Source organism: Chryseobacterium sp. UF-81, from assembly GCF_058245105.1.
The window spans coordinates 115,344-167,307 of record NZ_JBSIBX010000012.1; the positions used below are offsets into that span (position 1 = coordinate 115,344).

The following is a 51,964-nucleotide window of genomic DNA, read 5'->3' on the forward strand; positions in this document are numbered from 1 at the left end:
ACAATTTTCAATCCATACAGATTGGAGGCAAACTGGTTGGCTACAGCGGCTATTTTAAGATCTTTATTTTCAGAAACATATTTTGCTGCTGCTGCTGTAGAAGAAAAATCCTGTCTCGCTATTTCTTTATAGTGGGTATCCAGAAAATGGAAGCTTTGGGCCAGAGCCTGCGGATGCGAATATATTTTTTCTGTTTCTTCCATCCTGTTTTCAGGATGAATCATCAGATGATGGGCAATAGGCATTACTCCTTCTGCTTCAATTTTGATGGAAGGCGTTTTATATAAATAATCCAGCGTCATAGAAACAGTGCCTTCAATAGAATTTTCCAAAGGAACAACAGCTTTTTCAGCTTCTCCACTGTTAACAGCATTAAAGCAGTCCAAAATATTGGCCTGCGGTACAAGTTCTTCCCCCGGAAAAAGCTGTGTGGCTGCCAGTTGTGTGAAACTGGCGTGGGGTCCCAAGAATGCGATCTTCATATGTGATATATTAAAACGTAGATTATATTGAATTTATACTTAGAGATGCAAAGATGCAAATTAGTTTAAAAATAACCATCTCCTTCCTTGATTATATCTTAGTATCTATTGGTAGTCTGATAGTCTGTAACCTGCTACCTATAATCTGCCACCTGTTAACCAGTTTTCCTCAATAAGCTTCATCAGAAAATCCGGACATCTGATGATTTTGTTGGTTTTTGCATCCAGAAAGAACAGGGTAGTGGATGCCTCTGTAATCTTTACCCCTTCTTCATTGAAAATTTCATATTCAAATTCAATTCTTACCCCCGGAATTTTTTTAACGTAGGTATGAATTTCCAATTTTTGGTCGTACAGGGCGGGGCGGATGTATTTAATTTTATAATCTGAAACGGGAAGCCAAATTCCTTGGTTCTCAATTTCATCGTATGACATTCCTATGCTTCGGAAGAGTTCCACTCTGCCAATTTCAAGATACTCTGCATAGTTGCCATAGTACACATATTTCATAGGGTCTGTCTCTCCGTAACGTACTCGTATTGAGTGAGTTGTATGTATCATTGTTAGTCCTTATTTGCGCATACAAATATATTTTTAAATAATCAATACCTGCAATATTTTTTTTTGAAAAGAAAAAATTGGACCTTTGTCTTCCTTCTACAAAAAGTACTAACAAAGATTTAATCGGGGCATAAATATGGATGAAAATTTAATGATGATATGGCAGAAGTGTCTTCAGTTCATGCGTGATAATTTGAACGCAGCTGAGGATAATTCTGATCTTAAGAAGCTTGAAAAATCCTTCGACATGCTATTCGATAAGGTACAGCCACTTTCGTTGGTTGCCAATAACCTTACGCTTATAGTGCCGAGCGATTTTTACAAGGAATATATTGAGGATAATTACCTGTCCCTGCTTTCTGCTGCCCTGAAGAAAAATCTTGGAAAAGGAGTTAAACTATGGTACTCTGTCATGGAAAACAGGCCTACCGGAGAGGAAAAGCCAGTGACTATGAATATGAAGGGAAAAAGCGTTCCTACTCCCAAAATGCAGGAAACAATGCCGCAGGGATTCTCTGCAAACATTGTAAACCCTTTTGTAGTTCCGGGTATAAGAAAAGTAAATATAGATTCGAACCTGAAGTCTGATTATTCTTTTGATAATTATATAGAAGGAGAAAGCAATAAATTTGCTGCTACAGTGGCGAGATCAATTGCTAAAAGACCGGGAGCAACAGCTTTCAACCCATTATTTCTTCACGGAGGATATGGCGTGGGAAAGACGCATCTGGGACAGGCTGTAGGTCTTGAGGTAAAAAATCAGTTTCCGGATAAAGTAGTGCTTTATCTGTCTTCAGAAAAATTTATCCAGCAGTTCATTTCTGCAGCGAAAGCCCATAAGCAGACCGAGTTTGCGAACTTCTACCAAATGGTTGATGTTCTGATCATTGATGATATTCAGTTCCTGTCCGGTAAATCTGCTACACAGGACAGTTTCTTCCACATCTTTGACCACCTTCACCAGAACGGAAAGCAGATTATCCTTACCTCAGATAAGGCACCTGCAGATATCATGGATATTCAGGAAAGAATTGTTTCCCGTTTCAAATGGGGACTTTCTGCCGAGATCAAATCACCGGATCTTTCTACAAGAAGACAGATCATCGTAGACAAGCTGAGCCGGGACGGTATTGTTCTTCCGGGTGATATGCTGGATTTCCTTGCTGCTGAAGCTAAGACCAATGTAAGGGAGCTTATTGGGGTCATTAATTCTGTGATTGCTTATTCTACCGTATATAAAACAGATTTAAGCCTTGAATTACTGAAAGATACGATCAATAAGATTGCAGCCAACCAGAAGAAAGTGATCAATATTCCCTATATTCAGGAAGTGGTATGCGATTATTTCGGAATCAAAAAAGAACAGCTTCTTTCAAAAACAAGAAAAAGAGAAATTGCTCTTCCGCGACAATTGGCAATGTATTTTTCAAAAGAGCTTACTAATGCTACCTTTACAAAGATAGGTGAAGAGATGGGCGGAAAAGATCACTCAACGGTAATGTACGCTTGTGATACCATTAAAGATGTATCAAAAATTGATAAAGAAGTGAAGAAATACGTAAAAGATCTTGCGGAAAGAATCAAAAAATAAAGAATAATTTAATCTTAATAATTGAAATGGAGAATAATCGTTTTATTCTTCATTTTTTATTTAGTTTTGCTGCTGGAAGTTATGATCTGACATTCTTAATTGTCTTATGTATAAATCATTTATCTTTCAACTAATAAAATGATATGAAAATATTAATGGTCTGCCTCGGGAATATCTGCAGAAGTCCTTTAGCAGAAGGTATTATGAAGACGAAAGTCCCTGAAAGCTTTTTTGTAGACTCGGCAGGAACAATTTCTATGCACGAAGGGGAAGCTCCGGATAAAAGAGCTGTAAAAACAGCTGCAAACCATCATATTGATATTTCAAAACAAAGGTCAAGGCCTATTACAAAGATTGATTTTGAAACCTTTGACAAGATCTACTGTATGGATATTGATGTGTACGAAGATGTGGTCTCAAAAGCACAAAATGAAGAGCAGCGCCAGAAAATATCATTATTTATGTCTGCGTTGGGAGATCATAAAAATGCAGAGGTGCCAGATCCGTACTGGGGAGATATGAAGGATTTTGAAGACGTTTTCCAATTGTTGGATAAGGGCTGTGATGCTATTAAAAACCAAATTCTATCATAATATGAAAATATTGATCCTCGTAATTCTCTTAAGCTTTAATTTTTCTTTTGCCCAAACTAAGGATGAAACTGAAATCCGGAAAGTAATGGAAGAATTTATGCAGTGTATCAAAACCAGGGATGAAGCCAAATTTGTATCTTTATTCCAGGATCCCGTTCTTTGGACCGGAATTTATAATGACAGAACCCAGGCTAAACGTCTGGAAAAAAATTCGAAAGCAGAATACTATTTTACGGATGATTATAAAGCCTTTATCAGAAGCTTCAAAGATGATAAATCCGAAGAAAGATTCGACAATATCAAGATCATAGAAGACGGAGCTGTAGCCTCTGCCAATTTTGATTACAGTTTCTGGTATGAGGGAAAAATGGAAAATTGGGGCAAAGAAATCTGGACCCTGATGAAGATCCACGGAATATGGAAAATTACTTCAGTTACTTTTTCTATGGATCTTACAGAATATTTCCTTCAGCCTTCACTAAAAGAAAGAACTCAAAAACAATAAAATGCTTTTTTTACTGCCAGCCTATTTATCAGAAAATACTTCTATCACTCACTTTTCACCTGTTCTGAAAGATTATATCATGCAGACGGACTATTTTTTTGTAGAAAATGAAAAAACGGCCAGAAAGGTTATTAAATTCTTTGCTCCTGAAAAGAAGCAGTCTGACCTGAAGCTGTTCCTGCTCGATAAATACACGGAAAATGCTGATATCAAGGAAGCCCAGAACCTGATGCTGCAAGGACAGGATTTCGGACTCCTTTCTGAGGCTGGCCTTCCATGTATTGCTGATCCTGGAAATCTGATTGTGAAATGGTGTCATGAGAAAAATATCAGAGTGATTCCTGTTTCAGGACCTTCATCTATTATTTTAGCTTTAATCTCCAGTGGATTCAATGGACAGGAATTTACTTTTCATGGGTATCTTCCGATAGATAAGGGCGAAAAGAAAAAGCAGATTCAACGCCTGGAAAGTTTGGTGCAGCAGACTGGGTATTCTCAGATTTTTATGGAAACTCCTTACAGGAACAATCCGCTTTTTGAGGACCTTACAAAATTCCTTTCTCCCAATACAAAACTTTGCATCGCTGCCAATATCAACGATCCCGAGCATGAATTCATCCAGACAAAAACCATCAATGAATGGAAAAAAGTAAAGCCGGAACTCCACAAGATACCTGCTGTTTTCGTGTTGGGAAAATAGTACCTCTCGTCATTGCGAACCGCAGGTGAAGCAATCTCTATAGTGCGAATTTGATATATGGTGTAATATTGCTGTATTGGAAATGATTTTTTCTCGCAGATTAGCAGATTACGCAGATTTATAATACTCATAAAAAGATCTGCTCGATCTGCTAAATCTGCGAGAGATCAAATATTATTAACCACTCTTTTTATTCCATCTAAAATATTGGTTGTATTAAAATTAATCAACAGTCCCAGTTTCTTATTGGAAAGCTTCAGATAAGTAGCCAGTTGTTTAAAATGAATATCATTCAGGTTCTTTACGGATTTGAGTTCCAGAATTACTTTATCTTCAACCAGGATATCAATTCTAAAGCTGAAGTCAAATTCTTTACCATCATATACTATTGGAATTGCTGATTCAGTTTTTACATCGAGTCCATTCTCTTGTAGTTCATAAATAAGAATTTTTTGGTAAACAATTTCCAAAAGACCTGGTCCCAGCTTATTGTATACATTAAAGATGCATTTTCTTACGATATAAGAAATTTCATTTTCATCCATTTTATTTGTGTTTTAATCTTTACTAATTTAAATATTTTCAAGGACTAATGTTTCATAGATTACACCTCCTTATAAAGTTCAGAAAAAAATCAGCTTGATCTGCTAAATCTGTAAGAGTTTATAAATCATTAATCAGTTTTGAAATTTACCAACTTACCTATAAAAAACATTTAACAGCCCTTAACATGCCCTTTGCATCATTCTTGTTCTATAGAGCTTATAACACAAAAAAATAAATTATGTCAGACAAGAAATTAGCAGGACTTTGGTTAGATACAGAAAAAGCAATTGTTGTAAAGAATCACGATGCTCAGAATGCATTCAAGTTTTTCCTTTGCAGTCCTGTAAAAGCAGAAATACAGCATGGAAACTCAAGTGAAAATGCAGGAAATAATGCAGAACGTACTAATAGGGTAAAGTTCTTTAAAGAAATAGAACATCTCCTGACCAATTCTCAGGAAGTTTACATTACAGGTCCTGGAACTATTCAGGAAGAGCTTAAAAAGTATCTTCACGATACAGCTCAATTTAAAAATTTAACGATAACATTAGATTCAGCCCAAAAAATGTCGGATGAGCAGGTACTCGAAACCGTTAAAGATTTCTACAATGCTTAAATCATTGATCATGCAGTAAAAATCCGGATATCAGTAATGGTATCCGGATTTTTATTATCTGTACAAAACGTGTTATGGCTTTGTTCTCCCTGATTTCCATTTTCTCCATAAAAAGATCAGAATAGGGATAATAAGTAAGAATGGCCATAAGGAAATGATTCCCAGCAGAAAACTCATGAAACTGTTCCAGCCTTGCGTCACAGAATCTGCGAAACGGCTCCCAAAACCAATCTTTGAGGTTGCAGAACTTCTCACTTTTTCTTTATATAAACTCAGGTTGAGCGTACTGTAATTCACACGGTCATCAATGAATCGGAGTCTGCCTTCAGCTAGATCAATTTCATCTTCAAGCTCCCGGATGGTTTCCTGGATTTCGATCATGTCTTTTGTAGTAGAAGCACTTCTGAGCATATCGCGGTATTTCTCGAGATAGATCTTTTTATTGGCTAATTTAATGGAAACATCAGTGTATTCTTCGGTCACATCATCAGACGAAATGTTCTTGGATAAAACAGAACCCACACCGTCAGAAAATGAATTCACCAATGCATCGAAATTTTTATGCGGTACGCGGATGACCAGATCCAGATTATCGTCTACATCAGTGTTTTGGAACTGTTCAGATTGAATATAGGCATTATTTTTTTTCAGAATATCTCCCACCTGAGTCTGGGCTTTTTTGATATCTCCCACCTGGATTTTCATATTCCCGTTTTTAATGATTTTCTTAGCGATAGTATCCATCTTTTTAGGGGCTACGGAAGGTTGAGCAGATTTATTTACTGTTTCTGTTTTTTCAGAAATAGCTGCCTGATACATTTCTTTTGGTGCTGGGGGAGGCTGTACCTCATATTCTGCGGCAGCAACTTTGTCAGCGGAGACCGCCGGAGAGTAATTTACAGCTTCCAGTTCCGATTTCTTACATCCGCTCAGCAAAAGGAGTATACATAAAGGTAAAAATAATTCTTTCATGGATATTTTTTACAGAATCTTTATCAAAAAGCATGCTTAAAACTGTATTTAATTAAAAATTCATATGATTCTATAAAAAATATTGAAGTCTGTTTTTTGAATAGGTCTAAAAGCAATCAGAAATCTAAATTATTTTCTATTTTTATTGAATGAAAAAAAGTCTTTTAGCATTCACGTTTTTTCCTTTCTTGATCTGTGCCCAGGAAGTTCCGAAACTTACCGATGAAATGGCAGGTAAATTACTGGAAAAACCACTTCACTGCATCAATCAGGAATATCCAAATAAAACGGCACACATCATCAATAACGCCGGCGAAGTAACTCTGACTCCAAAAGATCTCCACCCAAGCTTTTACGGCTGTTTCGATTGGCACAGTTCCGTTCACGGACACTGGATGCTTGTGAGATTGCTGAAAACAAAACCCAATCTGGCCAATGCAAAAGATATTGAAAAAATCCTTGACAATTCATTAGGTAAAGAAAACCTGCAGGCTGAAGCCGATTATTTCACAAAATATGAATTGACCACCACATTTGAAAGAACTTATGGCTGGGCCTGGCTGTTGAAACTTGATGAAGAGCTGACCACATGGAATCATCCAAAAGCCAAGATCTGGCATGAGAATCTGAAACCTCTTACCGATCAGATTTTAAAATCATGGAAAGCCTATCTCCCCAAACAAACCTATCCGAACAGAACCGGAGTTCATCCAAATACAGCTTTTGGCCTGGCTTTCGCAATCGATTGGGCTAAAGCAAATCATGATCAGGAATTCGAAAATCAGCTGAAAGAAAAGGCCAGGTACTTTTATGTTAAAGATCAGAAAACTCCCGCTTATCTTGAGCCGGATGGATCCGATTTCTTTTCGCCGAGCCTTGAAATTGCAGATCTGATGAGAAGAGTACTGCCCCAAAAGGAATTTGTCCTGTGGCTGAATAACTTTTATGAAAAAAGAAGCCTGGAGAATATTGAAAAAATCCCGGTTGTAAGTGACCTGAGCGATTATCAGACCGTTCATCTGGTTGGTCTTTCCTTTTCCAAAGCCTGGTGTATGAAAGGGATATCAAAGGCACTTCCTGAGGGGCATCCGTTGAAAAAAGGTTTTAAGAAAACGGCGGATATATTTTTAGCCAAAGGACTTCCTTTATTGTTTCAAGGGAATTACGGTGGAGACCACTGGCTGGCGAGCTTTGCGGTATATTCCCTGGAAGACTAAATATTGTAGGCACAGAATATATTGGTTACATTTGTATTATGTCAGCCTTAGAAAAATTTGGTGTTGAAATTTTTACCCAGCACAATATTTTCGAGAGAATTTCTGCGGATAAACCTTTCCGTCCGGAAAATCCTGCCTTCATTTTCATTAAATCAGGGAGTATAAAGCTCCGTCAGCATTTCAGTGACCTGGAGCTGTCTGCCAATATGTTTATGGTTACGGATCCGCAGACAATTTATGAGATGGTTTCCGTAAGCGGAGATTTCCAGTCAAGAATGGTTTCTTATAAAAGAGAATTTATCTCTGCACTTTCATTGAAATTCAACAGGCTGATTACGTACCGTTATTTTCGTCAGCAGATGAATAGAGGCGTACCTTTTCCTGAAAACGAAATGGAAGTGGTCTGGAAAAGCGTCAATTTCCTGAAATTTATTCTGGATACAGATGCAGAAATGCTCTATAAAAAAGAAATGGTGGAGCATCTTTTCTCTGTTTTTTGCTACCAGATGGCCGGGATTATTTCCAAAGAAGATAATAATTCTATGAACCAGATGTCCAGGCAGGAAGAGATCGTTTTTGTATTTCTGACAGACCTGTCAGAACATCACCTGACGGAAAAGAGTGTTGAGTTTTATGCCGAACGGCAGTCGATTACAACCAGACATCTTTCTTCCGTAGTGAAATCCATTACAGGAAAATCTGCCAGGCAGATCATTGCTTTAATCGTGATGAATGAGGCAAAAGTGCTTTTGAACTCCTCCAATAAACCTGTTTCGGAAATTTCATCTATCCTTGGCTTCAGTGATCAATATGCTTTCTCTCACTTTTTTAAAAAGCATCTTGAAGTAAGCCCACGACAGTACAGGCACCAGTTCGAAAATTAAAATCTTACATTTGAACATCTTTTTCCAAAAATCAAACATTTGATTGACTTTTTCGCTGCCGTAACTTTGCCTTCGTAAAACAAGGTAAAATGACAAAGAATATAAAAACAGCACTATCATTAGTGGTAGCTTTATTTCCTGCGCTGTTTTTTTCTCAACAGATTAAACAGATGACCGAAGGTGAAGTCGCCGATATGGCTGTAAACAATCACCAGCAGTTAAAAGTGGCTGCACAGAATATTGACATTGCAAAACAAAATACAAATGTTGCAAAACTTCAGAAGCTTCCTAATATTACAGCTTCTACAAGCCAGTTCTATTTAGGCGATGCTGTAGCGATTGATAAAGATTTTTCGAATTCAACCAATATCCCGATGCCTCACTACGGAAGCTCATATGCTGTACAGGCAACCCAGCTGATTTTTAAAGGAGGTTTGGTGAATAAATCCATTGAGATGGCTGGCCTTCGGGAGCAGCTTTCTGAACTGGATCTTGAAAAAAATAAGCTTGATGTAAAATTTCTGGTGATCTCCAATTATCTGGACATCTATAAAATGATCAATCAGGAAGCTGTTTTTCAAAATAATAAAAAGCTCGCTCAGGAACGTCTGAAAAATATACAGAAATTCTACCAGCAGGGAATGGTGACCCGAAATGAGGTGATCCGTGGAGAACTGGCGATCAAAAATCTTGATCAGGGAATTCTGACATTGACGAATAATAAAAAGATCCTTAATTACAATTTAAATATTGCCTTGGGGCTTCCTTCCGAAACGGAGATCATTCCCGTTGAAAGTTTAACGGATAAGGAATCCGGAATAGGTATGGATTATTATATGGATCTTGCCCACAACAGCAATCCTCAGTTGAAATCTGCAGAGAAGAATATAGATGTAGCCAATAAAAACATTGAGATCATCAAAACAGATCAGCTGCCAACCCTTTCCGGATTCGGAGGCTATACTTTACAACGTCCGGTTACCACAAGAAATCCTGTTTTGGATATGTATTCCGGAGGATGGCAGGCAGGCGTTTCTCTGAGCTATAATATTGATAATTTATATAAAACAAAAGAGAAAGTAAAGTTGGGTGAACTGCAGAAAACGCAGGCAAATGATGCCGTGACACTGGTTCAGCAGAACGTAGATATGGCTGTCAATGCAGCGTACGTAAAGTACCAGGAATCGGTTCAGCAGGCAGATATTCTGAATGACGCAAAAAGACTGGCAGAAGAAAACTACAAGATCACAGAAGCCAAATATTTAAACCAATTGGCAGTACAGGCTGAAATGATTGATGCACAGAACCAGAAGCTACAGTCGGAACTGGATTACGCTAATGCAGAGATCAATGTTCTGTATCAATATTATAACCTGCTGAAGGCTGCAGGAACTCTTTAATGTAAAACTGAAAATCAAGATAATGGAAAACAAGGAACAAACCACTCAAAATACTCATGCCGCTCCGGCACAGTCAGGAGCTGCAGTTAAAAAGAAACAGAATAAAAATAATAAAATCAGGGCTATTATTTCCAATACAGTTGTATTTCTGATAATTGGATTCGGACTTTTCTGGCTGGTCCGTGAATATTTCCATATCGGAGATAAAACCTACACGGAAGCGGCCCAGGTAGAAGAATTCATTAATCCTATCAATACAAGGGTTTCTGCTTACATCAAAGACATAAAATTCATCGAACACCAGAAGGTTAAAAAAGGAGATACCCTGGTAGTTCTGGATAAAAATGAATTATTAACCCAGTTAGGTCAGGCGGAAGCTGCTTATCAGAATGCAATTGCCCAGAGATCGGCAACAAGCTCATCTGTAAATACAGTTTCCAATAACGTAAGTGTCATGGAATCCAATATCGCCGGCGCCAAAGCCAGATTATGGAATGCAGAGCAGAATTTAAACCGTTATAAAAACCTTCTTGCTGCAGAAGCAGTGACCAGACAACAGTACGACCAGATCAAAACGGAATATGATGCTCAGAAAGCAGCGTATGAGACTTTGGTCAATCAGAAACAGTCGGCTAACCTTTCCACAACTGAGGTAAAAAGCAAATTAGGAATTAATAATGCTGAAATCAAAAGAACAAAAGCAGCATTGGACATGGCAAAGATCAATCTTTCTTATACTGTCATCACAGCACCTTACGATGGAATCATGGGACGCAGAACAATCTCTGAAGGACAATTGATTCAGCCGGGTCAGCAGGTCGCTACCATCGTTCTGAATGGTCAGAAATGGGTAACAGCTAATTTCCTGGAAAGCCAGATGCCAAATATCAGGATCGGTCAGAAAATGATGATGGCCGCTGATGCTTTAGGCGGAAAAAAATTCGAAGGGGTAGTAACAGCTATTTCAGCTGCGACAGGCTCAAAATATTCAAGTGTCCCTACGGATAATTCTACAGGTAATTTTATCAAGGTGCAGCAAAGAATCCCAGTCAGAATAGAATTCACTAATTCTAATAAAAAAGAAGATCTGGATAATCTGAGCGCGGGAATGAATATGAATGTGAATATTAATCAGGATTGAAAGATTTAAAAATTTTATGATTAAAAGATTTTTAGAAAGGAAGCCGGAGGTCAGAAGAAGAAAGTTGATGCAGGCTGATCATAACTTCCGGCCCTCTTTATTACTTTTTTTAATCTTTTCAAACTGAACTTATATGGAATGCAGAAATATGCAGACAAAGAGCAACTTCAATCTTCCATCTTCCATCTTCTGCTTCCATACCTAACTTCTAACCTCTAATATCTAACTTCTAAATTCATGTACAACAAAGGATTATATAACGACTGGGTGCCAAAACCCGTACAGCTGCTGCTCATCGTACTGCTATTGGCGGTAGTGATGCCGCTTGGCGGGGTGTATACCGGAAACATCAGCTATCTGGTGAGCGGTAGCGGGGCAATGACAGAATATTTTATGTGGGCCAACTATGCCACCACAATAGGGATGGGTGCCTGTATGCCGATCGTTCTCAGGCTGAAGATGCGATTCAAGGTGAGAGATAAAATGACAGTCTTGCTTGTACTTTTAGGGGTACTGAGCTATATTAACGGCACCACGATGCAACCCATGATCTTTGTGTTTACAGCTTTGTTTATCGGGTTTTTAAAAATGATGGTGACGATAGAGCTATTTCTTCCGTTAATGATGATGATCGGGAACAGGGGAATGTTTTACGGACTGTTTTACACCTTTGTTTTGGTGATGAACCAGGTGGCGGCTTATTATGCGGTGGTTGTTTCCATTCATTACAACTGGCAGCATTTCTATATCATTGCAGCGGTATTGTGTTTCATTCTTGCCCTGATCCACTGGATATGTATGCATGATAAATACTTTGCGCTAAAAGTTCCGCTACATTATATCGACTGGATGAGCATCATGTTGTTTGTTTCGACGTTTATGTTTTCCGCTTATGTTTTTTCTTTTGGGAAACAGCAGGATTGGTGGAATTCAAAAAATATTATGAATGCGAGTATCGCTGCTTTTGTAAGCTTTGCATTGTTGGTGGTTCGTCAGTTTACCTTAAAAAGACCTTATCTTTCATTCAAGATATTCAAAAAAAATAATGTACAGCATGGACTGTTTATGCTTTTGTTTCTGGGAATGTTTTTAGGAACGACTTCGCTTCAGAATACCTTTGCGGTAGGAGTTCTCGGATATGATCAGCAGACAAATGCGAGACTGAATATACTTATGATTCCAGGAATTATTCTGGCAGGCGTGATTGCTGTATTCTGGTTTAAAAAAGAAATACCATTGAAAATGTACATCTTCTCGGGATTTTCAGCGATGATGGGCTATGCATTGATTATGTACTTTTCGATGGTTTTAGAATTCAATTATGAGAACTGGTACCTGCCGATGTTTTTGAAAGGATTCGGGATGTGCTCACTGTTTATTTCAGTATGGTTTTATACTCTGGATAAACTTGAAATGGATGATATGCTGGCTGCTATCGGACTGGTGCTGGTATGGAGAACTTTCCTGGCGGTAGGATTTTTCTCAGCATTATATTCGTGGTTTCAGTATCGTTTTCAGATAACGGCAGTTGGAGATCTGGCGGTGTATATCGACGGTATGACCGTGAGTCCTCAAACATTAGCTGCGAATATGAAAACACTTCAGCTGAATGCCATCCTTGTTTCCGGCAAAAAGATCTTCGGATATATTATTTTGACAGGTTTTGGAGTGCTGCTTTATGTAATGACGCATCATTTCGGAAGAGAAAGGTTCCAATATCTGAGATTCATCAGGGTTCTTGGCGGTAAATCCGTCATTGCCAGAAGAAGACTTAGGGAAAGAAAAAAATTATTAGAAGAAATAAAAGACGCAGCCGGGCCTGCGGTTTAAAGATACCTTGTTTTTCACGAGTAAAGCTCTGCTATAATTTTTTAGTGGGGCTTTACTTTTTTTTAAATTAATTATTTTTATTTAGACAAAATAAAATTAAATTTGTGTGAATTTAAATTAAAGTATATGACAAGAATTCAAACAGGCCGGATCGTTACAGAACTGATAAGAAAAGAATATATCACAGATCATTATATCAGAGTGTATCTGTACTCTCCTGAAGCTCATATGTTTAAAAATACCACCATTGGTGATAATAATAAGATTGCGGTACCTCCTGCAGGTTTGGATGAAGTTCATTTTCCAACCCTGGATGAAAACCGTCAGTGGGTTTATCCGCCAAAAAAAGTGGCTCCAGCCGTAAGAACCTATACCCACAGAGGCATTGATCTTGAAAAAAATGAGCTGATCATTGATTTTGTAGACCATGGCGATGGTGGGCCTGCATCAAGATGGGCCCGTGAATCTGAACCCGGCTCCAAGCTTGGCATTATGATGAGGACGGAAGCTAAAAAAATGTATCCGGATGTTGAATGGTACCTGTTTGTAGGAGATGCAACTGCCATTCCTGTTCTGAGTGCGATGCTGGAAACTTTACCGGAAACAGTAAAAGGGGTCTGCATCATAGAAGTTCATGGAAAAGAAGATGAACAGATCCTTGAAACCAAAGCTGATATTGAATTTAAATGGCTTCATAATCCTATCCCACACATCAGCAGTAAAATGGCAGATGTTGTAAAAGATATTGCTATTCCGGAAACCACTAAATTCGGATATGTTGCGGCAGAGTTTGAAAGTGTAAAAGAAATCCGTACGTATCTGAGAAAAGAAAAAAACTGGACTTCAGAAGAGCTTAATGCCTATTCTTATTGGAAGGCCGGTGTTGCAGAGAATGAATCGGAGAAGGACAGGCATAAGGAGAAGGATTCGATGGGGTAGGATTATTAGGTCAATGGTGAATTTTGCTTTGCAAGTGAATGGTGAATGGCGGGTTTAAGAGCCGAGAGCCAAGAATCAAGAATCAAGAACCAAGAACCAAGAACCAAGATATCCCATACCAGACGATAATTCATTAACTTAATAATTACAGACCAGTAACCAGCAACTAACAAACCAGCAACCAAAATCACTTTCAAACTCATTTACTCTTAAACTCTCAATCCCCTCACCTCAGTCAAACTTGCAATCCGAACCCGAAACTCTTATCTTTGCACCCTTAAATACAGCAATGAAAGATTTAATGGGTAAAGCAGTCTGGGATTATTTTCGCAATGAAAACCCTGAGGATCTGCAGACAGAAACATCAATATCGGAACTGGATGAGCTTCCGGTAGCATACCTTTTCAGAGATTTTGACGAGATGAACGATATTGAGCAGAAAGCACTTGAACTGGCTCAGGGGAAAGTTCTGGACATTGGTGCCGGTGCCGGTTCTCATACTTTGTATCTTCAGAACGAAAGAAATCTTGATGTGCTGGCACTGGATATTTCACCAAAATCTACTGAGGTCTGTAAGCTTAGGGGAATTAAAAAAGTAGTATGCGAAAATATGCTTGATTTTTCAGACGAAACTTTTGATACCGTTCTGCTTCTGATGAATGGAACCGGAATTTTTGAAAGTCTGGAAAAAATTGATGCCTATCTTCAGAAACTGCATACTTTAATCAATGATAATGGACAGATCCTGATCGACAGTACGGATATTCTGTATATGTTCGACCGTGATGAAGATGGGGGAGTTTATATTCCGGCAGGAGGCTATTATGGTGAACTGGATTATGTGGTTCATTATAAAGGAGAATCTGAAGATCCCATCAAATGGCTTTACCTTGATTTTACAACTTTGAAAAATGCTGCAGAAAATAACGGCTTTAAGGTAGAAAAAATAATGCAGGATGAAGATTCCTATCTGGCAAGTCTGACGAAGAAGTAGCTTGAGAATATATCCTGAAAAGCATAGATTATTACAATCATTACAACGGAAATAAGAATTGGGAAAATATAGGAAGCTGCTCTGTAAGGCAGCTTTTTCGGTGTAAATGATACCGATAATATAAGCAAAATTAACATTCCGATTCCACCTACAGAAAGCTCAGGATTTCTTGTAAGTCTAGAGGTATTTTGAGTCCCGATTTTATACAAAAAAGAAACTAAGAGATGCTGAACAGGCAGATAGAGAAATCCAAAAATAAAAGTAAAAACGGCTGGTGCATATTTTTTTAATTTAATAAAATTTATTCCCAATAATATTGATCCCGGAATGGTTCCCAAAATAAAACTGATTATTAAAATGACATCCCTTGGAAATAATTGTATGGCACTTGGATCTTCTGTAATATGATCTTTCCACATTTCCTGCTCTTCCTGAAATTCTAATTCTTCCCGCTCCTTTTTATGCTGAATGATGTTTTGGATCTGTGATTTTTCTTGTTCGCTGAAAGTTTTCCCTCTTTCTTCCAATACTTCAAAAGCCATTTGAACAGCTTCAGGAGTAAAGCGATTTCCCTCTCTTAGATAATTTTCCAGTTCAGGATCGGATAATTTTCGTAAAACACTTTTTTTCACCATAGCTTTAAAAATAAATGGGCATTTAAGAATGCCCATTTTTATCCTTGTAAGTTTAAAATTATCCTATCTCAATACCATTTTCCACATTGCTGTCATCCGGTGTTACGAAAGACAGTTTTCCATCAGGTTTTGTTGTTAATAAGAACATTCCCTGAGATTCAATTCCTCTGATCTTTCTTGGAGCAAGATTCAGTAAGATCATCACCTGCTTTCCGATAAGCTCTTCCGGTGTGAAGCTTTCTGCAACACCTGAAACCACAGTTCTGATATCAACGCCTGTATCTACTTTAAATTTTAATAATTTATCCGCTTTTTCCACTTTTTCAGCTTCTAAAATGGTAGCTGTTCTAAGGTCTATTTTAGCAAAATCATCAAAAGAAATCTCTTCTTTCATAGGGTTGGCGTTAGGGTTTGTTTTTTTATTGTTTTGTTTGGTCTGCTCCAGTTTTTCAATCTGAGCTTCGATCACGCTGTCTTCAATTTTTGAATAAATTAAAGGAGCTTTTTCTACAATTTTATGTCCTGTTTCAATTAAAACTTTTGAATCTTCAATAGTAGTCCAATCTAATTGGCTAACATTGAAAATTTCATAGATTTTTTCAGCTGTGAAAGGAAGGAAGGGCTCAGCTAAATTTCCTAATGCAACTGCAATTTGAGCTCCGATAAATAATGTATTTTTAGTCTTTTCTAAATCATTTTCAAAAGTTTTCCACGGTTCTTCATTTTGAAGATATCCATTTCCAAACCTTGCTAAATTCATAAAAGCAGTTAAAGCATTTCTGAATTCGTAATTATCCAAATAGTTTCTTATTTCAATAGCGCTTCTACTGATTTGTTCAAGCTCAGGAGCATTTATATCTCCTTCAGGAACTTCACCATTAAAATATTTATTAATTAAAACAGCAACGCGATTTATGAAATTCCCAAAAATATTTACCAGCTCAGAATTATTTTTAGTCTGGAAATCTTTCCATGTAAAATTATTGTCTTTTGTTTCCGGAGCAGATGAAAGAAGGGCATACCTTAAAACATCCTGCTGACCAGGGAACTCTTCTACATATTCATGTGCCCATACTGCCCAGTTTCTTGACGTTGAGATCTTATCATTCTCAAGGTTTAAGAATTCGAAAGCAGGAACATTCTTCGGCATGATATAGTCACCGTGAGCTTTCATCATCGCCGGGAAAATAATACAGTGGAACACAATATTATCCTTTCCGATGAAATGAACAAGATCACTGTTTTCACTCTGCCAGTAATCTTTCCAGTCTTTTCCGTTTTTCTCTGCCCATTCTTTAGTGAAAGAAATATATCCGATAGGAGCATCAAACCAAACATAAAGCACTTTTCCTTCTGCATTCGGAAGCGGTACCGGAACTCCCCAGTTCAGGTCTCTTGTCATGGCTCGCGGCTTCAGACCGTCATTTAACCATGATTTTACCTGTCCGTATACATTCGGCTTCCAGTCGTCCTTATGGCCTTCAATGATCCATTCGTTCAGGAAATCTTCATATTCATTTAAAGGAAGATACCAGTTTTTGGTTTCCTTAAGAATCGGAACATTTCCGCTTAACATGGATTTCGGATTGATAAGCTCTGAAGGGGATAGGGTAGAACCACACTTTTCGCACTGATCTCCGTAAGCATTTTCATTGCCACAGTTGGGGCATGTTCCAACAATATACCGGTCTGCGAGAAATTCTCCGGCCTGTTCATCAAAATACTGCTCAGAAACCTCTTCTGTGAATTTCCCTTTTTCATAAAGAACTTTAAAGAAATCCTGGCTCGTTTCGTAATGTTTTTTAGAAGTTGTTCTGGAATATTCATCAAAAGAAATTCCCAGATCCGAAAAAGATTTTTTGATGATCTCATGGTATTTATCCACAATATCCTGAGGTGTTACTCCTTCTTTTTTTGCTCTGATGGTAATAGGAATTCCATGCTCATCCGATCCGCAGATAAACGCTACATCTTTTCCTAATCTTCTCTGAAATCTTGCGTAGACATCCGCAGGAATATATACACCTGCCAAATGTCCTATATGAACCGGTCCGTTTGCATAAGGCAAAGCTGCCGTAATCATCTTTCTGTTTGACATTTATCGTAAAGTTTTAACTGCAAAGATAAGGATTATCTCCTAGAACCGCCTAATATTCGGTTATAATAAGTTTTTGGTCTGTGTGACAGATTGAAATATTACATTTAGTTAAACAAATGTTTAACTTTTTGTTAATTACACTAATATATTATGTATTGCATATATTAACGTAATGTTATGGAAAACAGTTGTTTGGTTTTTTGACAGACAAGCAATTTACATAAATTTATCTAAATTTTCAATAATATTATAATAATTCTAAAATTTTTATAAATTGCAAGGCTGGTTGTACAGCTTTATTAAGAAAACGAAACTAAAAAAAACGATATTGTGAAAAATTTTACAACGGTATTAAAAATTGCGCCTGCCTTTTTATTGGCCAGCTCAATGATACATGCACAGACACAGGACTCTATAACCAAGGAGAAGAAGATTGAAGAGGTTGTATTGATCGGGTATGGAAAGCAGAAAAAGACGGATGTGACCGGATCAATTTCTTCCATCAGCGCAAAAGATTTTAATGGTGGAGCTACTTCACCCGGACAACTGATTCAGGGAAAAACTCCCGGAGTTGCTATTGTTGGGAATAGTGGAGCACCAGGAGCTGGAACTTCTATCAGAATCCGTGGAATAGGATCTTTGAATGGATCGCAGTCTCCATTGATTGTAATCGACGGTGTTCCTCAGGATTTTAGTGGAATAAGTGGAGCTTCAGATCCTCTTTCTTTAATTAACCCAAATGATATCCAAACATTTGATATTTTAAAAGATGCTTCCGCTACTGCAATCTATGGAAACAGGGCTTCTAATGGGGTAATTTTAATTACAACAAAACAAGGAACTGCTGGAAAATTGAAAGTAAATTTTTCAACTTTGGCCTCAGTTTCGACGAAAATGGGGAATGTAGATGTTTTAAATGCTGATGAATTCAGATCTTTTGTTAATCAGAATGCTACACCAAGCTATGTAGCAAGATTAGGTTCTGCAAATACAAATTGGCAGGATCAGATTTACCAAAAAGCATGGGGAACAGATAATAATGTTGCTATTTCTGGAGGTGTTAAAGGTTTACCTTACAGATTATCATTAGGTTATAATGAGCAAAATGGTATTGTAAAAACAAACTCTTTCCGCAGAACATCAGCTGCATTAAATTTGAATCCTAAATTTTTTGATAATCATCTAAGCGTTAATATTAATGCAAAAGGAACATTTACAGATAACCGTTTTCCCGCAAGTGGTGTAATTGCAAATGCTACTTATTTTGATCCTACTCAACCGGTTTATTCAGGTAATCCTAATTATGGAGGATATTATGAATGGCTAGATCCGGCTTCTGCAACAGGTCTTAATGTAAATGCAACTGCGAATCCTGTAGCACAGTTAAATGCTGTGAGAGATGTTTCTTCTGTTTGGAGAGCCTTAGGAAATATACAGTTAGATTATAAATTACATTTTTTACCTGATTTACATTTCAATGTAAATGCAGGATATGATTATTCAAAAGGAGAAGGAGCAACAACAATTGATCCTGCTTATAAATCAGGTATTGGTGTATTAGGTTCTTATCGACCTTATTCCATGGAAAAGAAAAATAAGCTGTTAGAAACTTATTTTAACTATACAAAAAATATAACGACTTTAAATACAAATGTTGACCTAACAGCTGGTTATTCTTATCAGGATTTTCATACCACTGCACCACTTGTCGTTACAAATCAGGGAAATGGGCAAACGGCAGGACAGGTAAATGCTATTGACAGAAAATTAGTTTTGCTTTCATTTTATGGAAGAGCAATATTTACAATTGCTAACAAGTATATTATTTCAGGATCAATAAGAAGAGACGGCTCTTCAAGATTTTATAATGGAACGAGAGACAATCTTTGGGGTAATTTCCCGGGAGTGTCTGTTGCTTGGAAGATTAATGAAGAAGAATTTCTTAAAAACTCAGGTCTTAATACTTTAAAATTGAGAGCAGGTTGGGGAAAAACAGGAAATAATGAACTGGGAGACAATTATTATCCTGCGTTTGCGTCATATAGTCCAAGTGTTCCAGGAGCACAATATCAATTTGGCTCACAATATTATTATATGCTGAGACCGGATATTTATAACCCTAATTTGACTTGGGAAACAACAACTACTCAAAACTTAGGGATAGATTATGGTTTTGCAAAAAACAGAATTTTTGGATCAATAGATATTTTTAAGAAAAAAGCTGAAAAACTTTTAGTTGATTCACCAATTGCTGCAGGAGATTTAAGTAACCATAATATTTTAAATGTCGGTAATATGGATACTAAAGGTATTGAAGGTTCAATTACTTTCGTGCCTGTGAAAAACGAACATACAACTTGGGAACTCTCATTCAACGCTACACATTATAATTCTAAAGTTACTAATCTTTTGAGTGCAGCAAATGATTCTTTTTATATTCCTGTAGGAGATATTACTGGAGGTGTTGGAAATAAAATTCAGGCTCATGCGGTTGGATATCAACCATATTCTTTTTTAGTTTATCAACAAGTGTATGATAACAATGGAAAACCTCTTGACGGAGTTTTCGTAGATAGAAATGGTGATGGACTTATCAATTCTAGTGATATGTATTATTATAAATCTACTCAGCCAGATGCAATTCTAGGTTTTAATACAAAAATTAATTATAAAAACTGGGATTTTGGATTAAGCGCAAGAGCTGTTTTAGGAAACTACGTTTATAATAATGCTGCTTCGAACAGTTCTTTACAGTCAGCATCAACAAATAGTTATTTGCAGAACGTATATTCTTCTACACCACAATATCAGTTCTCGTTACCTAGATATTTCTCTGATTTGTTTATTGAAAATGCATCATTCTTCAGATTAGATAATGTGAATTTAGGATATAATTTTAAAGATGTATTTAGTAAAGGAAGCAGCTTGAAAGTTTACGGAATGCTTCAGAATGTTTTTGTAATCACAAAATATTCAGGAGTTGACCCTGAAATCTTCGGAAACATAGATAATGGTTATTATCAAATGCCAAAAGTGTATTCTTTGGGACTTAATTTTCAATTTTAATTAGAAAGACAAATGAAACCTAATAAAAATATTTTCAAAAAAATAACAATAGCAGCAGCTTTTGGATTACTGATGATTTCAACATCATGTGTTAGTGATCTGGAGCAAGAACCAAGAACTGGAGTTACTTCCACAAATGTTTTTAATGATTTTGCAAATTACCCAAGTGCCTTAGCTAAGGTGTATGGTGGTTTTGCTAGCGGAGGACAGGAAAGTAATGGTGGAAATTCGGACATCAATGGGATTGATGGAAACTTCTCTCAGTATACAAGATTGCTGTATACAATGCAAACATTACCAACTGATGAAGCTGTAATTGCATGGAATGACGGTACTTTACAGACAATACATAAAATGACCTGGGATTCTTCAAATGAATTTATTGCTGGAATGTATTACAGAATTTATACAGAAATTGCTTTTTGTAACGAATTTTTAAGAAATGTTAGTGATGAAAAATTGGCGTCAAATAACATTACAGGAGATAATCTTACAGAGGCAAAATATATGAGAGCTGAAGTTAGATATTTAAGAGCATTATCATATTATTATGCTTTAGACTTATATGGAAATGTACCTTTTGTTGATGAAAGCTATTTGCCTGGTTCCGTGAATCCACCTCAAAGAATCACTAGGGCCAACTTATTCAACTATGTTGAATCTGAATTGTTGGCAGTGGCTAATGAAATGAGAGATGCAAGAACTAGTGCTTATGGCAGAGCAGATAAGGCTGCTGCTTGGTCATTGCTTGCAAGACTTTATTTGAATGCGCCAATATATAATGGAAGCAATCATAATAATGATGTTATTACTTATACTAATAAAGTAATTGCAGCGGGATATTCTTTAAAGACTAAATATAAAGACTTATTTCTTGCTGACAATGATAAGAATAATGCTGAAACTATTTTTCCTATTGTATTTGATGGAGTTCATACTCAAACTTCCGGTGGATCTACTTACATGGTTCATGCCGCGGTCGGAGGAACGATGCCTTCAGAAAGTATGTTCGGAATCAATGGAGGATGGGGTGGTCTAAGAACTACAAAATCCTATGTAGCATTATTTACAAACTCTAGTGATCAGAGAGGAAATTTCTACACAAGCGGTCAAAATCTTGAAATTAACAATTTAGGCGAATTTACAGATGGCTATGCCTTTATTAAATATAAAAACCTAACAAGTACTGGGCAGTTTGGGTCAGACAGTGCTAAGAATTTCTGTGATGCAGATATTCCTTTGTTTAGACTTGCAGATATTTATTTAATGTACGCCGAAGCAACTTTAAGAGGAGGTAATGGAAATGCAGCTACTGCTTTACAATATATCAATACTATCAGAAATAGAGCTGGTTATACTACACCACTTTCATCTATTAATTTGGATTTTATTCTGGATGAAAGAGGAAGAGAATTAGGATGGGAGATGACGAGAAGAACAGATCTTATTCGCTATGGCAAATTTACAACAGGATCATATTTATGGCCATGGAAAGGTGGTATTAAAGATGGTAAAGGCGTTGAAGATTTCAGAAATCTTTATCCAATTCCTGCTAAAGATATCGTTGCGAATCCAAATCTAATTCAGAATCCTGGATACTAATCTTAAAAACACTATTAAAATGAAACATTTATTTAAAATATTAGCAATAGCTTTTATAGGTCTTTGGGTTGTATCTTGTGAAAAAGATGAAGATCAGGCAACTTTAAATGAAACAAGTCAAAGCAAACTTTCTTCTGATAAAACGACGCTTATTTTAAGCGAAATTATCTCTGATAATACTGCAATAAGCTTTACATGGCAAAAATCTCAATTCAATGTGGCAATAGTTCCTACTCAGCAAATTGAATTTGGAATTAAAGGTCAGAACTTTAAAAAGAGTGTTACTTATGATATTGCAAGTGATGCAGTTGCAGGTAATATAACTCATGGAGGATTAAATACATTAATGTTTAATTTAGGAGCAACACCTGGAATTGTAAATGATATCGAAGCTAGATTAAAAACTGGAGCAGGATCAGCCGCTTTTTATTCAAATGTAATTGCACTTAAAATAACTCCTTATACTCCAAATCCGGATATTACTTATCCAAAGATCAATGTTCCTGGAAGTTACGCAGGAGCAGCAGGATATGCAGATTGGACACCTGGAAATTCACCAAATTTATTCTCTCCCGGAAAAAATAGTGAATATAGAGGATTCATCTATGTGACTGCAGCCAATAGTGAATATAAGTTTACAATCAATGAAGATTGGGCAGGTGACAAAGGAGATGATGGAACGTTTACTGGAAAATTGTTGGAAAGTGGTGAGGTTAACATTAAAGCTGCAACAGCTGGAACTTATTACATTAAAGCCGATTGGGCAGCAAATACTTATTCATCTGTGAAAGCCGCCTTCGGAATTATTGGTGATGCTACACCTACAGGTTGGGGATCAGATACAGATTTTGTTTACAATCCAACAACTAAAACTTTTGTAATCAATTCAATTGCATTAAATACCTCTGGAGTATTCAAATTCAGAGCCAATGACGATTGGGCAATGAAATTCCAGCCTAAAAAAGATGATGAAACTCTGGTTTCAGGAAAGGCTGTACAATCTTATTTCAGTGCTGAAAATACAGTAGACGGTGATCCTAATTACAAAGTATCCGAAGCAGGTAACTATAAAATTGAACTGGATTTACATAATTCAGCATTTTATAAGCTAACTGTTACCAAATTGTAAAACATACAAAATAATTTGATAAAGTGTTGCTTTACCGCAGCACTTTATCTATTTTTAAAGTTTATAAATAATCATTATGAAGAAAATTACAGTTGGAGCCCTATTGCTCTCAATGATGTTCGCGGGTGTTAATGCACAATCTTTAAAATCACCGGATGGAAAGTTTGAAATGAATTTCCAGCTGAAACAGGGAGTACCTTATTATAATCTTAAATATAATGGTGCTGTGGTGGTAGAAGATTCTAAATTAGGATTAAGATTATTTAAAGACACAGCCATCAAATTTGCTTCCGAAATTGCAAAAGCTGAAGATGCAAAATTTGATCTGAACAACGGTTTCACAAAAACAGACGAAAAACGTGATTCTAAAAATGAAACCTGGCAGCCGGTTCTTGGTGAAAAGAAAAATTATATCAACAATTACAACGAACTAGCGGTTACCCTTGACCAGGCTTCTACAAACAGAAGTATCGTTGTAAAATTCAGGCTGTTCAATGATGGATTAGGATTCAGATATGAATTTCCACAGCAGAAAAACCTGAACTATTTCGTAATCAGAGAAGAAGATTCAGAAATCGACTTTCCTACAGACATGAAAGCCTGGTGGATCGTGGCAGACTACGATTCTCAGGAATACCAGTATCAGGAAACAAAAATCTCTGAGATTCCTTCCCAATGGAATAAAGCATTCGATGCCAATGCTTCACAGTCATTAGTTAAAAATGCGGTACAGTCTCCATTAATGCTTAAAAAAGAAGGTAAAGATCCTTTGTATGTGAATGTTGCAGAAGCTGCTGTTTTAGATTATCCCGCTTCCCATCTTGAGGTAGATGCCCAGAATTTTAAATTCAAAACACATCTTACTGCCGACAGACAGGGAGCTAAAGGATATATTCAAACCCCTTCGGTAACGCCATGGAGAACAATTATCGTTTCCCCGAAAGCGGAAGAGGTGATGGAATCCAAAATGATCTTCAATCTTAACGAACCTACAAAATATACCGATACTTCCTACATTCACCCTACAAAATACATGGGTGTATGGTGGGAAATGATTATCGGAAAATCCCAGTGGGCCTATTCTACTGCAGAAAACGTGCATCTGGACAAAACAGATTTCTCAAAACTGACGCCGAACGGAAAACATGCAGCAAACAATACCAAAGTTAAAGAATACATCGATTTTGCGGCTGAAAACGGCTTTCAGGGATTACTGATTGAAGGCTGGAACATTGGTTGGGAAGACTGGTTCGGGCATTCCAAGGAATTTGTTTTCGATTTCATTACGCCATATCCGGATTTTGACATCAAAATGCTGAATGATTATGCGCATTCAAAAGGGATTAAGCTCATTATGCATCATGAAACGTCAGGTTCTGCCACCAACTATGAAAGATGGTCCGACAAGGCTTTCCAATTGATGAACAAATATGGCTATGATGCGGTTAAAACAGGTTATGTAGGTGATATTATTCCAAGAGGAGAACATCACTATTCCCAGTGGACGATTAACCATTTCTACAGGATTGCTGAAAAAGCGAATGACTATAAAATTATGGTCAATTCCCACGAGTCCGTTCGTCCTACAGGAGAAAGCCGTACTTACCCGAACTATATTTCAGCAGAAGCAGCAAGAGGAACCGAGTATGAAGCATTTGGCGGAAATAAGCCGGATCACCAGACCGTTCTTCCGTTCACAAGATGGATGGGTGGTTCTATGGATTATACGCCGGGAATTTTCCAGACTAAACTGGATTATTACTTCCCTGGAGATAAACGTTTCGTAAAGACAACATTGGTAAAACAGCTTGCCTTGTATGTTACGATGTATATGCCTCTTCAGATGGCGGCAGACCTTCCGGAAAACTACAAAAAGCACATGGATGCATTCCAGTTCATAAAAGATGTTGCGGCAGATTGGGATGATACTAAAATCTTAGCTGCGGAACCTGGCGATTATGTAGTGACGGCCAGAAAAGCAAAGGGTACAGACAACTGGTTTGTAGGAGGTATTACCGATGAAAATAAACGTGAATATACCGTAGATTTCTCTTTCCTGGACAAAGGAAAAAAATATGAGGTAACCGTTTATGAAGATGGAAAAGATGCAGATTATATTGATAATCCTCAAAGCTATAACATCTACAAAAAACAGATCACCAGCAAATCTAAATTGAATTTCAAAATGGCGAGAAGCGGCGGTTTTGCAGTTTCTGTTAAGCCTGTCAATTAAGATTTAATTCATAAGTTTGTTATGCCCCGGTTCATTATATTCGGAAAATGGGCCGGGGCATGACTTTTTTTAGCTAAAAAACACTGACAAAATATAAGTTATACTGAACAGAGTTGACTCTATTGATCAAATACAATTATAAATGAAAAAAATATACACAATTTTTGCCCTTTCAGCAGCTTCTGTAGCTTTTTCTCAGATTCAGAAAGTAGAACCTGCTTTTTGGTGGAAAGGAATGAAAAATCCTGAACTTCAGATCCTGGTATACGGAAAAGATATTGCGCAAAATGAGATTGAACTTTCCGACGGCATTCAGATAAAAGACATACAAAAAGTTGAAAATCCCAATTATGTTTTTGTTACCGTTAATACCAATGAGATCAATGTTCCGAAGTTTAAAATCAATCTTAAGAAAGGAAAGAAAAACATCAGCTCCTACACTTATGAGCTGAAGCAAAGAGCGCCCGGATCCGCAGACCGTGAATCTTTTACTTCAAAAGATGTGATGTATCTCATCATGCCGGACCGTTTTGCCAACGGAGATGAAAAAAATGACTCAAGACCTGACCTTATTGAAAAGGCAGATCGGAGCTTACCGAACGGCAGGCATGGCGGAGACCTTCGCGGAATCATCAACAACCTTGATTATATCCAAAACCTTGGGGCTACGTCCGTTTGGCTTACACCCGTTAACGAAGACAATGAAAAAGTATATTCATATCACGGATACGCACAAACTGATCTTTATAAAATTGATGGCCGCTACGGGACTAATGAAGAGTACCGCGAACTTTCCCAAAAGCTGAACAAACGAAATATGAAGCTGGTCATGGATTATGTGACCAACCATTGGGGAGTTTCTCACTGGATCATCAAAGATCTGCCTTCAAAAGACTGGATTCATTGGTTTGATGAAGGAAAAAATGGTTTTTACCGGTCCAATTACAAAACAACAACCCAATTTGACACCAATGCCTCAGAAATTGATAAAAAATATGCATTGGATGGCTGGTTTGATACTACCATGCCCGATGTCAATCAAAAAAATCCGTTGGTTTTAAAATATCTTACCCAAAATGCAATCTGGTGGATTGAGTATGCAGAACTGGGCGGGCTGCGTGTAGATACCTATCCGTACAACGATAAAGAAGGTATGGCCAAATGGGCAAAAGCGATTACCGATGAATATCCGAAATTCAATATCGTAGGAGAAACCTGGCTTAATACTGCAGGACAGATTTCCGCATGGCAGAAAAATTCTAAGACAGGAGAGGCGGCAGGCTACAATTCTAATCTGCCTTCCGTTATGGATTTTATGCTGTATGGTGATATGCCGAAAGCTATCAAAGAAAAAGAAAGCTGGGACACCGGAATGGTTAAGCTCTATAATGTTTTTACCAGTGATTTCCTGTATCCTGATATCAATAATCTCCTGGTTTTCTTTGAAAATCATGACACTGAAAGATGGAATGAGATTTTCAATGCTGATCCGAAAGCCTACAAAATGGCATTGACCCTAATTTCTACGGTCAGAGGTATTCCACAGATCTATTATGGCTCAGAAGTAGGCATGAGAGGAGATAAAGCTAAAGGAGGCGATGCTGATATCCGCAGGGATTTTCCTGGGGGTTGGAAATCAGATGTACAGAATGCTTTCAATCCTTCATCACAAACGTCAGAACAGAAAGAATTTTATCAGTTTAGTCAAAAATTATTAAACTGGAGAAAAGGTAAAGAAGTGATTCATACCGGGAAAACTAAAAATTACGTTCCACAGGATGGTGTATTTGTCTATTTCAGATATGATGCTAAAGACAATGTAATGGTGATCATCAACAATAATGAAAAAGATCAGACATTAGACTTAAAACGTTTTGCAGAATCATTAAACGGTGTGGTAAAAGGTAAAGATGTTATTTCAGGAAAGGAATTTTCTATGGAAAAGAGTCTTACTGTACCTGCAAAAACTTCAATGATCATTGAACTTTAAAATTAATAGATAATGAAAAAAATAACAATGATTTGCACGATGGTATTGTTCATACTTGGTTTTACAGGAATGAATGCCCAATCCAACAATGCTGAATTTAAAAAAGAAAAAACAGAGATAGGAACTATGCTTGACGGCTTCAATACCGCTGCTGCAAAGGCTGATTTCAACACTTATTTTAATTATTTTGCCGATGAATCTACATTCATTGGAACCGATGCTACCGAAGTCTGGGATAAAAAAGCCTTTATGGTTTGGGCAAAACCTCATTTTGACAAAAAGAAAACCTGGAATTTTACTTCCCTTAAAAGAAATATCTATTTCAGCAAAGACGGGAAACTGGCCTGGTTCGATGAGCTGTTGGACACGCAAATGAAAATATGCAGAGGCTCAGGCGTTGTAGAAAAAATAAACGGAAGCTGGAAAGTAAAACAATATGTACTTTCTGTAACCGTTCCGAATGATGTAGTTGATAAAGTGGTTGCAGAGAAGGCAGCCATTGAGAATACCTTAATCCAAGAATTAAAAAAACACTAATGAATTCTTCACACAGTACTTTTTCAAAAAAGATAAAGCCAAATCTGTCCATGGCCCAGATCATCAATATGAGTATGGGATTTTTGGGAATCCAGATGGCTTTTGGCTTGCAAAATGGTAACGCAAGCAGAATTCTTGCCAATTTCGGGGCAGATGTTCACGAATTATCCTGGTTCTGGTTGGTTGCGCCCATCACAGGACTGATTGTTCAGCCGATTATCGGGCATATGGGAGATAATACCTGGAGTCCGCTTGGCAGAAGAAAGCCTTATTTTTTAATTGGGGCGGTTTTATGCGCAATTGGTTTGGTCATGCTTCCCAATGCTGCTTCTGCTACACAAATGATGGCTGCCAATGTTTTACTGATAGCAGTAATTTTTCTGGCCATGATGGACGCTTCAATCAATGTGGCAATGGAACCTTTCCGTGCATTGGTGGGAGATATGCTTCCGAAGCACCAGGCAACCATTGGATTTTCTGTTCAGACGATCTTAATTGGAATCGGGGCCGTTATAGGTTCTGATTTGCCGAACTGGCTGACAAAATTAGGAGTGTCAAATGTCGCGCCCAAAGGTTTTGTGGCAGACAATGTAATTTACTCGTTTTACATCGGAGCAGCAGTTTTAATTTTATCAATTTTATATACCATTATTACAACCAAGGAATATTCTCCGGAAGAGTTCGCATCATTTGAAGGCGGTAAACCCATTGTGAAAAATGAATCTAAATTCTCAGATATTTTTAAAGATTTCAGGAATGCACCCTCTCAGATGAAAAAGCTGGGAATTGTTCAGTTCTTCTCATGGTTTGCATTATTTACCATGTGGGTTTTCACAACCAGTGCTCTGGCAACCCATCATTTCGGACTTTCTCCTGACGATACCCATTCAGTGGAATTTAATAAAGCCGGAGATCTCACGGGAAGTTTATTCGGAAGCTACAATTTCTATGCGATTTTCTTTGCATTTGCCCTGACTCCGATTGCTAAATTTATTGGTAAAAAGCAAACCCACGCTTTAGCTTTGGCTTGTGGAGGACTGGGCCTTATTTCTATGTATTTCATTAAAGATATCCATAGCCTTTGGATTTCAATGATAGGATTAGGATTTGCCTGGGCAAGCATCCTGGCAATGCCTTATGCCATGCTGATTGATTCTATCCCGCAAAAGAAAATGGGGGTTTATATGGGCATTTTCAATTTCTTCATTGTAATCCCGCAAATCATCAATGGTATTTTCGGAGGCCCCATTGTAAGCAGCGTCTTTGGAAAACAGGCCATAGATTATATTGTAGTCGGAGGTATCTGCATGCTGATCGGAGCTGTCCTTACAATGATTTTTGTAAAATCAGAAGATGAAACGCCTAAAGAAATAGAAGAGGAAATCCAGCAGGTGCATTTTTAGAAAATAGCTTATATATTTAAATAATTATAAAAATTATAATTAAAATTTAATAGGAGCGGGCTTTAGCCCGCTTTTATAATATAGAAAAGGCTTTAGCCAAAACATACATATTCACTTGCTTTGCAATTACTCAAAATAGAAATAGGTATCTGGACTTTAAAAGTAATAGAAAGCCATCCATAACATGATGCTGTTTTATTTATATAATCAATTGGAATTTAATTTTTTATTAAGCTTCTCCGTATTTTAATTCTTTACCTTAGGTAGATTAAAAATTAGGAAATGTACGATATCATTATCATAGGAAGCGGAGCGGGAGGCGCAACAATGGCGTATCAACTTGCGGATAGCGGAAAAAGGATTCTTATTGTAGAAAGAGGAGATTATGTTCCTGTAGAAAAAGAAAATTGGAATTCCATAGAAGTTTTTGAGAAAAACAGATATACTACCACAGAATTATGGCTGGATAAACATGGAAAACTGTTTCGTCCCGGAATGCATTACAATGTAGGAGGAAATACTAAATTTTACGGAGCAGCTCTGTTCCGTTTACGGGAAGAAGATTTCAAAGAAATACAGCATTATGGTGGAACTTCACCGGCCTGGCCTATCCAATATGAAGATTTAAAAGATTATTATCTTGAAGCTGAAAAGCTCTTTCATGTTCATGGGAAAAGAGGCTCAGACCCTACTGAACCTTTTGATTCAGAACCGTATCCTTATCCGCCTTTAGCCCACGAGCCAAGAATCCAGGAAATTGTTGATCAGTTGGAAGAATATGGTTTACACCCATTTGAATTACCCATTGGAGTAAATTTTGCACCACACAAAACGGCCAATGCTCCCTATATTCTGGATAGATTCGACGGATTTCCTGATGCTGCAGAAAGAAAAAGTGATGCCCATTTCTGCTCATTGGCGAAAGCTTTGGAACACCCCAATGTAGAATTAATGACCAACACGAAAGTGATAAAAATTAATACCGACGATTCAGGAACAAAAGTTTCTGAAATTACGGTAGAACAAAATGGAGAAACTAAAACATTAGCTGCGGATCTGCTGGTACTTTCTGCCGGAGCTATCAATTCTGCAGCTTTGCTGTTAGAAAGCAAAAGTGAAAAATTCCCGAACGGACTTGCCAATACTTCAGATCAGGTCGGAAGAAATTATATGTTTCATCAGAATACTGCTTTAGTGGCTTTATATACGGAACCCAATCCTACCAGGTTCGGAAAAACATTTGGGATTAATGATTTTTACCACGCGAACAGGGGCTATGAGTTTCCTTTGGGACACATTCAGATGCTGGGAAAGTCGGATGAACATCAGATCAAAGCCGATAGCCCTGTGGCAGCACCAGGCTTTACCTTTGAATTAATGGCGAAGCACGCAGTTGACTTCTGGCTTACATCAGAAGATCTGCCCGATCCGGAAAATAGGGTGACCGTAGAAAACGGACAGATTAAAATCAGCTATAACTCCAACAATGAGAAAGGGCATCAGTTTCTTAAATCCGAACTGATAAAGGCATTAAAGGATTCAGGAAAGTTTGAGAGTTTTTTGTTCAAAGGAATTTATTTTAGCAAAGGAATGGATATCGCTTCACCAGCACATCAAAACGGAACGACTAAAATGGGACTGGATCCTAAAACATCTGTGGTAGATGTCAATTGTAAAGCACATGATCTGGAAAACTTATATATTGTAGATGGTGGATTTTTTGTGTCCAGTGGCGCAGTAAATCCGGCCCTTACCATTATTGCTATGGCATTGAGAGTAGGAGATCATCTTAAAAATCATGTTTTAAAATCATGAATTCCAAAGCAGCCAAAATTATCATCATATTTTTATTAGCTTTTATAACGGGAGTTAATTTTGTTGTGTTTCCGGCATTAGGAACAGCTTTTACAGATACTTCACTCTTTGGCCTGTCTTCCTTACAGTTTGGAAATTTATTTATCCCTCAGGTGATCTGTATTATTATCTCATGTCTGGGAGCTCCGTTTTTAGTTAATAAATGGGGTCCGAAGATTGTTTTAGCAACAGGATTATTCCTAATGATCGCATCAACAGGGGCTTTATGGAGTCTTCAGTTTTTCATGAATGATACCTCCTTATTGTTTATGGTGTTAATGACACTGGTTGCATTTACGGGTGCCGGTTTTGGCCTTTCCATTACCACTTTGAATCCTCTGGCGGCTAGCTTATTTGAAAATAATAAATCTTCAGCCATCTTGATTCTTCAGTTTTTAGTAGGGCTGGGAACCTCCACCGCTCCGCTGATGATGAATCTGATAGGAAATGTAAACAATTGGATGTATGTTCCGGGATGTATATTTATTGTTGTAAGCATGGCAGTTGTAGCCTTTTTATTATTAAAATTAGAAAAAGGAACATTCTTTGAGCTTCCCACGCATTTTAAAATTCCTTCAAAATTGTGGCTGTTTTTTATAACCATCGTGTTGTATGGTTTTATAGAAGGAACCTTTGGCAGTTTTGGGGCTATCATTCTTAAAAATCAGGGACTTGATAATAATAAAGCCAGTCTGGGATTATCCCTGTTTTGGGGCGGAATTTCTTTAAACCGTTTACTCTTCGGGATTTTTTCAAAAAAGAATGACCTGTCTTATCTATTCCTTTTTTCACCCTTAGTGGTAGCGGGATTACTTTTATTCCTTTTGATCTGTCCCAATATCAATAGTATTGTATTAATGATGTTTTTAATCGGATTTTTTATGGGAAGTATATTTCCCGGATCTATTGGCTGGGGAACCGTAGAATTTCCTACGTTGTCAGTTTTGGTTTCCGGATTCTTAATGGCAGCTAATCAAATTGGAACAGGAATTATTACCAATGTTTTAGGGAGTTTCTCAAATCAAACTAGCACTATCTTTCAGTTTCTAATCGTTTGTATGGTCCTCATTTGTATTTTACTTTTTTTTCTAAAGAAGAATTCTAAAATAAAAGAAGCTTTTTAAAATTACTCACATCAATAAAGAGTTTATTCAAAACTTAATGATCTTAAATAAAGAAAACGTAATCCTTGTCACGGTTTAAACCGTGACAAGGATATTTCCTGGAGACTTTGCCTCGGAATTCACCACTGACAATTCAATAGTTTACGCCAAAGCCGTTTCAATTTCGGCAACTGTCTTTGAAAAATTCTCCTCTTTTAATTGAGGAACCATCATTCCCTGAGATTTAAAAACCTCCACATCTGTAATCCCGATGAAACCAAATAAAGTTTTTAAATAATGCTCCATATTCTCAATAAGTCCGTTTTCATAAACTCCGCCCACGGCAAAATTTAAATAAAGTTTTTTGTTTTGTAAAAGCCCTTTTGGGGTTCCGTCAGCATAAGAAAATGTTTTTCCGGCTACCGCAATATTATCAATCCATGATTTTAAAGTAGAAGGAAAAGTGAAATTATAAAAAGGAACACCAATAACGATAATATCAGCTTCCTCAATTTCCTTCAATGCTTCGTCAGAATATTTTGAGGCTTCCTTCTGTTCATCATTCTTTTCTTCGTCAGGAACTCTGGAAGCACTAAAATGATGAATGTCCAAATGCGGAATCGGGTTTAAAGCCAGATCACGAACTCTCACCTTGCTGTCAGGATTTTTATCAAGCAATTGATTGATAACAATTTGTGAAAGCCTGTTACTTACAGAATTCTCTCCACTGATGCTGGTTTGAATATTTAAAATATTTGCCATTTTGTATATATTTTTTTTAGTTTTTATTAATGACAAAATTATTGTAATTTTACTTTCCAAAGTATAGCAGTTACCTAAAGGAAAGTGAAAAAAATGGAAAAGCAACATAATCATAAAGACTGCATGCAGGCATTAAAGCCTGTACGCGATACCCTGGACGTTATTAACGGCAAATGGAAATTACAGATCATCATCTCTTTAAATGCAGGAAACAAGCGGTTTACAGAAATTGAAAGAAGCATTCCCAAACTGACCTCAAAAGTCTTGGCCAAAGAGTTAAAAGAACTTGAACAAAATGGTTTAGTGGAAAGAATAGTTAAGGATACTTATCCCGTAAGTATAGAATACCGTCCTACAGCATACACCAATACCTTACACCCGGTTGTAGAGTCTTTAAAAGATTGGGGAGAAAATCACCGTAAACATATTTTTGGCCCCTCCGTAGAAGCAGTGAAAGACTTGTAATGCCTCAAACTTAAACTCCTAACTGAACTATGCTTTTGAAAAAAGAAGCTTTTGTCATATATTCTCACGTGTTTTACAGATAGCGCGGATGTACAATTTGAGGCTGCTTAATCATCTAAATCCTTTCTTAACCTACATCAACATTTTCAGAGACACTATCCCCTACATTTGTACTATAAATAATCACGTATGAAAACAGTATATCATAAAGCAGATTCAAGAGGCCACGCAGATCACGGCTGGCTAAACAGCTACCATACATTCAGCTTTGCCAACTATCAAAACAAAGACAGAATGAATTTTGGTGTTTTAAGAGTATTAAACGACGATACCGTTTCGCAGGGAATGGGATTTGGAACACACCCGCACAGAGATATGGAAATTATTTCTATTCCTCTGGAAGGGGATCTGGAGCATAAAGATTCAATGGGAACCACCGCCGTTATCAAAAAAGGAGAGATCCAGGTAATGAGTGCCGGAACAGGTGTAATGCACAGCGAATACAACAAAAATAAAGATGAAGCTGTAAAGTTCCTGCAGATCTGGGTTTTTCCCAGAGAGTTGAATGTTGAGCCGAGATATGACCAGAAGAGCATTAAAGAAGGCGAAAAGATCAACGGTTTCCAGCAGATTTTATCACCTAACAAAAATGATGACGGAGTTTGGATCCATCAGGATGCATGGTTTAATTTGGCTAACTTTAAAGCTGGAAACGGTAAAAATTATATGCTTAATAAAAAAGGAAACGGAGTCTATGCCTTTGTTTTAAAAGGAAGCGCCAAAGTAGGAGACAGAATTTTGAATGAAAGAGATGGATTGGGAATCTGGGACACTCAGAGCTTTAATATTGAAGCAGTGGACGATGCTGAGATTTTATTAATGGAAGTGCCAATGGAGATGCCGGCTTATTTAAAATAAGAATTATAAGACCTTCACAAAATTAGAACACAGTAAAAAAATAAACAATAAATGAAAGTTTTAGCAATAGCAGGAAGCAATTCAGAGGCTTCAATGAACAGACAATTAGTAGCGTATGCTTCATCGCTTTTTGAAAATGCAGAAGTAGAAGTAGTGGATCTTAATCCTTTCGAAATGCCAATTTATAAGCATGAAAGAGAATTGGCGGGAGGTGTCCCTCAGCAGGCACATGATTTTGCATCAAAAATTGATGGTGCCAATCTCTTATTGGTATCATTGCCTGAGCACAACGGAACATATTCTACAGCATTCAAAAATGTGTTCGACTGGGTGTCCAGAATCAAGGACAGAACCGTATGGAACGAAATACCTATGCTGCTGATGTCTACCTCTCCGGGAGGCAGGGGCGGAGCCGGAGTTTTAGAAGCTGCATCCAAGCGTTTCCCTTTCCACGGTGGAAATATTGTAGAAACTTTTTCACTCCCTTTCTTTAATGATAACTTTGATAAAGCGGCTCATAAGATTTCTAATGAAGAGAAAGACAGTGAGTTAAAAGAAAAAATCAAGAAGATTGCAGCCATTGAAACCATCCTTGAAAAATAGAATTTGAATATTAATTTAAAATTACTATTTTTGCAAAAAGAAATAAGATGAAAATTCAGACCACTTTTAAAGAATGTTTCTCAGAGAAAGGGAAAACTGTGGGCTCTGAAATTCTGAGATAAAATAACGGCCGATAATCTACCAAGATTGTCGGCTTTTTTATTTTCTAAAATCTGAATAAAAAGTAATTGAAATATAAAAGATAAAAAGACATCAGATGTCAGATCGTAGACATACAATAATCTGGAATCTGGAATCTAATATCTAAAAATCTAAGTAACATGAGCAACACTTACAAATCAGCAGGCGTAGACAAAGAAGAAGGGTACAAAACGGTTGACAAGATCAAAAAAGCGGTAGGCGAAACCCACAACTCAAACGTATTGAATCATTTGGGAAGCTTTGGAGCTTTCTATGAGATCGGAGGATATAAAAATCCAGTGCTGGTTTCAGGAACAGACGGAGTAGGAACCAAGCTGAAAGTAGCTTTGGATACCAAACAATATGATTCTATCGGTATCGACTGTTTCGCTATGTGTGCCAACGATATCCTTTGCCACGGTGCAAAACCTCTATTCTTCTTAGATTATCTTGCTTGCGGTAAGCTTGATTCAGAAATTGCTGCTGAAATCGTTCTTGGAATGGTAAAGGCATGTAAGGACAACAACTGTGCACTGATTGGTGGTGAAACTGCTGAAATGCCGGGAATGTACCAGCCGGGAGATTATGATGTTGCCGGATTCTGTGTAGGAATTGTAGAAAAAGATCAGATCATTGATGGTTCTACCATCAAAGCAGGAAACAAGATCATTGCTCTTCCAAGCTCAGGATTCCACTCCAACGGATTTTCATTGGTAAGAAAAGTATTCCCGAACTTCGAAGAAGAATTTGAAGGAAAACCTTTATACGAGACCCTTTTAGTACCTACAAGATTATATTATAAAGACATCCACAAAGTATTGGAAGAAGTAAAAGTTTCCGGTATCGCCCACATTACAGGAGGAGGTCTTTATGAAAATGTTCCAAGGATTATTCCTGAAGGATTATGTGCTTCTGTCGATGCTGCCAAAATCAAAATTCCTAGTGTGATGCTTGAACTGGAAAAAAGAGGCGGAGTATCCCGTGAAGAAATGTTCGGAACCTTCAATATGGGAGTGGGAATGATCATCGTTGCTGATGCTGACCATGCTGAAAAAATATTACACCTTCTGGATGATGCTTACGAAATCGGAGAGATCACGGAAGGTAACGAGAAAATTGATTTGGCGATCTGATGATTTGATGATTCGACGATTTAGCCGACAGGCCAACTATCATCAAATTAACACATCATCACATCATCATATTATTATCACATGAAAAATATCGTTATACTCGTTTCAGGTTCCGGAACCAATCTGCAGAGAATCATAGATACTATTGAGAGCGGAGAGATCCGGGATGCAAAAATATCTCTGGTAGTGGCAGACAGGGAATGTTACGGACTGGAAAGAGCTAAAAATCATCATATAGAAAACGTGCTGATCCCAAGAGGAAAGAACTTCAGCAGTGAATTGGGAAATGTGATTCCGAAAGATACAGATCTGATTGTATTGGCGGGATTCCTATCCATTCTGAAACCTGAGTTCTGTGAAAACTGGACTGGAAAGATCATCAATATCCACCCGGCACTGCTTCCGAAATTCGGAGGAAAAGGAATGTGGGGACATCATGTTCACCATGCGGTTATTGAAGCTAAAGAAAAAGAAAGCGGCGCAACCGTACATTTTGTAACTCCGGGAATTGACGAAGGAGAAGCGATTCTGCAGAAATCATTTGAAGTAACTGCAGACGATACCCCGGAAACCATAGCAGAGAAAGTACATCATATTGAATATGAGATATTTCCGAAAGCCATCAACATAGTCCTGGGAAACAATTCGTAGGATCACACTTCCCTCCCTTGGAGAGGTGTCAAAAATTCTTTGAATTTTTGACGGGGTGGTTAATACCATCTATTATCCAGGATAAAAAAACACTTTAGATTTTGAAAAAAATATTTCGAAAAATTAAAAAAAAATCTAAGTAAATAAAAGTAAGACCGGGGGTGAAAGACCGGGCTACAGTTTGAAATAGCTGTAAAAAGTAAAAAATTGAAAGTAAAATGAGTAAAAAGAGAGTTTTAATCAGTGTTTCTGACAAAAGCGGATTGATCGAGTTCGCCCAGTTCTTGGAAGCCCGGAATTATGAGTTGATTTCTACAGGAGGAACGTTCAAACATTTGAAAGACGCTGGTTTAAGTCCGATTCAGATCGATGAGGTAACCAATTTCCCGGAAATGCTGGACGGCAGAGTGAAAACCCTTCACCCTAAAGTACACGGAGGTCTTTTAGCAGTTCGTTCCAATGAAGAGCACATGAAAACCGTTCAGGAACACGGGATTGACCTGATCGATATGGTGATCGTAAATCTGTATCCTTTCTTTGAAAATGTAAACAAAGACATTTCTTTACATGAAAAAGTAGAGTTTATCGACATCGGAGGTCCTTCAATGCTTCGTTCTGCCGCTAAAAACTTTGATTCTGTTACCGTAATTACCGATGTGGAAGATTATGCAACGGTAAGGCTGGAAATGGAACAGAACGGTGATACCTACATCGAAACACGTAAAAAGCTTGCAGGAAAAGTATTCAACCTTACTTCAGCTTACGACGGGGCTATTTCAAGAATGCTTTTGGATGAAGAATATCCTACTTATCTTAATGCTTCTTACAAAAAAGCATCTGATTTAAGATATGGTGAAAACCCACACCAAACTGCTGCTTACTACGTTTCTACCTTTGAGAACGGAGCGATGAAAGATTTCGAACAGCTTGGCGGTAAAGAACTTTCTTTCAATAACCTGCGCGATATGGACCTTTGCTGGAAAGTAGTCACAGAGTTCAAAGAAGAAATGGCATGCTGCGCGGTGAAGCACTCTACACCTTGTGGAGTAGCGATCGGCACTTCAGCTTTAGAAACTTACCAAAAAACTTTCGAATGCGACCCGGTTTCTATTTTTGGCGGAATTGTTGCAATGAACTACAAGATTGATGCGGCAACAGCTGAAGAGCTGAACAAAACATTCCTTGAGATCGTTATGGCTCCGGAATTTGATGAAGCGGCTCTTGAAGTTTTAAGAAAAAAGAAAAACCTTAGAATTATAAAAATCGTTAACCCTGTTTCAGACAAGCAGACTTGGGTGAAGATCGACGGTGGAATTCTTGTTCAGGATAATGACAACCATTTCTCCGACGATATCAAAGTGGTCACTGAGGTACAGCCTTCAGAAGAGCAGAAAAAAGCCCTTCTTTTCTCTCAGAGAGTTGTGAAGTATGTAAAATCAAATGCGATTGTTGTTTCCAATGGTATCCAGGCCTTCGGAATTGGCGGCGGACAGGTCAACAGAATCTGGGCTACTGAACAGGCCATCGAAAGAGCCAAAGAGAAATTTTCAGGAGATCTTGTTTTGGCTTCTGACGCATTTTTCCCTTTCCGTGACGTGGTAGATTTCTGCGCTAAAGAAGGAATTAAGGCCATCATTCAGCCAGGTGGAAGTGTAAAAGATCAGGACAGTATTGAAGCTGCCAATGAGCACGGTATTCCAATGATGTTTACCGGAGTTAGACACTTTTTACATTAATTAAAATAGAATTAAAAAATAATTGGGGATTGTATTTATAGCATTCAAAATTATATATTTGTAAAATAGACTAGATAATAAATAAAGTATGAGAATATTAATCATAGGTGAAGGCGGTAGAGAATCTGCTTTAGCAGCAAAGCTTCAGAATGACCCGAGAATTTCTAAAATGTTTTTTGCTAACGGTAATGCTACCACCGATGTAATAGGGAAAAATGTTCATTTATCAGAGATCAAAGAACTGAGAGATTTCGCTATCAAAGAAAAGATAGATCTTACGATTGTAGGTCCTGAAGCTCCGCTTGTAGCAGGCCTGAAGGATGAATTCAAAAAGCACGATCTTAAAGTTTTTGGTCCCAATCAAAAAGTAGCAAGCCTGGAAGGAAGTAAGGCTTTCTCTAAGAAATTTATGCAGACCTATGATATCAAGACAGCAAAAGCTGTGGTATTTGATTCATACAATGATGCTAAAGAATATGTACAGACACAGCAGTATCCATTAGTGATCAAGGCTAGTGGTCTGGCTGGCGGAAAAGGAGTTGTGATTTGCGATAACCTTGAAGAAGCTGAAGCTACGATCCACGATTTCATGATCAGAAGAATCTATGGAGATGCCGGCATCCGTCTGGTTATTGAAGAATATTTAGAAGGTTTTGAAGCTTCAATCATTGCATTCTCAAACGGTGAAAAGATTTTCCCTTGTATTGCTGCAAAAGATTACAAAAAAGCCGGGAACGGTGACACTGGACCCAATACAGGAGGTATGGGATCTGTAGCGCCAAGCCCTGATTTTACTCAGGAGCACTATGCTGATTTTGAAAAAAATATCTTACAGACGACCATTAACGGTCTTAAAGGAGAGGGATTCAGCTTTAAAGGAATCATTTTCTTCGGACTGATGGTTACTAAGAACGGAACTTACCTTCTTGAATACAACATGAGATTCGGGGATCCTGAAACTCAGGTACTGATGGCCCTAATGGAAAACAATCTTCTTGATGTGATCCAGGACTGTATGGAAGGGAAAGATATCCAGCTTAAGTTTAAAGACGAAAAAGCAGTATGCCTTGTGATGTGTTCCGGAGGTTACCCTAGAAACATCGAAACAGGATACGAAATTGTAGGAGAAGACAAACTGAAACATTCCAAACTTCTGTATGCAGGTGCAGTAAGAAAAGCTGACAAAGTGGTTTCCAATGGTGGACGAGTTCTGAACATTGTCGCTACCGGAGCTACTTATGACGACGCCCGCAAAAAAGTATACGAAGATGCAAGTCATATCCATTTCGATTACGGCTTCTACAGAGAAGACATCGGAAAGTTTTAAAATAAATCACGAAAAAAGATTTGGAACATCTCCAAGTCTTTTTTTGTAAAACAGTTGAGAGAGCAGTACGCTGAAAGCTATAGGCAATAAGCGAGACAAAACAAAGCCTACTGCTTATAGCCTATAGCTTAAAGCTTTTATCATTTATCAATCATCAATTATCATTTATAAAATGAACAACGGTATTATCATATTAGATTTCGGATCACAGTACAACCAGCTTATCGGAAGAAGAATCCGTGAGATGGGTGTATATTCTGAAATCCTTCCTTTCAATACACCTTTACAGGATATTTTAGCAAAACAGCCAAAAGGAATTATCCTTTCCGGAGGACCAAGCTCTGTGAATGCAGAAAATGCCCACCTGGTAGAAAAAGAACTCTATGAGCAAGGAATTCCTGTTTTGGGAATTTGTTACGGGATGCAGCTTACGGCTCACCTTTTAGGCGGAAAAGTAAACAAAGGTGAAAAAGGAGAGTACGGAAAAGCTCATTTAGATATCATTAAAGAAAATGCTTTGTTAAAAGGAGTTACTCAGAATTCTATTGTATGGATGAGTCACTTTGACGAAGTGGGAGAATTGCCTGCCGGTTTTGAATTAAATGCCAAATCAGGAGTTATGGCTTCTATTTCCAACGAAGACAGAAAAATCTACTGCGTTCAGTTCCATCCGGAAGTTTCTCACACAGAAGAAGGCGGAAAGATGCTTGAAAACTTTGTTTTCGGGATCTGTAATGCTGAGAAAAACTGGAAGTTGACAAACTATATCGAAAAAACAGTTGAAGAAATCCGTGAGAAAGTGGGAGACAGCAGAGTGATTCTTGGACTTTCAGGAGGTGTGGACTCTTCTGTAGCAGCAGTTTTAATTCATAAAGCGATCGGTGATCAGTTGACATGTATCTTCGTGGATACAGGTTTATTGAGAAAAGATGAAGGCCAGAAAGTAATGGACAACTATGGAGAACATTTCCATATGAACATTAAAATGGTGGATGCCAAAGAAAGATTCCTTTCAAAGCTGGCAGGAGTAGATGATCCGGAACAGAAAAGAAAGATCATCGGAAACGAATTTATTCATGTTTTTGATGAAGAATCCCATAAAATTGAAGGCGCTAAATTCTTAGCTCAGGGAACGATCTATCCTGACGTGATTGAAAGTCAGTCTGTGAACGGTCCATCTGCAGTGATCAAGTCTCACCACAACGTGGGAGGGCTTCCTGAAGATATGGAATTCGAATTACTGGAGCCGTTAAGAGAGCTTTTCAAAGATGAGGTAAGAAAAGTGGGTGAGGAGTTAGGTATTCCGCATCATTTGGTACACAGGCACCCTTTCCCGGGTCCTGGATTAGGGATCAGAGTATTGGGAGCTGTAGACGCTGAAAAAGTGAAAATCCTTCAGGAAGCTGATGATATTTTCATTGAAGAATTATACAAAAATGATCTTTACGAAAAAGTGTCTCAGGCTTTCGTAGTCCTTCTTCCAGTGAAATCAGTAGGAGTAATGGGAGATGAAAGAACCTATGAATACACAGCTGTAGTCCGTTCTGCCAACACCATCGATTTTATGACGGCAACGTGGAGCAGGCTTCCTTATGAGTTCCTGGATACGGTATCCAGCAGAATCATCAACGAAGTAAGAGGAATCAACAGAGTGGCTTACGATATTTCAAGCAAACCGCCTGCAACGATTGAGTGGGAGTAATTTTCACTGTGATTTTGTAATATAGATCCTGCTCATTATGGGCAGGATTTTATTTTTTCCAAAACATATTTTAAATAATTAAATGACTCCGCAGCTTCCCATTTTTCTTCCTCTAAAAATTGCTCGATGGAATCAACTAAATTTTGCTTATCCACCCAATTTGAAAGATTTCGGATATCAATATTCATGAAGTTGAAGGAGTAGAGTTCTTCCGTTTCATCAGATGTCAATAAATTAATAAATAGATAATTTTTCAGGAAGATCTATTGTATTCCCACCAATATCACAGATTCTGTTTTCAGGCCTTGTTTTGAATATTACTTTCTCTAAAAAAGTTGAAGCTTTACTGCCTAAAAAATGTCCTTCCAGACAGGAACGATGTATACCTGCATCGCTGAAAATATACAAAGGATCCTTTGTATTGGATATAAGTGCCGAAAACAAAACGACATTCTGGTGATCATACAAAATCGTATGGCAGAGAGGGCATTCAGATTGATTGTGTATGATAATAGCCATTGCTTTATAGTTCTACTGACTCTTTAATAAGGGATATTTAGTTTAAAATTGTTATATAGAAAATACTATAAATACAGTACTTATTGAGATTAATAAAAAATATATTCCTTTAAATATCTTGTTCTCACCAACAATAAAATAACTTATCAATATTGATAATCCTGAAAACCAATAAAGAAAATTTTTCCCGTCACGGCTATTTAGATTTGAACTGAATAATAGATTTAAATTATGAGAAACATTATTGGATGAGGCTGAATTTAAAAAAGATAAGGCAAAAATTATTAGAATTGTTATAGAATGAATCAGACAGTATATTTTCATTTTTATGGATGTGTTTTGGTAATAAATTTCTCTGCTGATTATTTTTCCTTAAATTTAAGTAAAATTACGTCAAATGCAAATAGAAACAAGAGCCCTGACCCTTCAGGATTATGATGAACTGGTAATAACAATGAAACGCGCGTATCCGCAGATGTCTGAATCTATTTGGTCTAAAAAGAGCATCGAAAAGCTCACCAGAATATTCCCTAAAGGTCAGATCTGCATTACCGTAGACGGTAAACTGGCTGCCGTAGCACTCTCCATTATTGTGAACTATGACGAATTCGGAGACGATCATACCTATGTAGATATTACCGGAAATTACACCTTCAATACCCATCTTTCCACAGGAAATGTACTCTATGGAATTGAGGTCTTTGTTGATCCTGAATTCCGTGAGCTGCGTCTGGGAAGAAGATTGTATGACGCCAGAAAAGAACTATGTGAACTGCTCAATTTAAAGTCTATCATTCTGGGTGGAAGAATCCCGAACTATCATAAATACAGCGACGAGCTTTCCCCAAGAGAATACATCCGCAGAGTGAGAGACAAGGAGATTTACGATCCGGTACTGTCTTTCCAGCTTTCCAATAACTTTCTTCCCATAAAGATCCTTAAAAAGTATCTTCCCGAAGATGAATCCTCACTGGAAAATGCTGTTTTGCTTCAATGGAACAATATCTATTACAGCAAAAAGCCCAATACCATGCAGGACAGCATCATCCGTTTAGGACTTGTACAGTGGCAGATGAGGCATTTTAAAAATATTGATGCTTTTTATGAGCAGGTAGAGTTTTTTGTCAATGTGATGGGTGATTATAAATCCGATTTTGTCCTTTTCCCGGAACTGTTCAATACCCCGTTGCTGGCGCCGTTCAACAAGCTTTCAGAAAGAGACAGTATGATAGAACTGGCTAAATTAAGTGAAGATATCAAGAATAAAATTTCTGAGCTGGCCATCAGTTACAACGTCAATATTATTTCCGGAAGTATGCCTGTTTTTGATCATGATCATAACGATCTGTACAACGTGAGCTATCTGCTACACCGTGACGGCCGGATCGATGAATACCGGAAGATCCACATCACGCCGAATGAAAGAAAATATTACGGAATGAAAGGAGGAAACGAGATCAGGGTTTTCGATACCGACTGCGGAAAAATTGGCCTTGTCATCTGTTATGATGTGGAATTTCCCGAACTGCCGAGAATTTTGGCAGATCAGGGCATGAAAATCCTTTTCGTACCTTATCTTACCGACACCCAGAATGCCTATATAAGAGTACGTCACTGTGCAGCGGCAAGAGCTATTGAAAATGAATGTTACGTTGCTATTGCAGGTTGCGTAGGAAACCTTCCGGGAGTTAATAATATGGATATCCAATTTGGGCAGGCTGCCGTATTTACCCCTTCAGATTTTGCCTTCCCATCCAATGCCATAAAAGGGGAAGCAACTCCCAATACGGAAATGACCCTTATTGTAGATGTAGACCTGAATCTGCTTAAGGATCTTCACCATAATGGCTCCGTTCAGGTGATGAATGACCGCAGAAAAGACCTGTATGAAACCTATCTTAAATAAAAGTTATAGTTTTTAATAAAAATATCCTGTTCAATCTGAACAGGATATTTTATTAGCATAATTTAAACAAAAGAGCCTTCGAAATCGGTTCTATATGCTTAAAATAGATTCTTTTTTTACAGATACTGAGGACATACCACGGCAGGGCAGATCAGTCTTGGACATCTTGGTCTTCCGTCAGTAGGACAGCATTCATTTGAACAGTTTCCGATAATAATACCGCTTCCGCTGATTCCTTTTAATTGCTCTCTTGAAAGTTTGTTGTTACGTAAATTTTTCATTTTTTAATATTTTATAGGTTAGTTTGATAGGTATAAAGATAAAAAAATCCATTAAATAATACCATGAGTGTAAATTTTTTTTGCTTTTAACATGGTCAGGGATTTGAAAAAATCAGTTAAGAATATATATTTTTTTTGAGGATATTCTTAAAATTTACTATCTTCACTGATCAATTTAAATAAAATATAATGACAGGAACAGTAAAATGGTTTAACGAAACAAAAGGTTTTGGTTTTATTACACCAGACGGGGGCGGAAACGATATTTTTTGCCATCATTCAGCCATTCAGTCTTCAGGCCTTAGATCTTTAAAAGAAGGACAGGCAGTAGAATTTGAGATTAAAGAAGGTAAAAAAGGACCTGAAGCAGACAATGTTAAAGTAGTAGGATAATCACTTATTAAGATATTGTTTAAAATAAAGCTGCCATTCCAGGCGGCTTTTTTTATGGAATCAATTGCAGGAAAGCAGTTTCTTTTCAGTTTTAATTTCAATGATTGAAAGGCAATTGAACCTTATGATATACCATTCAAATTAAAGGTCATTATACATTATTTTACACTAATCCATTTTTCTATAAAGAAGCAGAGTAGAAACTTATGTTACAGTTTATCATTTAAATATAAATCTCAATATTCCTTTTTTATGGACCACAGATTCACTGATTTACACAGATGTTTATGCTATTACTTTATCTGAATATTAAAATTATGCGCAATCATCTGTGTAAATCAGTGAAATCAGTGCTTAAAAAATCCTACAGCCTTCTGGAATGAATGTATTATAATACCCACCTCTTTTTACTGGAAAGTCTATAATCCCGAGTTTAAGTTTGTATATTAAATAGCAATAGGAACAATTTTTGGAGTAATTTGCACCAACTATTTAGAAATATATGTTTGACAAGCAGCAACGAAAACTGAAAAGATCAGCCAGGCTCATTTCCGTACTCAGTAAGTACGGCTTTAAGGATATGCTGGCAAGGATGAATACAGGAAATAAGCAGGAACCGGTTTCTGTTGATCCCGATGAGGTCATTTCTAAAGGGACGGTATATGAGAGGATCAGGCTGGTGCTGGAAGAGCTTGGACCCACATTTGTAAAGCTTGGCCAGACATTCAGCAACAGGGAAGACCTGCTTCCGCCTGAACTCATCCAGGAGCTGCAGAGGCTTCAGGACAAGGTGGATACGGTAGATATGGATGTAGAGGAAATTCTGGAAAATGAATTCAATATATCTGTTAAAGATCATTTTCAGGAAATTCAGAAAGAACCTTTGGCCACAGCATCTATTGCACAGGTATATAAAGCTGTTTTGACAGATGGAAGTCCTGTGATCCTCAAACTCAAAAAAGCTGATGTACAGACCGTTATTGAAGATGATCTGCTCCTCATAAAAGACCTGGAAAAACTGATTTCCGCTTATTCTGAGATTGGAGAAAAGCTCAATCTGAAACAGGCGATTTCCACTTTTGAGAAATCTTTGCTGGAAGAAGTTTCCCTGATCAATGAAAAAGAAAATATTCTGCATTTTGCCCGGAATTTTAAAAATAATAAGGAAACGTACGTTCCGAAGATCTATGAAGAATATTCCAACAACAATATTCTATGCATGGAGTTTATTGACGGGATTAAGGTGACTGACAAAGCTTCTCTTTTGGCCCACAATATTGATCCTGTAAAAGTATCCGAAGTAGGCTTGAGACTGTTTGTTTCGCAGATCCTGGATTATGGATTTTTCCATGCTGATCCGCATGCCGGTAATATATTGGTGAAAAAGGACGGGAAAATTGTTTTTATAGATTTTGGCGCGGTAGGAAAAATCCAGCCGAATGATAAGGAAATTCTTGAAAGCCTGATCGTAAGTTTTGTCGCTAAAAACCCACATAAAATTGTCCGCTATCTCAAAAAAATGGCAGTCAGTTACGAGATTCCTGATGAAAGAAGATTTGAAAATGATGTGGAGGATATTCTGAATTTTGTTCACAGCTCATCGCTGCAGGATATCAATGTTCAGGTGATCATCAATAAAATGAAGGATATTCTGAAGGATAACAGGCTTTATATGCCGGACTACTTTTATCTTTTGTTTAAAGGAATCAGTCTGATAGAAGGAGTGGGGAGAACAATCAATCCGGATCTGGATATTGTAAAAAGCCTACATCCTTATACAAGAAAGATCCTGACGAAAAAGATTAAGCCAAAGAATCTTTTAAAAACGGGAATGGACCGCATGATGAATTTTACAGATAATGTAGATGAGATTCCCAAAGAGCTAAGATCTGTACTTCAAAAGCTGGATGATAATAAATTCACCGTATCCAGTGAAATTAAAAATATTGAAAAGACCAACCAGCTGATTAAATCCAGCATCACCAATTTAATTTTAGCCATGGTTCTGGGGGCCAATATAATTGCCACAGCCATTGTTTTTGTTTCAGAATCCGGTCCGCGGATCGGCGAAATGTCTTTAATTGCCGTTTTAGGCTTTGTATTTTCTGTTATATTGGTGTTGGTACTTTTACTGAGGGTGACCCGGAAATAAGGGAGAAGCCAGAAATTAGAAATTAGAAATTAGATGTTAGATGTTAGAAGTTAGTTTTTGGAATAAAAAAAAATAGCTTCAAAATATGACTTATAAGATGCAAGTTTTAGCTTCACATGATAGAGTTGGAGAATAAATGAGTTATGGATTGCGGATTAATAATAATGGGTTATTTATATTTCACGTTATTCAAAAATCTGAAATCTGAAATCTGAAATCTGAAATCTGATGTCTGCTATCTTGATTCTTGATTCTTGATTCTTGGCTCTTGGCTCTTGGTTCTTGACTCTTTGCTATTGACTCTTACAACTTAAAATTCACCATTGACATTAAGCATAACCTCTAAATTTAAATACCTATCTTTGCACCATGGAAAAACTCACTTTTGCGGATTTTGACCTGCCGGTTAAAATTCTTGATGTTTTAGCGGATCTGGAACTATTCGAACCTACACCTATTCAGGAAAAGAGCATTGGCCCTATACTTTCCGGAAGAGATGTGATGGGGATCGCACAGACCGGAACCGGGAAAACATTGGCCTATCTTCTGCCCGTTCTTAAAACATGGAAATATAACAAAACAGGAAATCCTACTGTTTTGATTCTTGTTCCTACAAGAGAATTGGTGGTACAGGTAGCTGAAATTGTTGAGAAACTGACAGAAAATATTACCGCCAGGGTAATCGGAATATACGGAGGAAAAAATATCAATACACAGAAACTGTTATTCAATGACGGGTGTGATATTTTGGTAGGAACTCCGGGAAGGGTAATGGACCTTGCTATTGACAATGCAATTTCATTGAGAGAAGTTCAGAAACTGATTATCGATGAGTTTGATGAGATGCTGAACTTAGGGTTCAGACCCCAGCTTACCCATATTTTCGAAATGATGAAGCCGAAAAGGCAGAATATCCTTTTCTCGGCTACCATGACAGATGCTGTAGATGAAATGCTGGAGCAGTATTTTGCCAGCCCGATAGAAATTTCATTGGCAAAATCAGGAACGCCTCTTGAAAAAATTGACCAGACCGGATACAAGGTAGAAAACTTTAATACAAAGATCAATCTTCTTGAGCATTTATTGAAGAACAATGAAGATATGTCCAAAGTGTTGATTTTCACTAATAATAAGAAAAATTCTGACCTTCTGTTTGCGAAAATTGATGAGCTTTTCCCTGAGCAGTTTGATGTGATTCACTCAAACAAATCCCAGAACTACAGGCTTAAAGCGATGAAAAGGTTTGAAAATGAAGAGATCAGAGGGCTGATTACTACCGATGTAATGGCCAGAGGTCTTGATATTTCAGATATTACCCATGTTATCAACTTTGAGACTCCGGAAATTCCTGAGCAGTATATCCACAGGATAGGAAGAACGGGTAGGGCAGATAAAGACGGTAAGGCAGTTACTTTTGTGACTAAAAAAGAGGAAGCTTATATTCTTGATATTGAGCTGTTAATGGATAGAGATCTTAAGTTCACCGATTTCCCTGCAGAGGTGAAAATAAATCCTAAGAAGATCGCTTCCGAAGAAGATGTGATCATTATGAAAAATCCTGCACAGGTAAAACTTTACGATGGAGGGGGAGCATTTCACGAGAAAAAAGATAAAAACAAGAAAGAAAACTGGGGTGGACCCTCAAAAAGAAAAGCACCGAAGAAATTTGGAGCTAACAGAGCCCAGCAGAAATCGATATCTGCATCGAAATCTAAGAAAAAGAAATAAAAAAAATCCCGCTAAGGGATTTTTTTGTTTATATAAGATATTATTTCATATAAGGTTTCATCACCTTTGCCCAGATTTCATAGCCTTCCGGGGTTATGTGAAGCATATCTTCCACGAAAAGATCCCTTCTTACCTTTCCGTTGGAATCTTCCATAGCCTTGGTAATATCGATGAATTCTGCATGAGGTTCTTTTTTCATGAAAGCGGCAATCTTTTTATTCGTTTCTTTCATTTGTGGCCACAGCATTTCGCGGCTCGGCGAATATTTTATGGAAATATAGTCCACTTCAATATCCGGAAATCTTTCACGAATCTTTTTATAGAATGTTTTAAACCTTTTTACCACTACTTTAGCTTTCAGATCATGATTGTCTGCAAAATCATTGTCACCGCAGTAGATAATGATCTGTTTAGGCTGATAAGGACTTAAAAGGTCATCGGCAAAATCATTCAGGTCCGTCATTCTTGAACCTCCAAAGCCCCTGTTTATAATTGTTTTATCAGGAAAATAGCTGGCAACATCGGTCCATTTTGTAAAAGAGGAACTTCCTATCAGAAGGATGGCATCTTTTGGCGGAGGATTTTCCTGGTCCGCTTTTTTGAAATTCTGAATGTCCTGCCAGAACATGGGCTTTTTTTCCTGTGAAAAGGACAAGGCGAAATACAGCAACAGAAATGCTGAAAGAATCTTCTTCATTATAATCAATTTTTAAAATATCTGATAAATGTAATAAAAAACTCCCGATAAAATCGAGAGTCTGTGTTTATCTTTTATAGGTCACATAGGTGAGATCATCTGTACCGTCACCGTTCTGATCAAAAGCGCCAAACAGACGGGCCAGTTTCAGATCGTGGCTTGTAAGGACTTCCACTCTGTACCATCTCTCAGTGTCATTATCATTTTTAATGCTCATCAGCTTAGACTCTTCTGTATACGTAAACTTTCCTTCAGTTTTTCCGCTCATCTGGCATTCAAGCCCGATTGCAGAGTAATACGTATAGCTGGTATAATAATCACTTCTGAAGTGCAGAATATCTTTAGCTTGACAGTCAGACGGAGTTTCTGTCTCAAGTACTGTTTTATTGTCTTTTCCGGAAATAATTTCTATTTTGCTTACCTTCCAGTCTCCGCTCATCATTTCTAGTTCATAGGCTTCAATATTGTCATCTTTACATGAAGTTAGTGCCAAAGCTGAAAAGGCAAATAAAAGTAGCTGTTTTTTCATTTTCACAAATTTAAGAATATGCTAAAATATAAATAAATTTGAAATATCTATAATGAAATCATGCTTTTTTAAACAAATGTTTATAAATAAAAGAATTTTATAGAAGTTGGGATGCGAGATACGGGTTTCGTGTTACAAATTTGAATCCCGGAAACCCGTATTCCGCAACTCTAATAGCTCATCTCCACAATCTTATAAGCATCCTGAGGCGTCAGTTTTTTGTACTCACCAAGACCGGACCAGTTTCTGTCTGTAAAAGCTTTTTCCACCCTTTCAGCAGTACCTTTGTAGTCTTCCGTATATTCAGAAAGTTTCGTTTTGATATTCAGGCTGTGGAAAAATTCTTCCATTTTTTTGATCCCAAGCTCTGCTTTCTCTTCTAAAGTTCCGTCTTTAACTCCCCAAACTCTTTCAGCATACTGCGCCAGCTTTCCCTTTTTCGTTTCAAAATTATAACGGTAATGGGAAGGGGCAATAACGGCCAGAGTTCTTGCATGGTCGATCCCGAAATAAGCAGTCAGTTCATGTCCCATAGCATGTACAGCCCAGTCCGTGATCACTCCTTTCTGGATAAGCCCGTTCAGAGCCATCGTACAGCACCACATAAAATTTCCGGCAGCATCATAATCAAAATCATCAGCCAAAACTTTTGGAGCCGTTTCCTGCAGACTGATTAGAATACTCTCTGCAATTCTTTCCTGCAGATCAGCAGAAGAAGGGGCAGTCATATACTGCTCCAGAACATGTGTATAAGCATCCGTAATTCCGTTCACGATCTGGTTTTTAGGAATTGTTCTGATTACCTCCGGATCCAATACTGAAAACTGAGGGAAAAGACCCGGACCACCTGAAGATAATTTTTCATTGGTTTCTCTTCTGGAAATGACATAGCCCGAATTCATTTCAGAGCCTGTTGCCGGCAATGTAAGAATACTTCCGAAAGGCATTCCTTCTCCTTCAAATGTTCTCACTGAGTTTTTAAGGATTTCCCAAGGCTCACCTGCATAGTTGGCAGCGGCAGAAAGGAATTTAGTTCCGTCGATTACAGATCCACCGCCTACAGCAAGGAGATAGTTGATATTTTTTTCTTTAATAAAGCTTAAAGCGTTAATCAGTACTTCATATTCAGGATTGGCAGGTACTCCTCCGAATTCATACAGATCATGATCTTTCAGAGCTTCCTTTACCTGATCATAAACACCATTGTTTTTGATACTTCCGCCTCCGTAGATCATTAGTATTTTGGCATCTTTTGGAACTTCACGGGAGATTTTAGCGATCTCGCCTTTTCCAAAAAGTATTTTTGTCGGATTTTTAAATTCGAAATTAAGCATTGTTCTAAATTTATTTGATTCAAATTTAAGCAATGCAAGTTGAAAACTGAGTTAATGAAATTTTAAAATTCCTATCATAGTGTTTTATAATAACAATGTAGATTTTATTACGATGCCCTGACAAGATTTTACATACAATGCTTCAAAACTATCTCAAATATTTGATGTTACAGGGTTTTAACGTAAAGATGATGTTTCATCATATATTATTCTAAGAAAGCAAAGCAGGAATCAACTTTGTTGATTCGATGAAGCAGTCTCTTAAAATGCTGCAAAATCTGCCCAATCAGCCTTTACTTTGTATTCAATTAAAAAGAGATAACTTTATTCAAAGAAAAGCAGAGGTGAACTATTCAATCTGCAAAG

General features: G+C 37.5%; 45 protein-coding genes (1 of these 45 running past the window's edge). 33 read left to right on the forward strand and 12 right to left on the reverse strand.

All coding sequences use genetic code 11. From position 1 onward, the window contains the following. On the reverse strand, positions 1-482 hold the 5' portion of the coding sequence (pheA, locus tag AC4IFE_RS16320) for a prephenate dehydratase (protein WP_490758200.1). It extends 367 nt beyond the left edge of the window; only the first 482 of its 849 coding nucleotides appear in the window; it begins with the start codon at positions 480-482; its stop codon lies off the left edge, out of view. 138 nt (positions 483-620) lie between these two features. Next, a complete protein-coding gene (locus AC4IFE_RS16325) occupies positions 621-1,043 on the reverse strand; it encodes an acyl-CoA thioesterase (protein WP_490758201.1) in 423 nt (140 codons plus the stop codon). 136 nt (positions 1,044-1,179) lie between these two features. On the opposite strand from AC4IFE_RS16325, the gene dnaA reads away from it, so the two are divergent. The 4 genes from dnaA to AC4IFE_RS16345 all read left to right on the forward strand — a co-directional run bounded on the left by dnaA (position 1,180) and on the right by AC4IFE_RS16345 (position 4,432). After that, positions 1,180-2,634 carry a chromosomal replication initiator protein DnaA gene (gene dnaA / locus AC4IFE_RS16330; protein ID WP_116011449.1) on the forward strand — a complete coding sequence of 485 codons (1,455 nt, stop codon included), beginning with the start codon at positions 1,180-1,182 and terminating at the stop codon, positions 2,632-2,634. A gap of 143 nt (positions 2,635-2,777) precedes the next feature. Then, on the forward strand, positions 2,778-3,227 hold the full coding sequence (locus AC4IFE_RS16335; RefSeq protein WP_490758202.1) for a low molecular weight protein-tyrosine-phosphatase: 450 nt from the start codon (positions 2,778-2,780) through the stop codon (positions 3,225-3,227). A gap of 1 nt (position 3,228) precedes the next feature. Next, entirely contained in the window at positions 3,229-3,732 is a 504-nt protein-coding gene (locus AC4IFE_RS16340; RefSeq protein WP_490758203.1) for a Cif family virulence factor, read from the forward strand. 1 nt (position 3,733) lies between these two features. Continuing rightward, entirely contained in the window at positions 3,734-4,432 is a 699-nt protein-coding gene (locus AC4IFE_RS16345; protein WP_490758204.1) for an SAM-dependent methyltransferase, read from the forward strand. A 167-nt stretch (positions 4,433-4,599) separates the two neighbouring features. Here AC4IFE_RS16345 and AC4IFE_RS16350 read toward each other — a convergent pair whose 3' ends face one another. Next, entirely contained in the window at positions 4,600-4,977 is a 378-nt protein-coding gene (locus AC4IFE_RS16350; RefSeq protein WP_490758205.1) for a GxxExxY protein, read from the reverse strand. Between the two features lie 239 nt (positions 4,978-5,216). Between AC4IFE_RS16350 and AC4IFE_RS16355 the strand changes: the two genes are divergently transcribed. Next, positions 5,217-5,594, forward strand: a complete 378-nt coding sequence (locus AC4IFE_RS16355; protein ID WP_490758206.1) for a hypothetical protein — start codon at positions 5,217-5,219, stop codon at positions 5,592-5,594. Positions 5,595-5,666: 72 nt separating this feature from the next. On the opposite strand, the gene AC4IFE_RS16360 is transcribed toward AC4IFE_RS16355, so the two are convergent. Next, on the reverse strand, positions 5,667-6,566 hold the full coding sequence (locus tag AC4IFE_RS16360) for a DUF4349 domain-containing protein (RefSeq protein ID WP_490758207.1): 900 nt from the start codon (positions 6,564-6,566) through the stop codon (positions 5,667-5,669). A gap of 149 nt (positions 6,567-6,715) precedes the next feature. Here AC4IFE_RS16360 and AC4IFE_RS16365 point away from each other — a divergent pair, with 149 nt between their 5' ends. The 7 genes from AC4IFE_RS16365 to AC4IFE_RS16395 all read left to right on the forward strand — a co-directional run bounded on the left by AC4IFE_RS16365 (position 6,716) and on the right by AC4IFE_RS16395 (position 14,971). Further along, complete coding sequence (locus tag AC4IFE_RS16365) at positions 6,716-7,783, forward strand: DUF2891 domain-containing protein (protein ID WP_490758208.1); 1,068 nt, start codon at positions 6,716-6,718, stop codon at positions 7,781-7,783. A gap of 38 nt (positions 7,784-7,821) precedes the next feature. After that, positions 7,822-8,667, forward strand: a complete 846-nt coding sequence (locus tag AC4IFE_RS16370; protein ID WP_490758209.1) for a helix-turn-helix domain-containing protein — start codon at positions 7,822-7,824, stop codon at positions 8,665-8,667. 89 nt (positions 8,668-8,756) lie between these two features. Then, a complete protein-coding gene (locus AC4IFE_RS16375) occupies positions 8,757-10,067 on the forward strand; it encodes a TolC family protein (RefSeq protein ID WP_490758210.1) in 1,311 nt (436 codons plus the stop codon). A 22-nt stretch (positions 10,068-10,089) separates the two neighbouring features. Beyond that, positions 10,090-11,208 carry an HlyD family secretion protein gene (locus AC4IFE_RS16380; RefSeq protein ID WP_490758211.1) on the forward strand — a complete coding sequence of 373 codons (1,119 nt, stop codon included), beginning with the start codon at positions 10,090-10,092 and terminating at the stop codon, positions 11,206-11,208. 237 nt (positions 11,209-11,445) lie between these two features. Then, positions 11,446-13,038 carry an efflux MFS transporter permease gene (locus tag AC4IFE_RS16385; RefSeq protein WP_490758212.1) on the forward strand — a complete coding sequence of 531 codons (1,593 nt, stop codon included), beginning with the start codon at positions 11,446-11,448 and terminating at the stop codon, positions 13,036-13,038. A 126-nt stretch (positions 13,039-13,164) separates the two neighbouring features. Further along, positions 13,165-13,977, forward strand: coding sequence for a siderophore-interacting protein (locus AC4IFE_RS16390; protein WP_490758213.1), 813 nt, complete (start codon positions 13,165-13,167; stop codon positions 13,975-13,977). A gap of 289 nt (positions 13,978-14,266) precedes the next feature. Continuing rightward, positions 14,267-14,971 carry a class I SAM-dependent methyltransferase gene (locus AC4IFE_RS16395; RefSeq protein ID WP_490758214.1) on the forward strand — a complete coding sequence of 235 codons (705 nt, stop codon included), beginning with the start codon at positions 14,267-14,269 and terminating at the stop codon, positions 14,969-14,971. Here AC4IFE_RS16395 and AC4IFE_RS16400 read toward each other — a convergent pair. After that, positions 14,944-15,642, reverse strand: a complete 699-nt coding sequence (locus AC4IFE_RS16400; protein ID WP_490758215.1) for a hypothetical protein — start codon at positions 15,640-15,642, stop codon at positions 14,944-14,946. The two genes, AC4IFE_RS16395 and AC4IFE_RS16400, sit on opposite strands and share 28 nt — an antisense overlap. A gap of 22 nt (positions 15,643-15,664) precedes the next feature. Beyond that, positions 15,665-17,704: a methionine--tRNA ligase gene (gene metG / locus AC4IFE_RS16405; RefSeq protein WP_490758216.1), complete on the reverse strand. Its 2,040-nt coding sequence runs from the start codon at positions 17,702-17,704 to the stop codon at positions 15,665-15,667. 330 nt (positions 17,705-18,034) lie between these two features. On the opposite strand from metG, the gene AC4IFE_RS16410 reads away from it, so the two are divergent. The 9 genes from AC4IFE_RS16410 (at position 18,035) to AC4IFE_RS16450 (ending at position 32,642) form a co-directional block, all read left to right on the forward strand. Further along, a complete protein-coding gene (locus AC4IFE_RS16410; protein ID WP_490758217.1) occupies positions 18,035-20,770 on the forward strand; it encodes a SusC/RagA family TonB-linked outer membrane protein in 2,736 nt (911 codons plus the stop codon). Positions 20,771-20,782: 12 nt separating this feature from the next. Beyond that, a complete protein-coding gene (locus tag AC4IFE_RS16415) occupies positions 20,783-22,372 on the forward strand; it encodes a RagB/SusD family nutrient uptake outer membrane protein (RefSeq protein WP_490758218.1) in 1,590 nt (529 codons plus the stop codon). Between the two features lie 19 nt (positions 22,373-22,391). Then, a complete protein-coding gene (locus tag AC4IFE_RS16420) occupies positions 22,392-23,501 on the forward strand; it encodes a SusE domain-containing protein (RefSeq protein WP_490758219.1) in 1,110 nt (369 codons plus the stop codon). A gap of 76 nt (positions 23,502-23,577) precedes the next feature. Then, positions 23,578-25,734, forward strand: coding sequence for a glycoside hydrolase family 97 protein (locus tag AC4IFE_RS16425; RefSeq protein ID WP_490758220.1), 2,157 nt, complete (start codon positions 23,578-23,580; stop codon positions 25,732-25,734). 142 nt (positions 25,735-25,876) lie between these two features. Beyond that, a complete protein-coding gene (locus tag AC4IFE_RS16430; RefSeq protein ID WP_490758221.1) occupies positions 25,877-27,724 on the forward strand; it encodes a glycoside hydrolase family 13 protein in 1,848 nt (615 codons plus the stop codon). Between the two features lie 12 nt (positions 27,725-27,736). Beyond that, positions 27,737-28,261 carry a nuclear transport factor 2 family protein gene (locus AC4IFE_RS16435; RefSeq protein ID WP_490758222.1) on the forward strand — a complete coding sequence of 175 codons (525 nt, stop codon included), beginning with the start codon at positions 27,737-27,739 and terminating at the stop codon, positions 28,259-28,261. After that, positions 28,261-29,664, forward strand: coding sequence for an MFS transporter (locus AC4IFE_RS16440; RefSeq protein WP_490758223.1), 1,404 nt, complete (start codon positions 28,261-28,263; stop codon positions 29,662-29,664). The genes AC4IFE_RS16435 and AC4IFE_RS16440 overlap by 1 nt, the downstream gene beginning before the upstream one ends. A gap of 282 nt (positions 29,665-29,946) precedes the next feature. After that, positions 29,947-31,479 (forward strand): GMC oxidoreductase, encoded by a 1,533-nt coding sequence (locus AC4IFE_RS16445; protein ID WP_490758224.1) that lies wholly within the window; start codon positions 29,947-29,949, stop codon positions 31,477-31,479. Further along, complete coding sequence (locus AC4IFE_RS16450; RefSeq protein ID WP_490758225.1) at positions 31,476-32,642, forward strand: MFS transporter; 1,167 nt, start codon at positions 31,476-31,478, stop codon at positions 32,640-32,642. Before AC4IFE_RS16445 ends, AC4IFE_RS16450 begins: the two co-directional genes overlap by 4 nt. Positions 32,643-32,783: 141 nt before the next feature. Here AC4IFE_RS16450 and AC4IFE_RS16455 read toward each other — a convergent pair whose 3' ends face one another. Then, positions 32,784-33,383, reverse strand: coding sequence for an FMN-dependent NADH-azoreductase (locus AC4IFE_RS16455; protein ID WP_490758226.1), 600 nt, complete (start codon positions 33,381-33,383; stop codon positions 32,784-32,786). A gap of 93 nt (positions 33,384-33,476) precedes the next feature. On the opposite strand from AC4IFE_RS16455, the gene AC4IFE_RS16460 reads away from it, so the two are divergent. The 8 genes from AC4IFE_RS16460 to guaA all read left to right on the forward strand — a co-directional run bounded on the left by AC4IFE_RS16460 (position 33,477) and on the right by guaA (position 42,059). Further along, positions 33,477-33,848 carry a winged helix-turn-helix transcriptional regulator gene (locus AC4IFE_RS16460; RefSeq protein WP_490758227.1) on the forward strand — a complete coding sequence of 124 codons (372 nt, stop codon included), beginning with the start codon at positions 33,477-33,479 and terminating at the stop codon, positions 33,846-33,848. A gap of 189 nt (positions 33,849-34,037) precedes the next feature. After that, complete coding sequence (locus AC4IFE_RS16465; RefSeq protein ID WP_490758228.1) at positions 34,038-34,766, forward strand: pirin family protein; 729 nt, start codon at positions 34,038-34,040, stop codon at positions 34,764-34,766. 51 nt (positions 34,767-34,817) lie between these two features. Further along, positions 34,818-35,369, forward strand: coding sequence for an NADPH-dependent FMN reductase (locus AC4IFE_RS16470; protein WP_490758229.1), 552 nt, complete (start codon positions 34,818-34,820; stop codon positions 35,367-35,369). 281 nt (positions 35,370-35,650) lie between these two features. Further along, positions 35,651-36,643: a phosphoribosylformylglycinamidine cyclo-ligase gene (gene purM, locus AC4IFE_RS16475; protein ID WP_490758230.1), complete on the forward strand. Its 993-nt coding sequence runs from the start codon at positions 35,651-35,653 to the stop codon at positions 36,641-36,643. Between the two features lie 81 nt (positions 36,644-36,724). After that, complete coding sequence (purN, locus tag AC4IFE_RS16480; protein WP_490758231.1) at positions 36,725-37,294, forward strand: phosphoribosylglycinamide formyltransferase; 570 nt, start codon at positions 36,725-36,727, stop codon at positions 37,292-37,294. 218 nt (positions 37,295-37,512) lie between these two features. Beyond that, positions 37,513-39,030 (forward strand): bifunctional phosphoribosylaminoimidazolecarboxamide formyltransferase/IMP cyclohydrolase, encoded by a 1,518-nt coding sequence (purH, locus tag AC4IFE_RS16485; protein ID WP_490758232.1) that lies wholly within the window; start codon positions 37,513-37,515, stop codon positions 39,028-39,030. 88 nt (positions 39,031-39,118) lie between these two features. Continuing rightward, positions 39,119-40,357, forward strand: coding sequence for a phosphoribosylamine--glycine ligase (gene purD, locus AC4IFE_RS16490; protein WP_490758233.1), 1,239 nt, complete (start codon positions 39,119-39,121; stop codon positions 40,355-40,357). Between the two features lie 172 nt (positions 40,358-40,529). Beyond that, complete coding sequence (gene guaA, locus AC4IFE_RS16495) at positions 40,530-42,059, forward strand: glutamine-hydrolyzing GMP synthase (protein ID WP_490758234.1); 1,530 nt, start codon at positions 40,530-40,532, stop codon at positions 42,057-42,059. Between the two features lie 234 nt (positions 42,060-42,293). Here guaA and AC4IFE_RS16500 read toward each other — a convergent pair whose 3' ends face one another. After that, positions 42,294-42,578 carry a hypothetical protein gene (locus AC4IFE_RS16500; protein WP_490758235.1) on the reverse strand — a complete coding sequence of 95 codons (285 nt, stop codon included), beginning with the start codon at positions 42,576-42,578 and terminating at the stop codon, positions 42,294-42,296. A 397-nt stretch (positions 42,579-42,975) separates the two neighbouring features. Here AC4IFE_RS16500 and AC4IFE_RS16505 point away from each other — a divergent pair, with 397 nt between their 5' ends. After that, on the forward strand, positions 42,976-44,484 hold the full coding sequence (locus AC4IFE_RS16505; protein WP_490758236.1) for a carbon-nitrogen hydrolase family protein: 1,509 nt from the start codon (positions 42,976-42,978) through the stop codon (positions 44,482-44,484). Positions 44,485-44,600: 116 nt separating this feature from the next. Here the strand turns inward: AC4IFE_RS16505 and AC4IFE_RS16510 are convergent, their stop codons facing one another. Then, complete coding sequence (locus tag AC4IFE_RS16510) at positions 44,601-44,765, reverse strand: hypothetical protein (RefSeq protein ID WP_490758237.1); 165 nt, start codon at positions 44,763-44,765, stop codon at positions 44,601-44,603. Between the two features lie 189 nt (positions 44,766-44,954). On the opposite strand from AC4IFE_RS16510, the gene AC4IFE_RS16515 reads away from it, so the two are divergent. From AC4IFE_RS16515 to AC4IFE_RS16525, 3 genes are all read left to right on the forward strand, one after another. Beyond that, positions 44,955-45,158: a cold-shock protein gene (locus tag AC4IFE_RS16515; protein ID WP_167409426.1), complete on the forward strand. Its 204-nt coding sequence runs from the start codon at positions 44,955-44,957 to the stop codon at positions 45,156-45,158. Between the two features lie 502 nt (positions 45,159-45,660). After that, positions 45,661-47,310, forward strand: a complete 1,650-nt coding sequence (locus AC4IFE_RS16520) for an ABC1 kinase family protein (protein ID WP_490758238.1) — start codon at positions 45,661-45,663, stop codon at positions 47,308-47,310. A 369-nt stretch (positions 47,311-47,679) separates the two neighbouring features. After that, a complete protein-coding gene (locus AC4IFE_RS16525) occupies positions 47,680-49,038 on the forward strand; it encodes a DEAD/DEAH box helicase (RefSeq protein ID WP_490758239.1) in 1,359 nt (452 codons plus the stop codon). Positions 49,039-49,078: 40 nt separating this feature from the next. Here AC4IFE_RS16525 and AC4IFE_RS16530 read toward each other — a convergent pair whose 3' ends face one another. The 3 genes from AC4IFE_RS16530 to AC4IFE_RS16540 all read right to left on the reverse strand — a co-directional run bounded on the left by AC4IFE_RS16530 (position 49,079) and on the right by AC4IFE_RS16540 (position 51,598). Further along, entirely contained in the window at positions 49,079-49,735 is a 657-nt protein-coding gene (locus tag AC4IFE_RS16530) for a GDSL-type esterase/lipase family protein (RefSeq protein ID WP_490758240.1), read from the reverse strand. Between the two features lie 67 nt (positions 49,736-49,802). Next, complete coding sequence (locus AC4IFE_RS16535) at positions 49,803-50,264, reverse strand: lipocalin family protein (protein ID WP_490758241.1); 462 nt, start codon at positions 50,262-50,264, stop codon at positions 49,803-49,805. 170 nt (positions 50,265-50,434) lie between these two features. Further along, a complete protein-coding gene (locus AC4IFE_RS16540) occupies positions 50,435-51,598 on the reverse strand; it encodes an iron-containing alcohol dehydrogenase (protein ID WP_490758242.1) in 1,164 nt (387 codons plus the stop codon). Positions 51,599-51,964 lie beyond the last annotated feature (366 nt).

What these genes read in the sequence shown, in the direction of transcription:
- AC4IFE_RS16325 (WP_490758201.1), bottom strand. Translation starts at nt 1,043, where the DNA reads ATGATACATACAACTCACTCAATACGAGTACGTTACGGAGAGACAGAC.
- dnaA (WP_116011449.1), top strand. Translation starts at nt 1,180, where the DNA reads ATGGATGAAAATTTAATGATGATATGGCAGAAGTGTCTTCAGTTCATG.
- AC4IFE_RS16335 (WP_490758202.1), top strand. Translation starts at nt 2,778, where the DNA reads ATGAAAATATTAATGGTCTGCCTCGGGAATATCTGCAGAAGTCCTTTA.
- AC4IFE_RS16340 (WP_490758203.1), top strand. Translation starts at nt 3,229, where the DNA reads ATGAAAATATTGATCCTCGTAATTCTCTTAAGCTTTAATTTTTCTTTT.
- AC4IFE_RS16345 (WP_490758204.1), top strand. Translation starts at nt 3,734, where the DNA reads ATGCTTTTTTTACTGCCAGCCTATTTATCAGAAAATACTTCTATCACT.
- AC4IFE_RS16350 (WP_490758205.1), bottom strand. Translation starts at nt 4,977, where the DNA reads ATGGATGAAAATGAAATTTCTTATATCGTAAGAAAATGCATCTTTAAT.
- AC4IFE_RS16355 (WP_490758206.1), top strand. Translation starts at nt 5,217, where the DNA reads ATGTCAGACAAGAAATTAGCAGGACTTTGGTTAGATACAGAAAAAGCA.
- AC4IFE_RS16360 (WP_490758207.1), bottom strand. Translation starts at nt 6,566, where the DNA reads ATGAAAGAATTATTTTTACCTTTATGTATACTCCTTTTGCTGAGCGGA.
- AC4IFE_RS16365 (WP_490758208.1), top strand. Translation starts at nt 6,716, where the DNA reads ATGAAAAAAAGTCTTTTAGCATTCACGTTTTTTCCTTTCTTGATCTGT.
- AC4IFE_RS16370 (WP_490758209.1), top strand. Translation starts at nt 7,822, where the DNA reads ATGTCAGCCTTAGAAAAATTTGGTGTTGAAATTTTTACCCAGCACAAT.
- AC4IFE_RS16375 (WP_490758210.1), top strand. Translation starts at nt 8,757, where the DNA reads ATGACAAAGAATATAAAAACAGCACTATCATTAGTGGTAGCTTTATTT.
- AC4IFE_RS16380 (WP_490758211.1), top strand. Translation starts at nt 10,090, where the DNA reads ATGGAAAACAAGGAACAAACCACTCAAAATACTCATGCCGCTCCGGCA.
- AC4IFE_RS16385 (WP_490758212.1), top strand. Translation starts at nt 11,446, where the DNA reads ATGTACAACAAAGGATTATATAACGACTGGGTGCCAAAACCCGTACAG.
- AC4IFE_RS16390 (WP_490758213.1), top strand. Translation starts at nt 13,165, where the DNA reads ATGACAAGAATTCAAACAGGCCGGATCGTTACAGAACTGATAAGAAAA.
- AC4IFE_RS16395 (WP_490758214.1), top strand. Translation starts at nt 14,267, where the DNA reads ATGAAAGATTTAATGGGTAAAGCAGTCTGGGATTATTTTCGCAATGAA.
- AC4IFE_RS16400 (WP_490758215.1), bottom strand. Translation starts at nt 15,642, where the DNA reads ATGGGCATTCTTAAATGCCCATTTATTTTTAAAGCTATGGTGAAAAAA.
- metG (WP_490758216.1), bottom strand. Translation starts at nt 17,704, where the DNA reads ATGTCAAACAGAAAGATGATTACGGCAGCTTTGCCTTATGCAAACGGA.
- AC4IFE_RS16415 (WP_490758218.1), top strand. Translation starts at nt 20,783, where the DNA reads ATGAAACCTAATAAAAATATTTTCAAAAAAATAACAATAGCAGCAGCT.
- AC4IFE_RS16420 (WP_490758219.1), top strand. Translation starts at nt 22,392, where the DNA reads ATGAAACATTTATTTAAAATATTAGCAATAGCTTTTATAGGTCTTTGG.
- AC4IFE_RS16425 (WP_490758220.1), top strand. Translation starts at nt 23,578, where the DNA reads ATGAAGAAAATTACAGTTGGAGCCCTATTGCTCTCAATGATGTTCGCG.
- AC4IFE_RS16430 (WP_490758221.1), top strand. Translation starts at nt 25,877, where the DNA reads ATGAAAAAAATATACACAATTTTTGCCCTTTCAGCAGCTTCTGTAGCT.
- AC4IFE_RS16435 (WP_490758222.1), top strand. Translation starts at nt 27,737, where the DNA reads ATGAAAAAAATAACAATGATTTGCACGATGGTATTGTTCATACTTGGT.
- AC4IFE_RS16440 (WP_490758223.1), top strand. Translation starts at nt 28,261, where the DNA reads ATGAATTCTTCACACAGTACTTTTTCAAAAAAGATAAAGCCAAATCTG.
- AC4IFE_RS16445 (WP_490758224.1), top strand. Translation starts at nt 29,947, where the DNA reads ATGTACGATATCATTATCATAGGAAGCGGAGCGGGAGGCGCAACAATG.
- AC4IFE_RS16450 (WP_490758225.1), top strand. Translation starts at nt 31,476, where the DNA reads ATGAATTCCAAAGCAGCCAAAATTATCATCATATTTTTATTAGCTTTT.
- AC4IFE_RS16455 (WP_490758226.1), bottom strand. Translation starts at nt 33,383, where the DNA reads ATGGCAAATATTTTAAATATTCAAACCAGCATCAGTGGAGAGAATTCT.
- AC4IFE_RS16460 (WP_490758227.1), top strand. Translation starts at nt 33,477, where the DNA reads ATGGAAAAGCAACATAATCATAAAGACTGCATGCAGGCATTAAAGCCT.
- AC4IFE_RS16465 (WP_490758228.1), top strand. Translation starts at nt 34,038, where the DNA reads ATGAAAACAGTATATCATAAAGCAGATTCAAGAGGCCACGCAGATCAC.
- AC4IFE_RS16470 (WP_490758229.1), top strand. Translation starts at nt 34,818, where the DNA reads ATGAAAGTTTTAGCAATAGCAGGAAGCAATTCAGAGGCTTCAATGAAC.
- purM (WP_490758230.1), top strand. Translation starts at nt 35,651, where the DNA reads ATGAGCAACACTTACAAATCAGCAGGCGTAGACAAAGAAGAAGGGTAC.
- purN (WP_490758231.1), top strand. Translation starts at nt 36,725, where the DNA reads ATGAAAAATATCGTTATACTCGTTTCAGGTTCCGGAACCAATCTGCAG.
- purH (WP_490758232.1), top strand. Translation starts at nt 37,513, where the DNA reads ATGAGTAAAAAGAGAGTTTTAATCAGTGTTTCTGACAAAAGCGGATTG.
- purD (WP_490758233.1), top strand. Translation starts at nt 39,119, where the DNA reads ATGAGAATATTAATCATAGGTGAAGGCGGTAGAGAATCTGCTTTAGCA.
- guaA (WP_490758234.1), top strand. Translation starts at nt 40,530, where the DNA reads ATGAACAACGGTATTATCATATTAGATTTCGGATCACAGTACAACCAG.
- AC4IFE_RS16500 (WP_490758235.1), bottom strand. Translation starts at nt 42,578, where the DNA reads ATGGCTATTATCATACACAATCAATCTGAATGCCCTCTCTGCCATACG.
- AC4IFE_RS16505 (WP_490758236.1), top strand. Translation starts at nt 42,976, where the DNA reads ATGCAAATAGAAACAAGAGCCCTGACCCTTCAGGATTATGATGAACTG.
- AC4IFE_RS16510 (WP_490758237.1), bottom strand. Translation starts at nt 44,765, where the DNA reads ATGAAAAATTTACGTAACAACAAACTTTCAAGAGAGCAATTAAAAGGA.
- AC4IFE_RS16515 (WP_167409426.1), top strand. Translation starts at nt 44,955, where the DNA reads ATGACAGGAACAGTAAAATGGTTTAACGAAACAAAAGGTTTTGGTTTT.
- AC4IFE_RS16520 (WP_490758238.1), top strand. Translation starts at nt 45,661, where the DNA reads ATGTTTGACAAGCAGCAACGAAAACTGAAAAGATCAGCCAGGCTCATT.
- AC4IFE_RS16525 (WP_490758239.1), top strand. Translation starts at nt 47,680, where the DNA reads ATGGAAAAACTCACTTTTGCGGATTTTGACCTGCCGGTTAAAATTCTT.
- AC4IFE_RS16530 (WP_490758240.1), bottom strand. Translation starts at nt 49,735, where the DNA reads ATGAAGAAGATTCTTTCAGCATTTCTGTTGCTGTATTTCGCCTTGTCC.
- AC4IFE_RS16535 (WP_490758241.1), bottom strand. Translation starts at nt 50,264, where the DNA reads ATGAAAAAACAGCTACTTTTATTTGCCTTTTCAGCTTTGGCACTAACT.
- AC4IFE_RS16540 (WP_490758242.1), bottom strand. Translation starts at nt 51,598, where the DNA reads ATGCTTAATTTCGAATTTAAAAATCCGACAAAAATACTTTTTGGAAAA.